At 67.8% G+C, this 55,656-nt stretch carries 53 protein-coding genes (2 of these 53 only partly in view); 27 read left to right on the top strand and 26 right to left on the bottom strand.

The genetic code is table 11. From position 1 onward, the window contains the following. On the top strand, positions 1 to 294 hold the 3' portion of the coding sequence (locus DBY63_RS15440) for an HAD-IA family hydrolase (protein WP_027602939.1). It extends 366 nt beyond the left edge of the window; only the last 294 of its 660 coding nucleotides appear in the window; its start codon lies beyond the left edge, outside the window; it ends in the stop codon at positions 292 to 294. Here DBY63_RS15440 and DBY63_RS15435 read toward each other — a convergent pair. The 8 genes from DBY63_RS15435 to pilG form a co-directional block, all read right to left on the bottom strand. Next, a complete protein-coding gene (locus DBY63_RS15435; protein ID WP_007161686.1) occupies positions 291 to 758 on the bottom strand; it encodes a chemotaxis protein CheW in 468 nt (155 codons plus the stop codon). The genes DBY63_RS15440 and DBY63_RS15435 overlap by 4 nt on opposite strands. Positions 759 to 769: 11 nt before the next feature. Further along, positions 770 to 1,789 (bottom strand): chemotaxis protein CheB, encoded by a 1,020-nt coding sequence (locus DBY63_RS15430; protein WP_027602937.1) that lies wholly within the window; start codon positions 1,787 to 1,789, stop codon positions 770 to 772. Beyond that, positions 1,782 to 8,894 (bottom strand): Hpt domain-containing protein, encoded by a 7,113-nt coding sequence (locus DBY63_RS15425; protein ID WP_108582378.1) that lies wholly within the window; start codon positions 8,892 to 8,894, stop codon positions 1,782 to 1,784. Before DBY63_RS15425 ends, DBY63_RS15430 begins: the two co-directional genes overlap by 8 nt. 11 nt (positions 8,895 to 8,905) lie before the next feature. Then, the gene (locus DBY63_RS15420; RefSeq protein WP_108582377.1) at positions 8,906 to 9,754 is read right to left on the bottom strand and encodes a CheR family methyltransferase; all 849 of its coding nucleotides are present in this window, start codon (positions 9,752 to 9,754) and stop codon (positions 8,906 to 8,908) included. Positions 9,755 to 9,815: 61 nt separating this feature from the next. Further along, positions 9,816 to 11,846 carry a methyl-accepting chemotaxis protein gene (locus DBY63_RS15415; protein WP_027598875.1) on the bottom strand — a complete coding sequence of 677 codons (2,031 nt, stop codon included), beginning with the start codon at positions 11,844 to 11,846 and terminating at the stop codon, positions 9,816 to 9,818. 161 nt (positions 11,847 to 12,007) lie between these two features. Further along, a complete protein-coding gene (locus DBY63_RS15410; RefSeq protein ID WP_007161681.1) occupies positions 12,008 to 12,544 on the bottom strand; it encodes a chemotaxis protein CheW in 537 nt (178 codons plus the stop codon). A gap of 49 nt (positions 12,545 to 12,593) precedes the next feature. Beyond that, positions 12,594 to 12,959, bottom strand: coding sequence for a twitching motility response regulator PilH (gene pilH / locus DBY63_RS15405; RefSeq protein ID WP_007161680.1), 366 nt, complete (start codon positions 12,957 to 12,959; stop codon positions 12,594 to 12,596). Between the two features lie 40 nt (positions 12,960 to 12,999). Further along, positions 13,000 to 13,407 carry a twitching motility response regulator PilG gene (pilG, locus tag DBY63_RS15400; protein ID WP_007161679.1) on the bottom strand — a complete coding sequence of 136 codons (408 nt, stop codon included), beginning with the start codon at positions 13,405 to 13,407 and terminating at the stop codon, positions 13,000 to 13,002. A gap of 220 nt (positions 13,408 to 13,627) precedes the next feature. On the opposite strand from pilG, the gene gshB reads away from it, so the two are divergent. The 7 genes from gshB (at position 13,628) to DBY63_RS15365 (ending at position 19,434) form a co-directional block, all read left to right on the top strand. Beyond that, positions 13,628 to 14,578 carry a glutathione synthase gene (gene gshB, locus DBY63_RS15395; protein ID WP_108582376.1) on the top strand — a complete coding sequence of 317 codons (951 nt, stop codon included), beginning with the start codon at positions 13,628 to 13,630 and terminating at the stop codon, positions 14,576 to 14,578. Between the two features lie 103 nt (positions 14,579 to 14,681). Then, positions 14,682 to 15,560, top strand: coding sequence for an energy transducer TonB (locus DBY63_RS15390; RefSeq protein WP_177411461.1), 879 nt, complete (start codon positions 14,682 to 14,684; stop codon positions 15,558 to 15,560). A 55-nt stretch (positions 15,561 to 15,615) separates the two neighbouring features. Next, on the top strand, positions 15,616 to 16,185 hold the full coding sequence (locus DBY63_RS15385) for a YqgE/AlgH family protein (RefSeq protein WP_007161676.1): 570 nt from the start codon (positions 15,616 to 15,618) through the stop codon (positions 16,183 to 16,185). Further along, entirely contained in the window at positions 16,182 to 16,634 is a 453-nt protein-coding gene (gene ruvX, locus DBY63_RS15380) for a Holliday junction resolvase RuvX (RefSeq protein ID WP_027598879.1), read from the top strand. The genes DBY63_RS15385 and ruvX overlap by 4 nt, the downstream gene beginning before the upstream one ends. A gap of 2 nt (positions 16,635 to 16,636) precedes the next feature. Then, on the top strand, positions 16,637 to 17,146 hold the full coding sequence (pyrR, locus tag DBY63_RS15375) for a bifunctional pyr operon transcriptional regulator/uracil phosphoribosyltransferase PyrR (protein WP_027598880.1): 510 nt from the start codon (positions 16,637 to 16,639) through the stop codon (positions 17,144 to 17,146). Between the two features lie 15 nt (positions 17,147 to 17,161). Continuing rightward, complete coding sequence (locus DBY63_RS15370) at positions 17,162 to 18,160, top strand: aspartate carbamoyltransferase catalytic subunit (RefSeq protein ID WP_007161673.1); 999 nt, start codon at positions 17,162 to 17,164, stop codon at positions 18,158 to 18,160. After that, positions 18,157 to 19,434, top strand: a complete 1,278-nt coding sequence (locus DBY63_RS15365) for a dihydroorotase (protein WP_027602933.1) — start codon at positions 18,157 to 18,159, stop codon at positions 19,432 to 19,434. Before DBY63_RS15370 ends, DBY63_RS15365 begins: the two co-directional genes overlap by 4 nt. 50 nt (positions 19,435 to 19,484) lie before the next feature. On the opposite strand, the gene DBY63_RS15360 is transcribed toward DBY63_RS15365, so the two are convergent. Next, positions 19,485 to 19,889: a TM2 domain-containing protein gene (locus DBY63_RS15360; RefSeq protein WP_007161671.1), complete on the bottom strand. Its 405-nt coding sequence runs from the start codon at positions 19,887 to 19,889 to the stop codon at positions 19,485 to 19,487. Positions 19,890 to 20,170: 281 nt separating this feature from the next. Between DBY63_RS15360 and DBY63_RS15355 the strand changes: the two genes are divergently transcribed. From DBY63_RS15355 to DBY63_RS15345, 3 genes are all read left to right on the top strand, one after another. Then, the gene (locus DBY63_RS15355) at positions 20,171 to 20,878 is read left to right on the top strand and encodes a C40 family peptidase (protein ID WP_027602932.1); all 708 of its coding nucleotides are present in this window, start codon (positions 20,171 to 20,173) and stop codon (positions 20,876 to 20,878) included. 132 nt (positions 20,879 to 21,010) lie between these two features. Beyond that, a complete protein-coding gene (locus tag DBY63_RS15350; protein WP_027602931.1) occupies positions 21,011 to 22,222 on the top strand; it encodes a putative DNA modification/repair radical SAM protein in 1,212 nt (403 codons plus the stop codon). Continuing rightward, positions 22,223 to 23,671, top strand: coding sequence for a UdgX family uracil-DNA binding protein (locus DBY63_RS15345; protein ID WP_108582375.1), 1,449 nt, complete (start codon positions 22,223 to 22,225; stop codon positions 23,669 to 23,671). It abuts the gene before it with no gap. Here the strand turns inward: DBY63_RS15345 and DBY63_RS15340 are convergent. Both DBY63_RS15340 and pilT read right to left on the bottom strand, forming a co-directional pair. Further along, positions 23,668 to 24,810 (bottom strand): PilT/PilU family type 4a pilus ATPase, encoded by a 1,143-nt coding sequence (locus DBY63_RS15340; protein WP_007161667.1) that lies wholly within the window; start codon positions 24,808 to 24,810, stop codon positions 23,668 to 23,670. The two genes, DBY63_RS15345 and DBY63_RS15340, sit on opposite strands and share 4 nt — an antisense overlap. Further along, a complete protein-coding gene (pilT, locus tag DBY63_RS15335; RefSeq protein ID WP_007161666.1) occupies positions 24,810 to 25,844 on the bottom strand; it encodes a type IV pilus twitching motility protein PilT in 1,035 nt (344 codons plus the stop codon). The genes DBY63_RS15340 and pilT overlap by 1 nt, the downstream gene beginning before the upstream one ends. A 126-nt stretch (positions 25,845 to 25,970) precedes the next feature. On the opposite strand from pilT, the gene DBY63_RS15330 reads away from it, so the two are divergent. The 9 genes from DBY63_RS15330 (at position 25,971) to DBY63_RS15290 (ending at position 34,213) form a co-directional block, all read left to right on the top strand. Beyond that, positions 25,971 to 26,666, top strand: a complete 696-nt coding sequence (locus tag DBY63_RS15330) for a YggS family pyridoxal phosphate-dependent enzyme (protein WP_027602929.1) — start codon at positions 25,971 to 25,973, stop codon at positions 26,664 to 26,666. Positions 26,667 to 26,675: 9 nt separating this feature from the next. Continuing rightward, a complete protein-coding gene (gene proC, locus DBY63_RS15325; RefSeq protein WP_027602928.1) occupies positions 26,676 to 27,494 on the top strand; it encodes a pyrroline-5-carboxylate reductase in 819 nt (272 codons plus the stop codon). A 9-nt stretch (positions 27,495 to 27,503) separates the two neighbouring features. Then, entirely contained in the window at positions 27,504 to 28,097 is a 594-nt protein-coding gene (locus tag DBY63_RS15320) for a YggT family protein (protein ID WP_007161663.1), read from the top strand. Positions 28,098 to 28,214: 117 nt separating this feature from the next. Next, positions 28,215 to 30,173, top strand: a complete 1,959-nt coding sequence (locus DBY63_RS15315) for a dynamin family protein (RefSeq protein WP_027602927.1) — start codon at positions 28,215 to 28,217, stop codon at positions 30,171 to 30,173. Between the two features lie 108 nt (positions 30,174 to 30,281). Continuing rightward, complete coding sequence (locus tag DBY63_RS15310) at positions 30,282 to 31,421, top strand: homoserine O-acetyltransferase (protein ID WP_007161661.1); 1,140 nt, start codon at positions 30,282 to 30,284, stop codon at positions 31,419 to 31,421. Positions 31,422 to 31,426: 5 nt separating this feature from the next. Then, a complete protein-coding gene (gene metW, locus DBY63_RS15305; protein WP_007161660.1) occupies positions 31,427 to 32,047 on the top strand; it encodes a methionine biosynthesis protein MetW in 621 nt (206 codons plus the stop codon). Positions 32,048 to 32,130: 83 nt separating this feature from the next. Continuing rightward, a complete protein-coding gene (gene rdgB / locus DBY63_RS15300) occupies positions 32,131 to 32,724 on the top strand; it encodes an RdgB/HAM1 family non-canonical purine NTP pyrophosphatase (protein WP_042136668.1) in 594 nt (197 codons plus the stop codon). After that, entirely contained in the window at positions 32,721 to 33,872 is a 1,152-nt protein-coding gene (gene hemW / locus DBY63_RS15295) for a radical SAM family heme chaperone HemW (RefSeq protein WP_044341950.1), read from the top strand. Before rdgB ends, hemW begins: the two co-directional genes overlap by 4 nt. Positions 33,873 to 33,886: 14 nt before the next feature. After that, positions 33,887 to 34,213: a DUF3392 family protein gene (locus DBY63_RS15290; RefSeq protein ID WP_007161657.1), complete on the top strand. Its 327-nt coding sequence runs from the start codon at positions 33,887 to 33,889 to the stop codon at positions 34,211 to 34,213. Here the strand turns inward: DBY63_RS15290 and DBY63_RS15285 are convergent. From DBY63_RS15285 to DBY63_RS15265, 5 genes are all read right to left on the bottom strand, one after another. Continuing rightward, positions 34,210 to 35,943 (bottom strand): EAL domain-containing protein, encoded by a 1,734-nt coding sequence (locus DBY63_RS15285; RefSeq protein ID WP_108582374.1) that lies wholly within the window; start codon positions 35,941 to 35,943, stop codon positions 34,210 to 34,212. The two genes, DBY63_RS15290 and DBY63_RS15285, sit on opposite strands and share 4 nt — an antisense overlap. A gap of 169 nt (positions 35,944 to 36,112) precedes the next feature. Next, positions 36,113 to 36,823 carry a tRNA (guanosine(46)-N7)-methyltransferase TrmB gene (trmB, locus tag DBY63_RS15280; protein WP_027598891.1) on the bottom strand — a complete coding sequence of 237 codons (711 nt, stop codon included), beginning with the start codon at positions 36,821 to 36,823 and terminating at the stop codon, positions 36,113 to 36,115. 68 nt (positions 36,824 to 36,891) lie between these two features. Then, positions 36,892 to 37,674: a thiazole synthase gene (locus DBY63_RS15275; RefSeq protein WP_007161654.1), complete on the bottom strand. Its 783-nt coding sequence runs from the start codon at positions 37,672 to 37,674 to the stop codon at positions 36,892 to 36,894. A gap of 19 nt (positions 37,675 to 37,693) precedes the next feature. Then, positions 37,694 to 37,894 (bottom strand): sulfur carrier protein ThiS, encoded by a 201-nt coding sequence (gene thiS / locus DBY63_RS15270; protein WP_108582373.1) that lies wholly within the window; start codon positions 37,892 to 37,894, stop codon positions 37,694 to 37,696. A gap of 93 nt (positions 37,895 to 37,987) precedes the next feature. Further along, on the bottom strand, positions 37,988 to 38,365 hold the full coding sequence (locus tag DBY63_RS15265) for a DUF423 domain-containing protein (protein WP_042136660.1): 378 nt from the start codon (positions 38,363 to 38,365) through the stop codon (positions 37,988 to 37,990). A gap of 68 nt (positions 38,366 to 38,433) precedes the next feature. On the opposite strand from DBY63_RS15265, the gene mtgA reads away from it, so the two are divergent. Then, positions 38,434 to 39,135, top strand: coding sequence for a monofunctional biosynthetic peptidoglycan transglycosylase (gene mtgA / locus DBY63_RS15260; protein ID WP_007161651.1), 702 nt, complete (start codon positions 38,434 to 38,436; stop codon positions 39,133 to 39,135). 448 nt (positions 39,136 to 39,583) lie between these two features. Here the strand turns inward: mtgA and rpoH are convergent, their stop codons facing one another. The 4 genes from rpoH to ftsY form a co-directional block, all read right to left on the bottom strand. Beyond that, a complete protein-coding gene (gene rpoH, locus DBY63_RS15255; RefSeq protein ID WP_007161649.1) occupies positions 39,584 to 40,438 on the bottom strand; it encodes an RNA polymerase sigma factor RpoH in 855 nt (284 codons plus the stop codon). Between the two features lie 161 nt (positions 40,439 to 40,599). Beyond that, on the bottom strand, positions 40,600 to 41,610 hold the full coding sequence (gene ftsX / locus DBY63_RS15250) for a permease-like cell division protein FtsX (RefSeq protein ID WP_007161648.1): 1,011 nt from the start codon (positions 41,608 to 41,610) through the stop codon (positions 40,600 to 40,602). Continuing rightward, the gene (gene ftsE / locus DBY63_RS15245) at positions 41,607 to 42,281 is read right to left on the bottom strand and encodes a cell division ATP-binding protein FtsE (RefSeq protein WP_007161647.1); all 675 of its coding nucleotides are present in this window, start codon (positions 42,279 to 42,281) and stop codon (positions 41,607 to 41,609) included. Before ftsE ends, ftsX begins: the two co-directional genes overlap by 4 nt. After that, positions 42,278 to 43,717 carry a signal recognition particle-docking protein FtsY gene (gene ftsY, locus DBY63_RS15240; RefSeq protein WP_108582372.1) on the bottom strand — a complete coding sequence of 480 codons (1,440 nt, stop codon included), beginning with the start codon at positions 43,715 to 43,717 and terminating at the stop codon, positions 42,278 to 42,280. The genes ftsE and ftsY overlap by 4 nt, the downstream gene beginning before the upstream one ends. A gap of 202 nt (positions 43,718 to 43,919) precedes the next feature. On the opposite strand from ftsY, the gene DBY63_RS15235 reads away from it, so the two are divergent. From DBY63_RS15235 to DBY63_RS15210, 6 genes are all read left to right on the top strand, one after another. Then, positions 43,920 to 45,281 (top strand): pitrilysin family protein, encoded by a 1,362-nt coding sequence (locus tag DBY63_RS15235; protein ID WP_108582371.1) that lies wholly within the window; start codon positions 43,920 to 43,922, stop codon positions 45,279 to 45,281. Further along, positions 45,278 to 46,717 (top strand): pitrilysin family protein, encoded by a 1,440-nt coding sequence (locus tag DBY63_RS15230; protein ID WP_027602917.1) that lies wholly within the window; start codon positions 45,278 to 45,280, stop codon positions 46,715 to 46,717. Before DBY63_RS15235 ends, DBY63_RS15230 begins: the two co-directional genes overlap by 4 nt. 1 nt (position 46,718) lies before the next feature. Further along, on the top strand, positions 46,719 to 47,288 hold the full coding sequence (gene rsmD, locus DBY63_RS15225; RefSeq protein WP_108582370.1) for a 16S rRNA (guanine(966)-N(2))-methyltransferase RsmD: 570 nt from the start codon (positions 46,719 to 46,721) through the stop codon (positions 47,286 to 47,288). Beyond that, positions 47,285 to 48,289 carry a hydrolase gene (locus DBY63_RS15220; RefSeq protein ID WP_108582369.1) on the top strand — a complete coding sequence of 335 codons (1,005 nt, stop codon included), beginning with the start codon at positions 47,285 to 47,287 and terminating at the stop codon, positions 48,287 to 48,289. Before rsmD ends, DBY63_RS15220 begins: the two co-directional genes overlap by 4 nt. Positions 48,290 to 48,388: 99 nt before the next feature. Next, complete coding sequence (coaD, locus tag DBY63_RS15215) at positions 48,389 to 48,874, top strand: pantetheine-phosphate adenylyltransferase (protein ID WP_007161641.1); 486 nt, start codon at positions 48,389 to 48,391, stop codon at positions 48,872 to 48,874. Positions 48,875 to 48,973: 99 nt separating this feature from the next. Further along, positions 48,974 to 49,225 carry a YfhL family 4Fe-4S dicluster ferredoxin gene (locus DBY63_RS15210; protein ID WP_007161640.1) on the top strand — a complete coding sequence of 84 codons (252 nt, stop codon included), beginning with the start codon at positions 48,974 to 48,976 and terminating at the stop codon, positions 49,223 to 49,225. A 23-nt stretch (positions 49,226 to 49,248) separates the two neighbouring features. On the opposite strand, the gene DBY63_RS15205 is transcribed toward DBY63_RS15210, so the two are convergent. The 6 genes from DBY63_RS15205 to DBY63_RS15180 form a co-directional block, all read right to left on the bottom strand. After that, positions 49,249 to 49,605: a hypothetical protein gene (locus DBY63_RS15205; RefSeq protein WP_027598899.1), complete on the bottom strand. Its 357-nt coding sequence runs from the start codon at positions 49,603 to 49,605 to the stop codon at positions 49,249 to 49,251. Between the two features lie 85 nt (positions 49,606 to 49,690). After that, a complete protein-coding gene (gene lgt, locus DBY63_RS15200) occupies positions 49,691 to 50,503 on the bottom strand; it encodes a prolipoprotein diacylglyceryl transferase (RefSeq protein WP_017641011.1) in 813 nt (270 codons plus the stop codon). Between the two features lie 19 nt (positions 50,504 to 50,522). Further along, the gene (locus DBY63_RS15195; protein ID WP_077173118.1) at positions 50,523 to 51,305 is read right to left on the bottom strand and encodes a sulfite exporter TauE/SafE family protein; all 783 of its coding nucleotides are present in this window, start codon (positions 51,303 to 51,305) and stop codon (positions 50,523 to 50,525) included. Between the two features lie 76 nt (positions 51,306 to 51,381). Beyond that, positions 51,382 to 53,661, bottom strand: a complete 2,280-nt coding sequence (gene ptsP / locus DBY63_RS15190; protein WP_007161636.1) for a phosphoenolpyruvate--protein phosphotransferase — start codon at positions 53,659 to 53,661, stop codon at positions 51,382 to 51,384. A 111-nt stretch (positions 53,662 to 53,772) separates the two neighbouring features. Further along, positions 53,773 to 54,246: an RNA pyrophosphohydrolase gene (locus tag DBY63_RS15185; RefSeq protein WP_007161635.1), complete on the bottom strand. Its 474-nt coding sequence runs from the start codon at positions 54,244 to 54,246 to the stop codon at positions 53,773 to 53,775. A 191-nt stretch (positions 54,247 to 54,437) separates the two neighbouring features. Beyond that, on the bottom strand, positions 54,438 to 55,656 hold the 3' portion of the coding sequence (locus DBY63_RS15180) for an MFS transporter (RefSeq protein ID WP_044341956.1). It continues 305 nt past the right edge of the window; only the last 1,219 of its 1,524 coding nucleotides appear in the window; its start codon lies off the right edge, out of view; its stop codon occupies positions 54,438 to 54,440.

The following is a 55,656-nucleotide window of genomic DNA, read 5'->3' as shown; positions in this document are numbered from 1 at the left end:
ATGGCCCTGCCGCCGGTGATGATCTGCGCCGAAGACGTCACCCAGGGCAAGCCCGCGCCGGACTGCTTCCTGGCGGGTGCGCGCAAGCTGGGGGTGGCGATCGGCGACTGCCTGGTGTTCGAGGATGCCCACGCCGGCTTTGCCGCGGCCAAGGCCGCCGGCGCCGATGCGGTGGCCATCACCGCGACCCATCGCCAGCCGCTGGACCTGGGGCTGCCGACCCTGGCCGACTACCGCGGCGTCGGCATCAGCCGTGATGAAGACGGCGCCCTGCGCCTGATCCGCAAGGACTAGAAGACGCCGGCGGCGGCGAGGCGCTCTTCCACCCCGATCAGATCGGGAATGCGCGCCGTGCCGCCTTCGTAGGCCACGGCGCCCAGTTCCAGGGCGGCCAGGGGTACCTCGGCGGCGACCAGCTCGGGGGTGATGCGCAACGAGCGCGGAATGCTGCGGATCAGCAGGGCCAGGAAGCGCACCCGCTCACGCCCGCCCAGGGCGTTGAGGATGGCCACCCGCGCATGGCGATCGCCATCGAATTGCGCGGCGCTGCCACTGGACAGCGCCTCGAAACTGATCAGCGGCAGACGCAGGTCGCGCCAGGCCACCTGGCCCAGGCACCAGTCGGGCTGCACCGGCAGTGGCCGGATCTCGCGACAGGGCACCAGCTCGGCCACCGCCGCGTTGGGCAGCAGCAGGGTGCGATCGGCCAGGGTCAGCAGCAGACCGGTCAGGTGTTCGGCGGGCGCGGCGGTCGACATGGGAGATTCCTTCAGCTTTGCTGCTCGGCCAGGCGCGCCACCAGGGCTTCGGCCAGGCCGCGGGGATCGGCGGTAAGGGTCGCGAGACCCGATTCGCGCAGGCTTTCCGGCATGCTCGGGGCGATGCAGGTGCTCGCCGACTGGGTCCAGAGCGTGCCACCGCGCCGCCGCACATAGGGCGCCGAGGCGGTGCCGTCGTTGCCCATGCCGCTGAACACGATGACCCCGCAGCGGGCGCCGAAGTGCTGCGCCAGGTTGAGCATCATCTGGCTGATCGACGGCGTATGGGGCTCGGGCCAGGCGCGCTCGACGATGTCCAGGGCGCCGTTGGCCCGGAAGGTCAGTTCCTGCTGGGTCGGCACCACCACCACCTCGCCACAGCGCACCGGCTCACCCGGGCGCACGCCCTGGATGTGCCACTGACTGTGCCGGCCGACCGCGCGCAGCAGGTTGGCGGCAAAGCCGTCACCGATGTGCTGCGCATAGAGGAAACCGACCGGCAGACCGCCCGGCAAGGCGTCGAGAAAGGCCTTCACCGCCGCCGGACCGCCCAGGGAGGCCGCCAGCAACCAGACCTCGGGAGCCGGATCGCCGGCGGGCAGCGGCAGGTTGGCCAGGGGTTCCGGCAGGGTCAGGCGCGGCGGTCGCGGCTGGTCCTGCAACAGGGTCTCCAGGGCCGGACCGACCGCCGCCACCGGATCGCCGATCAGCCGCTTGAGCTTGCCGATCAGGCGCTTCTCCCACTGGGTGAAGGGGTCGGTGAAGCGCTCCGGCGCCTGGCCTTCGCCGAACAGGATGGGCACCTCGGCCCCCTCCAGCAGCGCGTCCACCAGCGGTGATTCCTCGGTCTGGCTCAGGTCGATCAGCCACAGGTCGGTCGCGACTGTGGGCCAGGCCGCTTCGTCGAAGCGCTCCGGATCGCTGTTGAGGACGACGTGATAGCCATTGTCGGCCAGCACCTGCTGCAGTACGTGACGCTGCAGCGGACTGTCGGCCAGGATGGCGACGCGGGCGGTGTGCATCTCAGTCATGTTCCCTGACCAACCGATGGATGTGGGCCAGGAGTTCGCTCTCCTGGTAGGGCTTGCCCAGGTATTCGTTCACGCCCAGGCTCAGCGCCCGCTCGCGGTGTTTTTCCCCGGTACGGGAGGTGATCATCACGATCGGCAGGTCCTTGAGGCGCGCATCGTGGCGGACCAGGGTCGCCACCTCGAAGCCGTCCATGCGCGGCATCTCGATGTCCAGCAGCAGGATGTCCGGCTGCCGCTCCTGCAACTGGGCGATGGCGTCCACCCCGTCCTTGGCGGTGAAGACCTCCATGCCGTGGCGTTCCAGCAGGCGGCTGGTGACCTTGCGCACCGTGACCGAATCGTCGACCACCATGACCAGCGCCGGTCGGGTGACCTCGGCCACAGTGGCCGGACCCTGCGCCAGCCGCGCCAGCTCTTCGCCACTGGCGCGCTGACTGCGGATCATCGCCAGCAGGTCGAGAATCACCACCACGCGCCCGTCCCCCAGCAGGGTGGCACCAGACAGACCCGGCACCCCGGCGAATTGCGGACCCAGGCTCTTCACCACGATCTCCCGCGAGCCGGCCACCGCATCCACCTGCACCGCCACCGCGTATTCGGCGGCGCGCACCAGCACTACCGGCAGCGGCAGACTCTGGCCGCTCAGCTTGGGCTGCTGGCCGTTGCCAAGCAGGTGCCCCAAATAGCGCAGGTCATAGTGCTGGCCGCCGTATTCGAAGGTGCCCGCCCCCGGACGGTAATAGCGTTCGAGATCGGCCGCGGTCACCCGCACGATGCCTTCGATGGTGTTGAGCGGCACGGCATAGAGGTCGTCGCCGGCATGCACCATGAGCGCGCGGTTCACCGACACGGTGAACGGCAGGCGAATGGTGAAGCGCGTCCCCTCGCCCGCCACGCTGTGGATGTCCATGTTGCCGCCGAGCTGCTTCACCTCCTGGTGCACCACGTCCATGCCCACGCCCCGCCCGGAGATCTGGGTGACGGTCGGCGCGGTGGAGAAGCCCGATTCGAGGATGAATTGCAGCAGCTCCTCATCGGCGAGCTGCGCGTCTTCCGCCATCAGGCCGCGCTCGATGGCCTTGCGGCGTACCGCGGCCAGGTCGATGCCACGGCCGTCGTCGGCCAGGGTCAGAATGATGTCGCCACCTTCGCGGCGCAGATCCAGGCTGATCACGCCTTCGGCCGGCTTGCCGGCGCGCTGGCGTCCGGCGGCGTCCTCGACGCCGTGGTCGATGGCGTTGCGCAGCATGTGCTCCAGCGGCGGAATGATCCGCTCGAGCACCGTGCGGTCCAGCTCGCCTTCGGCGTTGCCTACCCTGAGCTCGATCGGCTTGTCCAGTTCGGCGCTGACCTGGCGTACCACCCGGTGCAGTCGCGGCACCATGCGCTCGAAAGGCACCATGCGCGTCTGCATGAGGCTTTCCTGCAGCTCGGTGTTGACCCGCGCCTGTTGCAGCAGCAGGGTCTCGGCATCGCGATTGCGCTGGCCCAGGGTGTTCTTCAGATCCAGGAGGTCGGACGCCGACTCGAACAGGGCGCGGGACAGCTGCTGCAGCTGGGAATAGCGATCCAGCTCCAGGGGGTCGAAATCCTCGTAGCCGGCGCGATCCACGTCTTCGTGGTGACGACTGATGATCTGCGCCTGGGTCTCGGTATCCAGCCGGCGCAGCTGATCGCGCACCCGCTCGATGGTGGCTTCCATCTCGCCTAGGGTGGTGCCGATGTCGCTGACCTGCTGTTCGACGCGACCGCGGAAGATCGAGGTCTCGCCGGCCAGGTTGACCAGCTGCTCCAGCAGCGCGGCCGGTACCCGCACCAGCTCCTGGGACGAACGCCGCTGCGCCGCCTGCTGGCGGACCTGCTGCAGGCGTTGCACGAAGGGCAGTGGCGCCACTGGGGCCGCGGGTGTCTCGGCCGCGACCATGACGGGGGCCGCCGCGCTGTCTTGCTCAGGCAGGGCAACAGGCAGGCCCTCGACGGCGGGCTCGACGTCAGGGTCGGCAGGCGCTTCCTCCTCGGCGACGTCCGCGACCGGTGGCTGCTCAGCCTCGCGCACGACGTCCGGTTCGGCCTCGGGCGTCTCGACCGGCTCGGCCGCCGCATTCGCCTGGGCGGCGGCCGGCAGCGACAGCTGGGCGACCGCCAGTTGCAGCCCGTCGACGCCCTGGGTCGCCAGGGCGCGTACCCGTTCACGGTCGCCCTCGCTCAGCCCCACGGCGAGCGAGCGCAATTCCGCCAGTTGCTGTTCCAGTTCATGGGCCTGCTCGCCCAGGCCGTGCAGACCGGCCAGGCGCGCGCCACCCTTGAGGGTATGCAGGCAGCGCAGCAATTCGTCCACCGCCACATCTGGCGCGGCCGACCAGTCCGCCAGGGCCTCGTCCATGCTGACCAGCAGGTCCTGGGCTTCCTCGATGAAGATCTCGAGGATTTCCGCATCGGTGTCGGCATCGAAGACCGGTGCCGCCACCACGGCCGCGGCGGTCACGCCGGTCGCCAGTGGCTCGCCGCGGTAGTCGCGCAAGGCCGCGATGAGATCGGCGGCCGGGACCGGGGTCTCGCCCCGGGCCAGGGCTTCGAGTTGCTCGTGCAGGCGGTCATGGCAGCGCTGCAGCAGGTCGCCCAGGTCCGCGCCGGGCTTGATCCGTCCGCGCGCCAGTCCTTCGTAGAAGGCCTCCAGGGCATGGGCGAGATCGCCGATGGCATCCACCTCGGCCAGCCGCGCACCGCCCTTGAGGGTGTGCAGGTCGCGCAGCAGGGATTCCAGTTCGAGACTGTTGTGCGGCTCGGCTTCCCAGGCGCGCAGCGAGGTCGCCATGCTGTCGAGCAGGTCGCGACTCTCTTCGATGTAGATGGCCAGCAACTCGGCGTCGGGACCTTCCGCCGCCGCCGGCGCGGCCGCCATGGGCACCGGCTCCAGGAGCGCGGACTCGGCGTCCGCCGGATGGTCCGCGAGCGATTCGCCGAGCGCGGGCTCGCCCGGGGCCGATCCGCTGTCGTCCAGCGCCGGCAGGTCATCGAGATGACCGCTACGAATCCGCTGCAGGCGCTCGACCTGGTCGGCATGCTCGCTGACCGGCTCCCCCGCCGCCAGCTCTTCGAGTTGCGCCGCCAGGCAGCCATGGGCATCGCGCAGGGGCTGGGCCAGTTCGGCACCGCCGGCGAGACGGCCGTCGAGCAGGCCTTCGTAGATGGCGTCCAGCTCCGTGGCCAGGTGCGCGACCGGCGCCACCCCGGCGAGGTGGGCGCCGCCCTTGAGGGTATGCAGATCGCGCTGCAGGGTGCCGAGGTGGAAGCGCTGCTGCGGCTCCACCAGCCAGCGTTTCAGCGCCCGGTCGGCGCTGTCCAGCAGATCCTGGGCCTCTTCAAGGAAGATCAGCTGCATTTCCGGATCGACGGGCTCGGCAGCCTCGGGCTCGACCGCCACCGGCTCGCTGTCCGCTACCAGCGGCTGCGGCTCTTGCGGCTCTTGCGGCTCTTGCGGCTCTTCCGGCAGCTCGAGGTCAGGCTCGGCTTCGGCTTCGGCTTCGGCTTCGGCTTCGGCTTCGGCTTCGGCTTCGGCGGGTAGTTCGACGTCCAGCGCCAGCTCAGGTGCCACCGGCGTGGCCGTTGCCGGATCGAAGAGCTCTTCGGGTTCGGGCTCGGCCAGCAGGCTGGTGTCCGCCATGGGCAACCCGGCGAGAATGCCGGCCAGCAGGCCACGCAGGCCCTGGATACGTTCCTCGCTGGGCGTCGCCCGCATGCCACCGGCCAGCTGATTGAGCATGCTGATCAGGGCTTCCTGGGCCTCTTCCGCCTCGCGGAAGAAGGCCGCATCGGCGGGCAGCGAACCGCTCGCCGCGGCGGCATAGACCACCTGCAGGGCTTCGGCCAGTTGCTCGACATCGGCCAACCCGACCCGGGCGGCCCCGTCGGCAAAGGTGTTCAGGCGTTCGGCCAGCAGATCCGGGCAGGCAGCCAGATCACCATCGGTGCGCCAGGCATGCAGGCGCTCGTCGGCTTCCAGCAGCAGATCCATGGCCGGCATCAGGAAATCGGTCAGGCGCAGGACGTCACGCTGCTCTGGCAGCGGCGCCGCGGGGATCGGCAGCTGGGGATTCAGCTCCTCCAGCAGCCCTTCGCAGCGCGCGATAACTTCCGCCGCACCCGCCAGCGGGGTCGCCAGCGACCCTTCGTCGAGTTCGGCCAGTCGCTGCTCCAGCAACTCGGCGCCCTGGGCGAGCAAGCCGCACTCGGGTTCGGCGAAGGCGACATGGGCGAGCTTGTATTCCTTGGCCAGCCGCTCCAGCGCCGACGCCAGTTCGGCCATCGGCGAACTGCCCGCCATATGGGCACTGCCCTTGAGGGTGTGCAGGGCGCGCAGGAGATTGTCGGAGACCGGCTGGGCACTGCCGGCGTCGGCCGACTCGAGGAAACGGCGCACGGTTTCCAAGTGCGCCTGGGCTTCGGTGCGGAAGATATCCAGCAGCTGGGTATCGGCCTCGGCGGCGGCAGGTGCAGGAATCGCGGATTCGACGAGTTCTGCCACGGGCAACGCAGCTGCCGCGGACGGGGCCGCGCTACCGGCCGGCGCTCGCTCGGGCAGGGCTTCGTTGCGGGCCAGCGCGTGGGCCGCGTGGGCCAGCCAGTCGACGTCGTCACGTTGCCGTTGACGATCCTCGGCGTATTCCGCGACCAGCTCCGGCAGCAGCGCGCAGGTCTGCTCGACCACCGTCTGCACGGCAGCGCTGTGCGCGACGCTGTGATCCAGCCGGCGATTGAACAGATTCTCCAGCGCCCAGGCCAGTTCGCCGATGACCAGCGCCTGGACCATGCGGCCACTGCCCTTGAGGGTGTGGAAGTTGCGCCGCAATTCACTCAGCGCGGTGCGCTGCTCGGGCTCGGCCTGCCAGGTCGGCAGCCAGCGCTCCAGTTCGGCCTGGACCTCGCCGGCCTCTTCGATAAAGACCTCGCGCAGCTCCTCCTCGACCGGCTCGGCATCGGCCGCGGGCGGCAGCAGTGCCTGCGGCACCTGCGCCGCCGGAGGATTGATGGGGTTGACCGGCGTCGCCAGCACCTCGGCGATCGCCTCGGCATCGGGGGTCGGCGGCGGCAGGCTGTCCAGCTCGATGCCGGCCAGCAACTCCTCGGGCTCTGCACCCTCCGGCTCGGCCTCGGCCTGCGGCGCTTCATCGGTCACCGCGGCCGCGTCCTGCTCGTCCGCCTGGGGCGCGGAGGTCGGAGATTCCTGCGCTGCGGCAGGCTCGAATTCGACCAGGAATTCTTCGTCGGCGTCCGCAGGCTCCTCGACCGGCAGGGCGGTAGGTTCCAGCGCCTCTTCAGCCACCGGCTCCGCCGGCGATGGCAATTCTTCGGGCAGCTCCTGAGCCGGCGGCTCGACCTCGCCGGAGGCCAGGGGCGCGACCGCCTCGCCTTCGCCGACCGCCCTGGGCGGATAGCCGAGGGCGATGAGGCTTTCGTCGGCGATGTCGAGAATCATGTCGTGGGGCGTGGACGGGTCTTCCGCCAGGCGCTCCAGGTAGTACTCGACGCTGGTGATGGCGTCGGCCAGGGTGTCCAGACTCTGCCAGTCGGGCACGGCCTGCTTGCCCAGCAGCTGCTGGCAGATGTAGTCGTTGGCCGCCTGGACCTGGGCCGCGGCCCGTTCCAGCGGAATCATCGCCAGGCCGCCACGGACCTGGGTCAGCAGCAGGGGCACCGACTCCAGGTGGACATGATTCCACTGGGAGGCGATGAACTCGATGATGGCGTCCTTGGATTGCTCCAGGCCGTTGCGCGCCTCGCGGACCACCACCCGATGCAGCTGATCGATGTCGGTGGTGGGCAGCCGGCTCTCCTCGGCATCGCCGACCTCGTTGCCACTGACCATGCCGGCCAGGGTGGCTTCGACATAGAGCAGTGCCCCGGCGATATCCATCAGGGCGGCGTCGCTGGCCTCGCGCACGCCCTCGGCCAGTTCGGCCACGGCTTCGTGCTGTTCCAGCACCACCTTGCGCGGCTGCCCGAAGCCCAGCACCGCCAGGGTATCGGCGATCTGCTTGAGCGGCGCCAGGAGGCCGCGCAGGCTGGCAGGCTGCTGGCGATCGCTGCGCACGAAAAGGTCCAGGCTGTCCTTGATCTGTACCAGCTCTTCGCACAGCGCGGTCACCACCGAGCGCATGGCTTCGCGATCCGGGCCGACGATGCGCGAACGCTCGAAGCCCACCAGCTCGGCATCCGGCAGGGCCTCGTCGAGACGATAGTGCGCCTTGAGCGCGGCGATGCGCGGACTCTGCACCGGCGCCTTGGCCAGGTAGAACAGCAGATTCTTCAGCAGATCGGCCGGCGCCGGCTGGTTGAGGGTGGTCACCCCATCGCTGATGAGGCGCTTGAGTTCACGATCCAGTTGCCGGAGCAGACCGCGGATCGAGCTGCTGTTGTCCAGCTCGCCGGCCTGCAACAGCTCGGTCAGACCCGCCGCCACCGGCCAGAGTGCGCCAAAGGGCGAGCCGGCGCAGAGCTGATCCAGCCGCTCGAAGACCCGCAGCAGATAATCCAGGTGCAACTGGACGTCGCGGTCGCGGAACAGTCCGACCTGGGCGCCCTGCAGCGCCTGGCGCAGCTTGCGCAGGCGTGGCAGCCAGTCCGGCGCCGCGCGGTCTGCCAGTTCGGCATCGCTCAGCGACAGCGGCGTGGCGGACAGATCCGGCGAGAACAGGCTGGTTTCCGAGAGCAGCTTTTCCCCGCGCGCCGAGCGCAGGTCGTTGAGCAGCGGCAGGATGGCCAGGGGCAGATCGCGGCGGGCCTCGAGCACCCGGTCCAGATAGGGCGGCACCTGCAGGATGGCCTGCATCAGGACTTCCAGCGCCTCGTCCGAGCTGTTCACCCGCTCTTCGTGAAGGGCCTGCAGCAGCAGCTCCATCTCTTCGGCGAGCAGCGCGGCGCCATAGAACTCCACCATCTGCAGCGTGCCGTAGACCTGGTGCACATAGGTCCGGCAGAAACCCAGGCGGCTACGGTCGTGCGGGTTGTCGACGAACGCCTCGAGCGCCTTGCGGGCCTGCTGCAAGGTTTCGGCGATCTCTCCCTTGACCCACTCGAGGGCTACGTAGTCGTGTCGATCGATCATCTCGGCTCCTGTCATGCCGGGGGGCTTACCTGGCGGGTGAACGCCAGGACTTCGGGATGATCGACGGGTACCAGTTGCGGGTGGCTCCAATTGCTCACCTCACCGACACCCAGGACCAAGAGCCCACCCGGTGCAAGCCGCTGGACCAGCTGGTTGAGCAGGTCTCGACGCAGCCAGCGGCGGAAATAAATCAGCAAGTTCTGACAAAAAATGACATTGAGCCCCTGCAAGGGGGCCTGCCCCAGTTCCAGCACATTGAGTCGGGCGAAGCACAGTCGCTCCGCCAGGCCCGCGGTGACCTCGAAACTGCCGTCCGCATGGGTGCGGAAATAGCGCTCGCGCAGGCTGGCCGGCACCCCAGCCAGCCGCTGCAGGCTGTAGGTCCCCTGCCGCGCCTGGCGCAGGGCTTCGCTGCTGATGTCGGTACCGGTCAGGGCGAACGTCAGGGGGCGTGGCTGCCGGGACAGAGCTTCGGCGGTACTGATGGCCATCGAAAACGCTTCCTCTCCACTGGCGCACCCTAGACTCCACAGGGTCAGACCGTTGCCCTCGGTGGTCCGGGCGAATTCACTCACATAGGCTTCCAGCAGCGCGAAGGACGGTGGATGGCGGAAGAAGCGGGTGGCCTGGATGGTCAGCCGATCGAGCAGCCGGACCCATTCGATGCGCCCGCCGATGCCCGCGCAGACGACCTGGTAGTAGCTGTCGTAATCCGCGATCTCCAGTTCGCGCATGCGCGCGGCCAGCTGGATCTGCAGAAAGCTGCGCTGGCGATCGTCCAGTACCATGCCGGCGCGCATCTCGAGCAGCTGTCGCCAACGCTCGAAGTCCGCATCCGGCAGCTCGGGAGCACGGCGCAACGCCCAACTCGACTCCCTCACCCCGTCTCCCCCTCGCCACACCGCGATGCGGCCGCTGCGGTCAGCCCAGCGGCTGCTCGTTCGGCAGATTGAAGCCCGAGACCGAACGCCGCATCTCGCTGGCCAGCTTGGCCAGCTCGCCGATGCTGCGCGCGGTGGCGGTGGTGCCGGCCGAGGTCTGCGAGGTGATCTCCTGAATCACGTTCATGGTGCTGGAGATGTGGCTGGCGGACGAAGACTGCTGGCGCGCGGCATTGGAGATGTTCTGGATCAGCCCGGCGAGGCTCTGGGATACCTTCTCGATCTCTTCCAGGGCCACACCGGCGTCCTGGGCCAGGGCGGCCCCGCGCACCACTTCCGAGGTGGTCTGCTCCATGGAGATGACCGCTTCGTTGGTGTCGGTCTGGATCGCCTTGACCAGGGCCTCGATCTGCTTGGTGGCGCCGGAGGAACGTTCGGCGAGGCGCTGGACCTCGTCGGCGACCACGGCGAAGCCGCGGCCGGCGTCACCGGCCATGGAGGCCTGGATGGCGGCGTTCAGGGCCAGGATGTTGGTCTGGTCGGCGATGTCGTTGATCAGGCCGACGATGTCGCCGATCTCCTGGGACGACTCGCCCAGGCGCTTGATCCGCTTGGCGGTGTCCTGGATCTGCTCGCGAATGCTGTCCATGCCGATGATGGTGTTGTGCACCACCTGGTTGCCCTTGTTGGCGATGGCCACGGAGCGCTCCGCCACCGCGGTGGATTCGGAGGCGTTGGTGGATACCTGGTCGATGGACACGGCCATCTCGTTGATCGCCGCGGAGGCCCCGGCGATTTCCTGGGCCTGGTGTTCCGAGGCCTCGGCCAGCACGGTGGCGGTGTCCTGGGACTCCTGGGCGGCGGCGGCCACCTGGACGGCGGTCTGGTTGATGGTTTCCACCAGTTCGCGCAGCTGGTCGATGGAGTAGTTGATGGAGTCGGCGATGGCGCCGGTGAAGTCTTCGGTCACCGTGGCCTGCACGGTCAGGTCACCGTCGGCGAGGTCGGCAATCTCGTCCAGCAGACGCAGAATGGCGGTCTGGTTGCGCTGGTTCTTCTCGTCGGTCTCGGCCAGGCGGCGGCGGGTGTCGCGCACCAGGATGTAGCCGATGCAGAGGATGGCGCCGAGGGCGATGAACACCAGCAGGTAGCTGCCCACGGTGTTGATCTTGCGGCTCTGGGCCAGCGACGCGTAGCCGGCGCTCAGGTCCGAGGCGGAACCGAGCAGCGCCTGGGAACCACGGTAGATCAGGCCCACGGCGGAACGGATCTGCAGCAGTTCGGGCGAGGTCGCGAGGATCTCGTCGACGTTGCCGGAGACGAACTCGAACAGCTTGTTGGCTTCGTTGAGGCGGCCGACCGCCTCGGGATCGGTGATCTTGGCGATGCCCATGGAGGCATTGCCTTCGCGCATGGCCTTGAGCACCCGGCCGAACAGGCTGGCGTCGCGACCAAAGCTGTCGGCGGCCTGCACGGCGGCTTCGTCGCCGGTGAGGATCTTGTTGATGGCGCCGAGGATCCGCTCGGCGAGCAGCGCCTGCCGCTGGGCCACCACCACCTGACTGGCGGGCGCGCCGCGCTCGATCAGGATGTCGACGATCTCTTCGTTCTCGACCTGCAGCTGGGGGATGGTGTCGGCCAGGGCGCCGGACAGCTGGTGCAGGGACAGTACGGTCTGCTCGCTGCCGAGCATGGTGTCGACCTGCTTGCGCTGGGCCTCCCACTGGGATTCCAGGGTGTCCAGCCGCGGACGGAGGATCGCCGGCGACGCCGGCAGACCGGTCTGCGGATCGCCGCTGCGCAGGATGTTCAGGCGGCGCTCGAATTCGGCACGGGCCTGGCGCAGGTCCTTGAAGGCGTCGGCCTTGCCGGTCGCGGCCTCACTGGCGCTCTTGGCCAGCTGCTGCGAGAGGATGCGCAGCTCGGTGGCCTGGCCCTGATACTGGTTATCGTAGTTGGTCTGGGTGCCCAGGTACGCGAAGTTGGCGAACAGCAGCACGATCGCGACGATCAGCACCACGAACATGCCCGCGACCCACGCGTTGAGTTTCCCGGTATTGAGTTTGTTCATCAGCGGCCCCCGCCTGGACCTTGGTTCCTTTAGTTCTATCCTTGTCGGACGCCGGACCGGTTTGCTTGAAGCCGGTGCTCGTCGCCCTACCCCCACCCGTCGGCGACGGCTCCTGCCATCCCGACCCCGATCCGCCTTGCAGCGTCCGGACCTCCGACCCGCTAGGCCGCGACGTCCATGAACTCGGGATGCTCGACCAAGGCGCGCGGGCTGCAGACCAGCCAGGGCACGTCGCGTTGGAAGACACCTTCCAGAAAGAAGTGCAGGCCCGCCGGCACGCTGTCGGCGTGCTCGCGATAGGCCTCGATGTCGAAATGCTGCATCCCCAGGACTTCGTCAACCGCCAACCCGACGAAGAGGTCGCCATGGTCGACGATCAGGATGCGCCGCTGTTTGCGCAGGGCCTGGATCTTCACGCCGAGGAATTGCCCCAGGTCGGCGATCGGCAGCAGGCGACCACGCACGTTGGCCACGCCCTTGAGCCACGGCTTGACGCCGGGCAGCGCGGTGAAGCGCGGCTCCGGCAGGATCTCGCTGACCTCGCCCATGGGAATCACGAAGCGCAATTCACCGAGGCGAAAGCCGATACCGCTCCAGCTGCGCTGGTTTTCCTGCTGCGCCGGCAGGCCGGCCGCCCGCTCGCGGCAGCGCAGATCGATCAGGCGCAAGAGTTCGTAGGGCGTGGTGGCGTCGCTCATAGGATTCCCTGCCCAGTGGGGCGCTGCCGCGAGAAACGGACGAAAGACCTCAGCCTTGCAGGACACCCGCCAGGGTGCGCAGCAGGGTGTCTTCGTCGATGGGCTTGGTGAGGTAGTCCTTGGCGCCCTGGCGCTTGCCCCAGACCTTGTCGGTTTCCTGGTCCTTGGTGGTGACGATGACCACCGGGATGTGGCTGGTCTCGGCATCCTTGGTCAGCTGCCGGGTGGCCTGGAAGCCATTGAGGCCGGGCATGACGATATCCATCAGCACCGCGTCCGGCTTCTCCTGGCGGGCCAGGGCGACGCCGTCGGCACCGTTCTCGGCCTTGAGCACCTGATGCCCATGCTTTTCCAGCATGGCGGTGAGCTTGTACATCTCGGTGGGAGAGTCGTCGACGATCAGAATTCGAGCCATGAAAATTTCCTACTAGATTGAATCGCCCGCCTCAGGACACTCAGGACGCTTGTTCGAGCGGAGTGAAACTGGGGACGTGGGTCTTGATCGCACCGATCAGCTCTTCTTTGCTGAAGGGTTTGGTGAGGTACTGGTCAGAGCCGACGATGCGGCCCTTGGCCTTGTCGAAGAGCCCGTCACGGGAGGACAGCATGATGACGGGCGTCGCGCGGAAGGCGCTGTTGTTCTTGATCAGCGCGCAGGTCTGATAGCCATCCAGTCGCGGCATCATGATGTCCACGAAGATGATGTGGGGGTGACTATCGGCGATCTTGGCGAGCGCATCGAATCCATCGATGGCGGTGATGACCTCGCAGCCAACTTTCTTGAGCAGGGTCTCGGCGGTCCGACGAATCGTCTTCGAGTCGTCGATCACCATGACCTTCAGCCCTTCCGAATACTGTTCCATGTTCAAGCTACCAGCTCATCGTCGATGAAACGTGAATGATGTCGATCCGGGCACTTTGGCGGCGCCTCTTTGTAGCACACAATACCGTGACGTACCACGCAGATCCCCTGGTGGCGGACCACCGGCCCGCCCGCCACGACGATCGCGCAAGCATTGGCACTGGAGGGGATCGAAGGGCTATTCTGACGCCTTGCCCACGTACAACCGAGGTCTAGCGTCAATGAGTATCCGCCTGGGGATCGTCATGGATCCCATCGAACGCATCTCCTATAAGAAGGATAGCTCCATGGCCATGCTGTGGGCGGCCAAGGCGCGCGGCTGGACCCTGCACTATTTCGAGATGCAGGACCTGTACCAGGTCGATGGCGAAGCCCGCGGTCGCGGCCGACAGCTGGACGTGTTCCAGGATCCGGAGCGCTGGTTCGCCTTTGGCGAGGACGTCGACCTGCCCCTGCGCGAGCTGGACGTGATCCTGATGCGCAAGGATCCGCCCTTCGACAACGAATTCGTCTATGCCACCTACCTGCTGGAGCAGGCCGAGCGTAGCGGCACCCTGGTGGTGAATCGCCCGGCCAGCCTGCGCGACTGCAACGAGAAGTTCTTTGCCACCCTGTTTCCCGAGCTGGCGCCGCCGACCCTGGTCAGCCGCCGCGGCGACATCATCCGCGAATTCGCCCGCACCCATGGCGACGTCATCCTCAAGCCGCTGGACGGCATGGGCGGCAGCTCGGTGTTCCGCCACCGCGAAGGGGATCCCAACCTCTCGGTGATCCTCGAGACCCTGACCGCCCACGGCACCCAGCAGATCATCGCCCAGCGCTACCTGCCAGGCATCAAGGACGGCGACAAGCGCATCCTGATGATCGACGGTCAACCGGTGGACTATTGCCTGGCGCGCATTCCGGCCCAGGGCGAGACCCGCGGCAACCTGGCCGCCGGTGGCCGGGGCGTCGCCCAGCCGCTGTCGGCGCGGGATCGCGAAATCGCCGCCACGGTGGGCCCGGAACTGCGCAAGCGCGGCCTGCTCTTTGTCGGCCTGGACGTGATCGGCGAGCACCTCACCGAGATCAACGTCACCAGTCCGACCTGCATCCGCGAGATCGATGCGGCCTATGACACCCGCATCGCCGAGCGCCTCATGGATGTGATCGCGCAGCAACGCGCGGGCTGAGGCGAGGGTCCGTGCCGCCCGTGGCGGCATGGACAACCGCGGACACAATCCGCAGACTGGCGCCAGCCCTGCCGCGCGTCCTCTGCCCTTGCCGACCCAGTCAATGCCCAGCACCGCCTCCTCCCCCGCCAGCCAGGTTCGTCCCGCCGACCGCCTGGGCTTCACGCTGCTCATCGCGACCCTGCTGCACGTCGTGCTGATTCTCGGCGTCGGCTTTTCGCTGCCCGAGCCCACCCAGATCAGCCGTACCCTGGAGGTGACGCTGGCCAGCTTCAAGAGCGACGAGGCGCCCAAGCAGGCCGACTTCCTCGCCCAGGAGAACCAGCAAGGCAGCGGCACCCTGGACAAGGCGGCGGCCCCAAGCACCCCGGTGCATGCGCCCTTCCACGACAGCGAGATCCGCCAGGCCGCGCCTCCGGCCCGCCCGCCGGCGGCGGATCGCGCCCAGGCGCCCAAGGCGGCGGTGACCACCCGCGCCGCGCGGCTGACCAAGGCCGAACCCAGTCGCGAGACACCCGAACGGGAGCAGCGCGATGCGCCGAGCCCCGAGTCCGACAGCCAGGCCGCCGAACTCGCCAGCCTGGAGGCCCAGCTCGCCGAAGAGCGCCAGCAATACGCCAAGCGGCCAAAGATCTGGCGGATCAACGCCGCCTCGACGCAAAAGGACAAGGGCGCCCGCTACAAGGAAGAATGGCGGCGCAAGATCGAGCGCATCGGCAATCTCAACTACCCCGAACAGGCCAAGCGCGACCGCCTCTACGGCAGCCTGCGCCTGCTGGTGTCCATCAACAAGGACGGCTCGCTCTACGAGGTCCAGGTGCTGGAGTCCTCGGGGCGCCAGGTACTCGATCAGGCGGCGCTGCGCATCGTCCGGCTGGCGGCGCCCTTCGCCCCCTTCAGCGGCGACCTGGCCGACATCGACCGCCTGGAGATCATCCGTACCTGGCGCTTCGAGCGTGGCGACCGCCTGTCCAGTCAATAGCCCGGGACGCCGTTGGACTTGAAGCCGGACCGCGCAACCGGGAAACTTGCCGGTCATGAAGCCGACCTCCAGCACCACCCTACAGCACCAGCTCCTGATCGCCATGCCGCAGATGGACGATCCCAATTTCGCCGAGACGGTGATCTACCTCGTCGACCATGGCCCGGACGGCGCCATGGGCCTGGTGATCAACCGGCCCAATGGCCTGCACCTGGACGACCTTCTCGAACAGCTGCGTCCGGACATACCGGCCACCCCGGAAGACACCCGGGTCGTGCTCTATGCCGGCGGTCCGGTGCAGACCGATCGCGGCTTCGTCCTGCATGACGCCGGCCCGGTGTTCCAGAACACCCTGGAACTCGAAGAACTGAGCCTGACCACCTCGCCGGACGTGCTCTTCGCCCTCTCCGACGGCACCGGTCCGAGCCGCCACCTGATCACCCTGGGCTACAGCGGCTGGGGGCCCGGCCAACTGGAAGAAGAACTCGCCGCCAATCTCTGGCTCACCACCCCGGCCACCAGCGCCCTGCTGTTCGAGACGCCGAGCGAGCAGCGCCTCGGCGCGGCCGCCGCCCTGCTGGGGGTCGACCTGCGCCTACTGTCGCGCCAGGCGGGCCACGCATGAGCGCGCCCAGCGGGCTCTACCTGGGCTTCGACTACGGCACCCGGCAGATCGGCGTCGCCGTCGGCCAGGCCGTGACCGGTCAGGCCCGCGAACTGCTCACCCTCAAGGCGCAGAACGGCGTACCCGACTGGCAGCAGATCCAGCGGCTGCTGGACGAGTGGCGGCCCACCGCCCTGGTGGTCGGCCTGCCGCTGAACATGGACGGCACCCCCAGCGAGATGAGCGAGCGCGCCGAACGCTTCGCCCGCCGCCTGCACGGCCGCTACGGCCTGCCCGTGCATACCCATGACGAGCGCCTCACCACCTATGCCGCCAAGGGCGAGCGCCTGCAGGGCGGTCAGCGCGACGGCTATCGCGAGCGCCCGGTGGATGCCCTTGCCGCCGCCCTTCTCCTGGAAGGCTGGCTGACCCAACAACTGGAACGGGCCGCGCGCCCGCAATCGGAGTAGCCATGCACCTGCCCTCTCCCGCCGAGCTCCTGCCGCGGCTGGCCGCCGACCTGCGCCTGTCGCTGGATCGTCGTGGCATCACCGACCCCGGCTTCGTCGGCATCCACACCGGCGGCCTCTGGGTCGCCGAGGCCCTGCTGGCCGAACTCGGCCTTGACACCCCGCTGGGCAGCCTGGACGTCTCCTTCTACCGCGACGACTTCACCCAGAAGGGCCTGCACCCCCAGGTGCGCCCCTCGGCCCTGCCGTTCGAGATCGACGGGCGCCACCTGGTGCTGGTGGACGACGTGCTGATGAGCGGCCGCACCGTGCGTGCGGCGCTCAACGAACTCTTCGACTATGGCCGTCCCGCCAGTGTGACCCTGGTCTGCCTGCTGGACGTCAATGCCCGCGAATTGCCGATCCAGCCTGACGTGGTGGGCGCCACCCTGACCCTGGCCCCCACCCAGCGCGTCAAGCTGACCGGCCCCTCGCCGCTCGCACTCGAATACCGCGACGTCCCCGCCGCCTGACCTGGATCTGCCGCCATGACCGACGCTACGCGTTCGCTGCAACTCAACGCCCAGGGCCAATTGCGCCACTTCCTGTCACTCGACGACCTGCCCGCCGAACTCCTCACCGAATTGCTCGACACCGCCGACTCCTTTCTCGAGGTCGGTGCCCGGGCGGTGAAAAAGGTGCCGTTGCTGCGCGGCAAGACCGTGTGCAACGTCTTCTTCGAAAATTCGACGCGCACCCGCACCACCTTCGAACTGGCGGCCAAGCGGCTGTCGGCGGACGTCATCACCCTCAACGTCTCCACCTCCTCCACCAGCAAGGGCGAGACGCTGTTCGACACCCTGCGCAACCTGGAAGCCATGGCTGCCGACATGTTCGTGGTGCGCCACGCCGACTCCGGCGCCGCCCACTTCATCGCCGAACACGTCTGTCCCGATGTGGCCATCATCAACGGCGGCGACGGCCGCCATGCGCACCCCACCCAGGGCATGCTCGACATGCTGACCATTCGCCGCCACAAGGGCGATTTCGCCAACCTGTCGGTGGCCATCGTCGGCGACATCCTGCATTCGCGGGTCGCCCGCTCCGACATGCTGGCGCTGCGCACCCTGGGTTGCCGCGACATCCGCGTGATCGCCCCGCGCACCCTGCTGCCGGTCGGCCTCGAAGAACTCTATGGCGTACGCACCTTCACCGACCTGGCCGAGGGCCTGGACGGCGTGGACGTGGTGATCATGCTGCGCCTGCAACGCGAGCGCATGCAGGGCGGCCTCTTGCCCAGCGAAGGCGAGTACTACCGGCTGTTCGGCCTGACCCGCCAGCGCCTGGCGCGCGCCAAGCCCGATGCCATCGTCATGCACCCCGGGCCGATCAACCGGGGCGTCGAAATCGAATCCGCGGTCGCCGATGGCGAGCAGTCGGTCATCCTCAACCAGGTCACCTACGGCATCGCGGTCCGCATGGCGGTCTTGTCGATGACCATGAGCGGGCAGACGGCCCAGCGTCAGCTACAGGAGAATGCGCAGTGAGCCTGAGCATCCGCAATGCCCGGGTGATCGACCCGGCCACCGGTCTCGACCAGATCAGCGACGTCCATGTCGACCAGGGTCGCATCCTCGCCCTCGGCGAGGCGCCCCAGGGCTTCCAGGCCGACGAGCAGCTGGACGCCAGCGGCCTGATCCTGGCGCCCGGCCTGGTCGACCTGGATGTCGCCCTGTGCGAACCGGGCCTGACCCGCAAGGGCAACGTCGACAGCGAGACCCGCGCCGCCGCGGCCGGTGGCGTCACCAGCCTCTGTTGCCCGCCCACCACGCGTCCGGTGCTGGACACCACGGCGGTGGCCGAACTCATCCTCGACCGGGCGCGCACCGCCGATCATGCCCGCGTCCATCCCATCGGCGCCCTGACCAAGGGCCTCGCCGGCGAGCAGCTGGCCGAACTGATGGCCCTGCGCGACGCCGGTTGCGTGGCCTTCACCAACGGCCTGCAGCCCTTCGAGAATCTGCGGGTGCAGCGGCGCGCGCTGGAATACGCCGCCACCTTCGACCTCACCGTGGTCTTTACCGCCCTGGACGCCGATCTGGCCCACGGCGGCCTGGCCCACGAAGGGCCCACCGCCAGCTTCCTGGGGCTCACCGGCATCCCGGAGACCGCGGAGACCATCGCCCTGTCGCGTGACCTGCTGCTGGTAGAACAGAGTGGCGTGCGCGCCCACTTCGGGCAGCTGACCAGTGCCCGCGCGGTGGAGATGATCGCCGCCGCCCAGGCGCGCGGCCTGCCGGTGACCGCCGATGTGGCGCTCTACCAGTTGCTGCTCACCGACGAGGCCCTGCAGGGCTTTTCCAGTCTCTATCACGTCAAGCCGCCGCTGCGCACCGCGCGCGACCGCGACGCCCTGCGCGCCGGGGTACGGGACGGGGTGATCGGCGCCATCTCCAGCCATCACCAGCCCCACGAGGCGGACGCCAAGCTGGCGCCCTTCGCCGCCACCGAGCCGGGCATCAGCAGTGTCGAATTGCTGCTGCCCCTGGCCCTGACCCTGGTGGACGATGGCCTGCTGGATCTGCCGACCCTGCTGGCCCGCCTCACCAGCGGCCCTGCCCAGGCCCTGCGCCTGGCGGCGGGCCGCCTGGCCAAGGGCCTGCCGGCAGACTTGGTGCTGTTCGCCCAGCAGCCGACCGCCCAGGCCGCCACGCCCTGGCTGTCCCGTGGACGCAACTGCCCCTTCCAGGGCCTCACCCTGGGGGGACGCATCGAACGCACCCTGGTGGGTGGCCGCACCACCTACCGCCGTGACGCCTGAATAGAAGAAGGGGCTCCATGGAGCCCCTTCTTCTTGCCATCCAGCCGACGCTAGCGCACCAGCCGCCGGCGATTCTCCTCGGAGATCTGCGAATTGAGCGTCCAGAAGTCGTAGAGCACGCCCAGCAGGAAGAAACCCGCCGTAAAGAAATAGAGGATGGCGGTGATCCACTTGCCCAGGTAGAGGCGGTGCACGCCGAAGATGCCGAGAAAGGTCAGCAGGATCCAGCCCAGGCTGTAGTTGAGCGAGCCGGACTGGAAGCGCAGGTCCGCCTCGCGATCCATGGCCGGGATCAGGAAGAGGTCGATCAGCCAGCCGATGCCCAGCAGGCCCAGGGTGCAGAACCAGATCGTGCCGGTAACCGGCTTGCCATAGTAGAAGCGGTGGGCGCCGAGAAAGCCGAAGATCCACAGCAGATAGCCCATGACCTTGCTGTGGGTGTCCTGATACCGCATGCCTACTACCTCGCGACTGAAGGAAAAGACCCGCCTTACCTACACCCTTACCTTCACCATGACTTTATGTCGAAAACTGGATGAATGCCCAGGGAGTCTCACTGGCTGGCGCTCAAGGGACCTCACTTTCCGCTAAAAATTACATAATTTCTTGATGAGAGGTGCACAAAATATCCACAGGGTTGGTATAGAATCCCTCGCTTCGATCTTCAGACACCCCTACGACAATGCGTCTATTTCTTCTGACATGGCTCTCCGCCTGTCTTGTACTGCCCGCGGCAGTGCAAGCGAAAGAGAACTCTGCAGCGCGCACTGCCGCTCCGGTCCACAAGGTCGCAGCCCGGCATGTCACCGCCGCCTCAGCTCCCAAGACCGCCCGGCACGCCGCCGCTGCTCCCGCGCCCAAGGCTGCCGCTCGCCACGTCGCCAGCGTCGACCGTGCCCAGGCAGCCTCCGCGGCCCGCGCCAAGCGCGCCGCCCGTGCGACCAGCGCCCTGCACCGCAAACAGGCCACTGCCCAGGCCGCCACCCGCAACGTCGGCGCCCAGGTGGCGACCCGCGCCATGGACCTGGTCGGCACGCCCTATCGCTTCGGCGGTACCAATCCGCAGAACGGTCTGGATTGCAGCGGCCTGGTCAACTACGTCTATCGCGACGTGCACAACGTCAAGCTGCCGCGTACGTCCCGGGAGCTGGCCCAGCTCAAGGGACCCAAGGTCGCCCGTGGCGATCTCAAGGCCGGCGACCTGGTGTTCTTCAAGACCGGTCAGCGCAGCGGTATCGATCACGTCGCCATCTACCTGGGCAACGATAGATTCGTCCATGCCCCGCGCAGTGGCGAGAGCGTGCGCGTCGATCACCTGAGCAAGCCCTACTGGACCAAGCGCTTCGCCTCGGCCAAGCGCGTGCTGCAGCAGCCCACCACTCTGGCGGCGGAAGCCGATCCCGTCGCGGACAAGCCGCGTACCAAGCGTACCCGCAAGTCCTGATCCCTCCCCCTCGCTCCGCCGGGCACTACCGCCCGGCGGAGTGTCGCTCCACTCGGCGCCGCCCGGCGCAAAGCCATTGAACGACGCTCCGCTTCCTGGATACTGTATGCAATCACAGTCCAGGAGATCTCGATGGAGCTCGCCGACAAGCTGATCATTCTCGCCGATGCCGCCAAGTACGACGTGTCCTGCGCCAGCAGCGGCGCGCCCAAACGCAGCTCGAAGGGCAAGGACGGCCTGGGCTCGACCGATGGCATGGGCATCTGCCATAGCTTCACCCCCGATGGGCGCTGCGTGGCGCTGCTCAAGGTGCTGCTGACCAACTTCTGCCAGTACGACTGCCAGTACTGCGTCAATCGCCGCAGCAGCAACGTGCCGCGGGCGCGCTTCACGCCCGAGGAAGTGGTGCAGCTGACCCTCGACTTCTATCGGCGCAATGTCATCAGCGGGCTGTTCCTCAGCTCCGGCATCATCCGCTCCTCCAACTACACCATGGAGCAGATGACCCGGGTCGCCCAGCTGTTGCGCGAACAGCACCAGTTCCGCGGCTACATCCACCTCAAGACCATTCCCGACGCCGATCCCGAGATCATCGCCCAGGCGGGTCTCTATGCCGACCGCCTGTCGGTCAACATCGAGCTGCCCACCGAGAGCAGCCTGATCAAGCTGGCGCCGGAAAAGAACGGCAGCAGCATCCGCAAGACCATGGGCAACATCCGCCTGGGCCTGGAAGAAGCCGAGGCCGAAGCCAAGGCGCCGCGCTTCGCGCCAGCGGGCCAGAGCACCCAGATGATCGTGGGCGCCGATGCCACCGACGACCGCACCATTCTCGACACCGCCCAGACGCTGTACGGCGCCTATCGCCTCAAGCGGGTCTACTATTCGGCCTTCAGCCCCATCCCGGAAAGCCCGGGCACGGTGCCGCTGCAACCGCCGCCGCTGCTGCGCGAGCATCGCCTGTACCAGGCCGACTTCCTCATGCGTGGCTATGGCTTCCAAGCGGATGAGTTGCCCACCGAAGACGGCCAGCTGCCGCTGGACGTGGATCCCAAGCTGGCCTGGGCGCTGCACAATCGCGCCATCTTCCCGCTGGATCTCAATCGCGCCGACCAGGCGCTGATCGCCCGAGTACCCGGCATCGGCGTGCTCTCGGCCAAGCGGCTGGTGGAGCTCAGACGCGAGCGGCGCATCCGCTACGCCGACCTGATCCGCCTGAAATGCAGCGTGGAAAAGGCGCGCCCCTTCATCGTCACCCAGGACTATCGCCCGCAACCGCGCCTGGCCGAGTCCCTGGACCTGCGCCGGCAGCTCGCCGAACCGCCCGCTCAGCTCGCCCTGCTCTAGATGCAGAGAGTCGATTTCGACGGTACCTTCGCCGGCTGGCGCAAGGAGGCGCGGCGGCTGTTGCAGGCTGGTATCCCGCCGGCCCAGGTGAGCTGGCAGGAGAGTCGCGGCCTGGGCGATCTGTTCGACGAACCGGCCGAAGTCGTGGCGCCCCCGCCCAGCGGCGCCATACGCATCCCGCCGCAACTGGCCGAAGCCCTGACCTACGCCGCCTGCTTTCGCAGCGACGATCGCTGGGCGCTGCTCTACCAGGTGCTCTGGCGCGTCGCCCGCGGCGAACGGGCAGCCATGCTGGCCGGTGACGAAGACGGCAGCGAATTGCAGCGCCGGGTCAAGGCGATCCGCCGCGAGATCCATCATGTGCTTGCCTTCCTGCGCTTTCGGCCGCGCGCGGAAAGCGCCGGTCCGCCGGCCTGGGTGGCCTGGCACCAGCCGGCCCACGACGTCCTGGCCCTGGCGGCGCCGCACTTCTGCGACCGCATGGGCAACAGCAGCTGGCTGATCGCGACTCCCAAAGCCGCCGCGCTCTGGGACGGTCAGGCGCTGCAACTGGTGGAGCCCTGCCCCGCCGAGCTGCAACGCCTGGCCCGGCAGACGCCGGAAGATGACGACCGCAACGCCGGTGACGAACTCTGGCGCGCCTACTACCGCAGCACCTTCAATCCGGCGCGGGCCAATCCGCGCACCCTGAGGGGCAACATGCCGGCGCGTTTCTGGAAGGATCTGCCGGAAGGGCCGCTGATCCCGGCGCTGCTCAGCGAGGCGCGGGCCGGCGCCCAGCGCCTGGCCCAGGCCGAGGCCGTGGGTCGCCAGAGCGGTCGCGAGGTGCTGATCGCGGCCGAGCGCGCCCAGCCCGAACGCCCGCTGCCCACCACCCTCGACGAGTGCCGTCGCTGCGAACTCTGGGAAAAGGCCACCCAGCCGGTGGCCGGCGAAGGCCCGCGCACCGCGCGCATCCTGCTGTTGGGCGAACAGCCCGGCGATCAGGAGGACCTGGCGGGCCGGCCCTTCGTCGGCCCGGCTGGCCAGGTGCTGATGGCGGCGCTGGCCGAAGCCGGCCTCGAGCGCAGCGAGGTGTTCCTCACCAATGCGGTCAAGCACTTCAAGTGGATTCCCCAGGGCAGAAGACGCAAGCACGTCACCCCGGGACCGGAGATTGCCCCCTGCCGCTACTGGCTGGAGCAGGAATTGCGCGACATCCAGCCGACGGTCGTGGTGGCCCTGGGCTCGACCGCCCTGGAAGCCCTGCTCAAGCGCAAGCCGAGGGGTCTGGCGCAATTCATGGGACGACCCCTGCGACTGGACGAGCGCTGGATCATCGCCACCTATCACCCCTCCTACATCCTGCGCACCCCGGATGCCGAGCAGCAGGACCAGGCGCGCCAGGCCCTGGTCGCCGCCCTGCGCGAGGCCAGGGTCCTGGCTGCCGGCAGCGCAGCCGAAGGCTAGCGGAAGCGCTTGGGCGGCTCGTCGCCCATGTCCACCGAGAGGTTGCGGGTGATCTGATTGAGGTGATCGGCATCCGTTTCCGAACCCAGCTTGATCATCAGGCGCAGGTCGTTGGCGGAATCGGCGTGCGCCAGGGCGGCCTCGTAGGTGATCTCGCCATCGCGATAGAGCCCGTAGAGCGACTGGTCGAAGGTCTGCATGCCCAGCTCGCCGGACTTCTTCATCAGCGCCTTGAGCTCGTGCACCTCGCCCTTGCGGATCAGGTCGGCGACCAGCGGGGTGTTGAGCAGCACCTCGATCACCGCACGGCGGCCCTGGCCATCAATGGTGGGCACCAGTTGCTGGGCGACGATGCCCTTGAGGTTGAGCGAGAGGTCCATCCAGGTCTGGCTGTGCCGATCGGCCGGGAAGAAGTGGATGATGCGGTCCAGCGCCTGGTTGGCGTTGTTGGCGTGCAGGGTGGCCAGGCACAGGTGGCCGGTCTCGGCGAAGGCCAGGGCGTGCTCCATGGTGTCCCGGCTGCGGATCTCGCCGATCATGATGACGTCCGGCGCCTGGCGCAGGGTGTTCTTCAGCGCCACCTCGAAGGACTCGGTGTCGATGCCCACCTCGCGCTGGGTGACGATGCAGCCCTGGTGCTGATGGATGTACTCGATGGGGTCCTCGATGGAAATGATGTGCCCCGCCGAGTTCTTGTTGCGGTGGCCGATCATGGCCGCCAGCGAGGTGGACTTGCCGGTGCCGGTGGCGCCGACGAAGATCACCAGGCCGCGCTTGGTCATGGCCAGCTTCTTGATGATCTCCGGCAGGCGCAGCTGCTCGACGGTGGGGATGTTGACCTCGATGCGGCGCAGCACCATGCCCACCAGGTTGCGCTGGTAGAAGGCGCTGACCCGAAAGCGGCCGATGCCGCGGGCGCTGATGGCGAAGTTGCACTCGCGCTTCTGCTGGAATTCCTGCCGCTGCTCGTCGTTCATCACCCCCAGCACCAGGGCCCGGCACTGCTCGGGCGTGAGCGAGTCCTTGGTGACCGGCGTCATGCGCCCGTTGATCTTCATCGAAGGGGGCACGCCGGTGGTGATGAAGAGGTCGGACGCCCCCTTGTCCACCATCAGCTGCAGGAACCTGTCGAAATCCATCAGAAGTTCTCCGGCGTCTTGGCCTTCTCGCGGGCCGCGTCGCGGCTGATCAGGCCCTTGGCCAGGAGCGCCTTGAGGCACATGTCCAGGGTCTGCATGCCCAGGCCGCCACCGGTCTGGATCGAGGAATACATCTGCGCCACCTTGTCCTCGCGGATCAGGTTACGGATGGCCGGCGTGCCGATCATGATCTCGTGGGCCGCTACCCGGCCGCCGCCGACCTTCTTGAGCAGGGTCTGGGAAACCACCGCCTGCAGGGATTCGGACAACATGGAACGCACCATCGACTTCTCTTCCGCCGGAAAGACGTCCACCACCCGATCGATGGTCTTGGCCGCCGAGGTGGTGTGCAGGGTGCCGAAGACCAGGTGCCCGGTCTCGGCCGCGGTCAGCGCCAGGCGGATGGTCTCCAGGTCGCGCAGCTCGCCCACCAGGATGATGTCCGGGTCTTCGCGCAGGGCCGAGCGCAGGGCCTCGGAGAAGCCCAGGGTGTCGCGGTGCACCTCGCGCTGGTTGACCAGGCACTTCTTGGATTCGTGGACGAATTCGATGGGATCCTCGATGGTGAGGATGTGGTGGTACTTGGTGTTGTTGAGGTAGTCGAGCATGGCCGCCAGGGTGGTGGACTTGCCCGAGCCGGTCGGCCCGGTCACCAGCACCAGGCCGCGCGGGACGTCGGTGATCTTCTTGAACACCTCGCCCATGCCCAGCTCTTCCATGCTCAGCACCTTGGATGGAATGGTCCGGAACACCGCGCCGGCACCGCGATTCTGGTTGAAGGCGTTGACCCGGAAGCGCGCCACGCCAGGCACCTCGAAGGAGAAGTCGGTCTCCAGGAATTCCTCGAAGTCCTTGCGCTGCTTGTCGTTCATGATGTCGTAGATCAGCGCGTGCACCTGCTTGTGCTCGAAGGCCGGCAGATTGATGCGGCGCACGTCGCCGTCGACGCGGATCATCGGCGGCAGGCCGGCGGACAGGTGCAGGTCGGAGGCGCCTTGCCGCGCGGAAAAGGCCAGCAATTCGGTGATATCCATGGAACTCCCAGATGTCGAGCAAGCAGGTAGAATGCCGCGCAGCACTGGCGGTCTGACCTGGTCACCGCCACTCACTCATCCGGTACGCCGAGGCCTGCCGGATGCGCCGACGCAAGCAGGGGCTGAATGTCCACGATAGCCGAGAATAGCGCAACCGTACTCGAACGCATCGCCACCGCCAGCCGGACGGCAGGCCGCGATCCCGCGACTGTCGGCCTCCTGGCGGTGAGCAAGACCAAGCCCGCCGCCGCCTTGCGCGAGGCCGCCGTCGCCGGGCTACGCGACTTTGGCGAGAACTATCTGCAGGAGGCGCTGGACAAGCAGCCGGCGCTGGCCGACCTGCCCCTGGTGTGGCATTTCATCGGCCCCATCCAGTCCAACAAGACCCGCGCCATCGCCAGCCATTTCGACTGGGTGCATTCGGTGGATCGCCTGAAGATCGCCCAGCGCCTGGCCGAGCAGCGCCCGCCCGAGCGCGGCCCGCTGAACATCTGCCTGCAGGTCAACGTCAGCGGCGAAGCCAGCAAGTCCGGCTGCCACCCCGACGAGCTGCCGGCCCTGGCCGCCGCGGTCAGCCGGTTGCCCAACCTGCGCCTGCGTGGCCTGATGGCCATCCCCGAACCCACCGACGACCCGGCCAGCCAGCGCGCCGCCTTCGCCCGGCTGCGCACCCTGAGCGAAGCCCTGAACCTGGGCCTGGACACCCTGTCCATGGGCATGAGCCAGGATCTGGAAGCCGCCATCGCCGAGGGTGCCACCTGGGTCCGCGTCGGTACCGCCCTCTTTGGCGCCCGCGACTACGGCGCCGCCTCTTCAACCTAGGAAGTCTCGATGAACGACACCCGCATCGCCTTCATCGGCGCCGGCAACATGGCCGGTGCCATCATCGGCGGCCTGCTCGCCCAGGGCGTGCCGGCCCGACAGCTGAGCGCCAGCAATCGCAATCCGGCCAAGCGCGAAGCCCTGGCCCGGGAGCACGGCATCCGCGTCGAGGCCAGCAACAGCGCCGTGCTCGCCGACGCCGACGTGGTGGTGCTGGGCGTGAAGCCCCAGGTCATGGGCGAGGTCTGCCAGGAACTGGCCCCCCATCTGCGTCCGGACCAGCTGATCGTCTCGGTCGCCGCCGGCATCACCTGCGCCAGCCTGACCCGCTGGCTGGGCCCGCGCGCGCTGGTGCGCTGCATGCCGAACGTGCCCTCGCAGCTGCGCCTGGGCGCCAGCGGCCTGTTCGCCAATGACCAGGTCAGCGCCGAGCAGCGCGCCCGTGCCCAGGAGATCCTCGCCGCGGTCGGCCTGGCCCTGTGGGTCGAGGAAGAACAGCAGCTGGACGCGGTCACCGCCGTCTCCGGCAGCGGCCCGGCCTATTTCTTCCTGCTGATGGAAGCCATGACCCAGGCCGGCACCAAGCTCGGCCTGCCGGCCGAGGTCGCCCAGCAACTGACCCTGCACACCGCCCGCGGCGCCGCCGCCATGGCCTGCCAGGGTGACCGCAGCCCCGAACAATTGCGTCGTTCGGTGATGTCCCCCAAGGGCACCACCGAGCGCGCCATCGAAACCTTCCAAGCCGGGGCCTTCGAGGACCTGGTGGAAGAAGCCCTCACCGCCGCGGCCGACCGGGCTGCGGAACTGGCCCAGTTGCCGGATCGATAAGGAGTATCCATGTCCGCTCTCGCGCAAGCTCTCGTCTATGTCATCCAGACCCTCGGCAGTCTCTATCTGCTGATCATCCTGCTGCGCTTCATCCTGCAGCTGGTCCGGGCCGACTTCTACAATCCGCTGTCGCAATTCACCGTGCGCGCCACCCAGCCGCTGCTCAAGCCGGTGCGACGCATCATTCCCGGCTTCGGCGGCGTCGATCTGGCGGCCCTGGTGCTGGCCGTGCTGGTCCAGCTGGCGCTGATGATGGTCGTGGTGGTGCTGCTCGGCGCCAGCATCGGCGGCCTGTTCCCCGCCCTGCTGATCTGGGCCCTGCTCGGCGTGGCCTCGCTGTTCCTCAAGGTGTTCTTCTTTGCCCTGATCGTCAGCGTCATCCTCTCCTGGGTCGCGCCCCAGACCCACAATCCGGCCGCCGAACTGGTCAACCAGATCTGCGAGCCGCTGCTGGCACCCTTCCGCCGTATCCTGCCGAGCCTGGGCGGGCTGGATCTGTCGCCGATCTTCGCCTTCATCGTGATCAACCTGCTGGACCGCTTCGTCATCGGCCAGCTGGCCGCGGCCACCGGCATGCCGCAGATTCTCGCGCCCTTCCTCTGACGCACCACTCGCGCACCCGCCACGACCGCCCGCCGCGTCGTGGCGGAGGCGCCATTGACGTCCTCTGGACGCTGGGGCACCGTCCAGCCTTTGCTGTTCAGGTCAAGGAAGTCCCCTATGGAACGCCTGTTCCGCCACGTCGATGCCTATGCCGCGTGGAAAGCCGAACTCGACACCCAATTGGGCCGCTACCGCGACTGGTTGCAGCGTAATCGTCTGGCCTCCCCGGCCCTGGACGCCGCCCTGGCGACCTGCCAGAGCGAATTGCAGGCCGACGGCATCACCCTGGCCTTCGCCGGCGAGTTCTCCCGCGGCAAGACCGAACTGATCAACGCCCTCTTCTTCGCCGACTACGGCCAGCGCATGCTGCCGTCCCAGGCCGGGCGCACCACCATGTGCCCCACCGAGATCTTCTTCGACGCCGGGGCCGACGGCCCCTATCTGCAGCTGCTGCCCATCGACAGCCGCCTGGACGAACGCAGCCTGACCGCCTGGCGCAAGGCGCCCGAAGCCTGGCAGCGCTTCGCCCTGGACGACAGCCACGCGGACGCCATGGCCGCCCTGCTGGCCAAGGTCACCGAGACCCGCGAGGTGGAAACCGCCGTCGCCGTGCAACTGGGCTTCGATCCCGAGCAACTGGAACAACTCGACAGCGACGGCCTGGTCAGCATCCCGGCCTGGCGCCATGCGCTGATCAGCATCGATCATCCGCTGCTGCGCCAGGGCCTGCGCATCCTCGACACCCCCGGCCTCAACGCCCTGGGCGCCGAACCCGAGCTGACCCTGTCGCTGCTGCCCCACGCCCAGGCCGTGCTCTTTCTCATCGGTGCCGACACCGGCGTGACCGCCTCGGACCTCGCGCTCTGGGAGCAATGCGTCAAGCCGTCCCTGGGCGATGCCCCGGAGCGACTGTTCGCGGTGATGAACAAGATCGACAGCCTCTGGGACGACCTCGGCGGCGTCGCCCATGTCGCCCAGTCGTTGGAAAACGTCCGCCAGGCCAGCGCCCGGCAACTGGCGCTGCCGGCCGAGCACATCCTGCCGCTGTCGGCCAAGCAGGCCTTGCTGGGCAAGGTCCGCGGCGATCTGGAACTGCTCGCGCGCAGCCAGCTGGACAGCCTCGAACAGTTGCTCGCCGAACGCATCGTCGGCGCCCGCGAGCGCCTGCTGCAGCAGCGCATCGTGCAGCAGGCCAGTGGCCTGCTGGGTGCCAGCCGGACCCTGATCGAGCAGCGCCTGGAAGCCATTCGCGCCCAGTACGCGCAACTGGCCGACGAGGAATTGCCCGGTGCCGGCCTGGAATTGCAGACCGCGCGCACCCGCCAGGAATACGACCTCTATCACCGCCGCCTGCTGGATCTGCGCACCACCCAGAACATGCTGGCCGGGCAGCGCAAGCTGCTGACCGACCTGGTCGCGCCAGAGCGCCTGGACGCCCATCTGGACACCGCGCGCCGGGAATTCCGCACCAGCCTGACCACCGTCGGCATCAACCAGTCCATCGCCCGCTTCTTCCGCGTGGTCGAGCATGATCTGCTGGCCCTGGACAACGAGGCGGACCGGGCCAACAAGGTGCTCGGCGCGGTCTACCAGCGGCACAATGTAGAGAATCCGCTGCACCCCCTGGAAGCGCCGCGGCTGCGCATCCGCCCCTATGTCCGCGAGCTGCGCCAGCTGCAACTCAAGACCGAGGAGGTCCAGCGTCAGGTCAAGACCCTGCTCACCGAGCAGAGCGCCCTGGCCCGCCGCTTCTTTGCCACCGTGGCCCAGGAGGTCCAGGCCCTGCAGGAGGGCGCCCATGCCCAGGTGCTGCGCTGGAACGACGGCGCCCTGACCCCGCTGGTGCAGCACACCCGCGAGCAGAAGCAGCTGCTGGAAACCAGCATGCTGGCGCTCAAGCAGCTCACCCAGCAGAACCTCAACAGCCAGGAACAGGTGCGGCGCCTGCAGGTGCACGAAGACGTCCTGCACCGGCAGCTCAGCGAGGTCAGCGACATGCTCAAGCAGATCAGCCGGCCGGCCCCCTCCCAGCGTCACGACAACGTGGTCGCCCTGCCGCTGGCACGGGTCGGCTAGCCCCACCCACCACCCGAGGCGCGGCCCCTGACCGCCGCGCCACGGCTGCCCTTGCCGCTCCTGGCGACGCTCTTTAGACTGGCGAGCCCCGCCCCGGACGAGCCGTCAATGCCCAGCGTCATTCCCGAAGATTCCGTCGGCCTGGTCACCCCCGAGCTGCTGCACTTCAACGAGCCCCTGGCCCTGGCCTGTGGCCGCACCCTGCCGGCCTACGACCTGATGGTCGAGACCTATGGCGAACTCAACGCCAGCCGCAGCAACGCCGTGCTGATCTGCCACGCGCTCTCCGGCCATCACCACGCGGCCGGCTATCACAGCCTCGACGACCGCAAGCCGGGCTGGTGGGACAGCTGCATCGGTCCGGGCAAGCCCATCGACACCCGCAAGTTCTTTGTCGTCGCCCTCAACAACCTCGGCGGCTGCAACGGCTCCACCGGTCCAAGTAGTCCCAATCCCGACACCGGCCGCGCCTATGGCGCGGACTTTCCGGTGCTGACCGTGGAAGACTGGGTCAACAGCCAGGCGCGGCTGGCCGATCGCCTGGGCATCGCGCAGTGGGCGGCGGTGATCGGCGGCAGCCTGGGTGGGATGCAGGCGCTGCAGTGGACCATCAGCTATCCCGAGCGCATCCGCCACTGCCTGGCCATCGCCTCGGCACCCAAGTTGTCGGCGGAAAACATCGCCTTCAACGAGGTGGCGCGCCAGGCCATCCTCTCGGACCCGGATTTCCACGCCGGGCACTTCCAGGAAAAGGGCGTGATCCCCAAGCGCGGCCTGATGCTGGCGCGCATGGTCGGCCACATCACCTACCTGTCCGACGAGGCCATGGGCGAGAAATTCGGTCGCGAACTCAAGACCGACCAGCTCAACTACGACTTCCACAGCGTCGAATTCCAGGTGGAGAGCTACCTGCGCTACCAGGGCGAGGAATTCTCCGGCCGCTTCGACGCCAACACCTACCTGCTGATGACCAAGGCGTTGGACTACTTCGATCCGGCCCACGCCCATGGCGGCGACCTGGCCAAGACCCTGGCCGGGGTGCAGGCACGCTTCCTGATCGTCTCCTTCACCACCGACTGGCGCTTCTCGCCGGCGCGCTCCAAGGAGATCGTCAACGCCCTGATGGCCGCGCGCAAGGACGTCAGCTACCTGGAGGTCGACGCCCCCCAGGGTCACGACGCCTTCCTCATCCCCATCCCGCGCTATCTGCAGGCCTTCTCCCACTACATGACCCGCATCGAGGTATAGCTGCCGTGCGCGCCGATCTGGACATCATTCAGGAATGGATCCCCGCCGGCAGCCGGGTCCTCGACCTCGGTTGCGGCACCGGCGAGTTGCTCGCCTGGCTGCGCGATCACAAGCAGGTCACCGGCTACGGCCTGGAGATCGACCCGGACAAGATCGCCGAATGCCTGCTCAAGGACGTCAACGTCATCGAGCAGGATCTCGACGGCGGCCTGGCCAACTTCGCCAGCGACAGCTTCGACGTGGTGGTCATGACCCAGTCGCTGCAGGCCATGCAGTACCCCGATCGCATCCTCCAGGAGATGCTCAGGGTCGGTCGCCAGTGCATCATCACCTTTCCCAACTTCGGTCACTGGCGCTGCCGGCTGTACCTGGGCGGCCGGGGGCGGATGCCGGTCTCCGACTTCCTGCCCTACACCTGGTACAACACGCCGAACATCCACTTCTGCACCTTCGAGGACTTCGAGCGCCTCTGCCGCGAACAGCGCGCCCAGGTGCTGGATCGCCTCGCTGTGGACCGCCTGCATCGTCATGGCTGGGCCAGCAAGCTGTGGCCCAACCTGCTCGGCGAGATCGGCATCTACCGGGTCAGCGCGCCGCGCCTGCAGGAGCATCGCGTCGCGATATGACGTAAGGCACGGGGGGCGCATCCAGCCCGGGCACGGCTTCGCGTACAATACGCCGCCCTTCTCAACGCGACGCGGAGTCTCCCATGTCCGACCTTACCGAACTGGTGCTCGCCAGCCACAACGCCGGCAAGCTCAAGGAACTCCAGGCCATGCTCGGCGACCGGGTGCGGGTGCGCTCGGTGGGTGAATTCAGCCAGGTGGAGCCCGAGGAAACCGGGCTGTCCTTTGTCGAGAACGCCATCCTCAAGGCACGCAACGCGGCGCGGCTGTCCGGTCTGCCGGCCCTGGCCGACGATTCGGGCCTGGCGGTGGACGCCCTCGGCGGCGCCCCCGGTATCTATTCCGCGCGCTACGCCGACGGCCAGGGCGATGCGGCCAACAACGCCAAGCTGCTTGAGGCCTTGAAAGAGGTGCCCGACGCCGAGCGCACTGGCCAATTCGTCTGCGTGCTGGCGCTGGTGCGTCACGCCGACGATCCGCTACCGGTCCTCTGCGAAGGCCTCTGGCCCGGGCGCATCTTGCATGCCGCCCAGGGCGAGCATGGCTTCGGCTACGATCCGCTGTTCCAGCCCGATGGCGAAGCGGTCTCCGCAGCCGAACTGGCGCCGGCGGAAAAGAACCAGCGCAGCCATCGCGCCCGCGCCATGGCCCAGCTCAAGCAACGGCTCGGCCTGTGACCCAGGTGTTCGCCCTGCCGCCACTGGCGCTCTACGTCCACATCCCCTGGTGCGTGCGCAAGTGCCCCTATTGCGACTTCAACTCCCACGCGGCCGGTCCGAGCCTGCCGGAAGCGGAGTATGTCGACGCCTTGCTGGCGGATCTGGACAGGGACCTGGTCCACGTCCATGGCCGCCCGCTGACCTCGATCTTCTTTGGCGGCGGCACGCCCAGTCTGTTTTCCGCCGAGGCCCTAGGGCGCCTGCTGGACGGCGTGGCCCGGCGCCTGAGCTTCGCGCCGGACATCGAGATCACCCTGGAAGCCAACCCCGGCACCTTCGAGCAGGCCAAGTTCGTCGCCTATCGCAGCCTGGGCATCAATCGGCTGTCGATCGGCATCCAGAGTTTCCAGGACGCCAAGCTCAAGGCCCTGGGGCGTATCCACGGGCGCGAAGAAGCCATCCGCGCCGCCGACCGGGCGCGCGCCGCCGGTTTCGACAACTTCAACCTGGACCTCATGCACGGCCTGCCCGAGCAAAGCGTGGCCGATGCCCTCGGTGATCTGGAGCAGGCCATCGCTCTGGCGCCCACGCACCTGTCCTGGTACCAGCTGACCATGGAGCCCAACACGGTGTTCTGGAGCCAGCCGCCGGAGCTGCCCGAAGACGACACCCTCTGGGACATCCAGGAAGCCGGCCAGGCGCGGCTGGCGGCTGCCGGCTACGGGCAATACGAGACCTCCGCCTATGCCCAGCCCGGGCGCCAGGCGCGGCACAATCTCAACTACTGGGGCTTCGGCGACTTCCTCGGCATCGGTGCCGGCGCCCACGCCAAGCTCAGCGCCCCGGACGGTACTCTGCTGCGCACTTGGAAGACCCGCCTGCCCAAGGACTACCTGGATCCGGCCAAGGCCTTCCAGGCCGGCGCGAAAGCTCTGGAACCGGCCGATCTGCCCTTCGATTTCATGATGAACGCCCTGCGCCTGGTCGACGGGGTGCCCGCCGCCTGGTATCCGCAGCGGACCGGTCAGTCGCTGGACAGCCTGGCGCCGGCGCTGGCCGCGGCGCGCCGCGCCGGCCTGCTGGCCGAGGACGAAGAGCGCCTGCGCCCCACCGCCCGCGGCCAGCTGTTCCTGAACGACCTCTTGCAATCCTTTCTGCCTGACTGACGAGGAGCTCTGCCTTGGACTTCGTACTCGACCATATCGCCGACCTCTCCCGCTGGAGTCGCAGCCACCTGGACGAGGTGGCCCTGGCGGTCACCGCCACCCTGCTGGTGCTGTTCGGCAGCCAGGTCAACGCCTTCATCCAGGCGCGCCTGGGAAGCCTGCCGACCGCCGTCCGGGTCCCGGCCTTCGCCCTGGCCTGCCTGGCCATCTATGGCGCCGCCATGACCTTCCTGACCCCCTGGGTGGTCAAGGGCCTGGCGCAGTTCAACAACTACGCCCTGGCCCCGGTGCTGCTGATCGGCGTCTGTCTGCTGGGCGTGCTAGCCGAGCGGCGCGGCTAGCGGTCGGCGGCGCGGATAGCGTCCAGCAGGCACTCCAGGGATTGCGGGCGCCCCAGCAGGAAGCCCTGGAAGGTGTCCACGCCCAGGTCCTTGAGCAACTCGAACTGGGCCTGAGTTTCCACCCCTTCGGCGACGATCTGCATGTCCAATGCGCGGCACAGGCTGACGATGCCGGCCAGCAGCTGCCGGGATCTGTCGTCGGCGTCCACCGCCAGCAGAAAGCTGCGGTCGATCTTGATGGTGTCGAAGGGTAAGCGGTGCAGATAGCCCAGCGACGAATAGCCGGTGCCGAAGTCATCCATCGCCACCCGAAAGCCCTGCTCGCGCAACAGGGCCAGGCGCCGCTCCGGGGTGCCCTTCTGCAGGAACACCGACTCGGTCACCTCCAGCTCCAGGGCCCTGGGCGCAATAGCGAATTCGGCGCAGGCCGCCGCCAGGACTTCGACCAGTTCATCATCGGCCACCTGCAGCGGCGAGATGTTGACCGCCACCGGGATCTGCAGGCCGGCGTCCTGCAGGGCCCGGGCGCAACCGGCCGCGCGGCGGATGGCCAGGCGCCCGAGGGCCGAGGCCATGCCGTTCTGCTCGGCCAGGGCGACGAAGACATTGGGCGGCACGGCGCCGACGCCCGGACAATTCCAGCGCGCCAGCAACTCGGCGCTGATCATGCGCTGACGGGCATCGAACTTGGGCTGCAGCACGAAGGTGATCAGCTCGGCCTCGATGGCGCCATGCAGATGGGCCAGCAGGGTCACCTTGCTGCGCGCCTCGCTGGTCAGCTGCGGATCGTAGCAGCGCACGCGGCTCTTGCCGGCCGCCTTGGCCGCGTACATGGCGGCATCGGCGTTGCGCAGCAGGGTCTCCACATCCAGCCCCTCTTCGGGCGCCAGACTCAGGCCGATGCTGGCCGATACGCGGATATCGTGGCCGGCGATGCATTGCTGGCGCCCCACCGCCTGCACCAGTTGCTCGGCCACCTGGCGCGCCTGATCGCGATCGCTCACGTCCAGGAGGGCGACGAATTCATCGCCACCCCAGCGCGCCAGCACCTCGCCGGTGCCCAGCACCTGGCGCAACTCCCGCACCAGGGCACAGAGCAACTCGTCACCGGCCGCATGGCCCAGGGAGTCGTTGACCTCCTTGAAGCCATCGACATCGATGAACAGCACCGCCAGGTTGCCGGTCTCCTCCAGCTTCTGCAGGCGCGTCTCGAAAGCCTGGTAGAAGGAGGTCCGGTTGGGCAGCTGGGTCAGGGCATCGCTCAGGGCCATGCGTTCCAGGGCCTGCTCGGCGCGCTTGCGCTCGGTGATGTCCCTCAGGCTGGCGACCACATAGCCTTCGCGATCCGCCTCGCCGGCAAAGCGGCTCAGGCTGATCTCCACCGGCGTGACGCGCTTGGCGGAGACGTGGAACTGGGCTTCGCACAGGGCATAGCCGTCGCGCTCGAAGGTGCGGATGGCCGCCTCGGGCAACTTGATGTAGTGCGACAGGTACTGGCCGCTGACACTGCGCTCCGCGCTGAGCATCAGGGCGCGCAGGGCGTCATTGGCTTCGATGATCTGACCGCTTTCGGTCAGCACGGCCATGGCGTCGCGGCAGAGGGCGAAGGCCGAGGCGATGAGGTGCAGCGAGCGTTCGGTGCGCTGCCGGGCGCTGCGTTCGACTTCGAGCCAACGCCGTACGGCGTGCAATTCGGCCGCCGGCGAGTCGGGGCGTACCAGGTCCGTCATCGGATCCGGCCTGCACGAAGGGCGGCGCGGAGCCGATTGGCTTTCTCGGGAAGGGCTGACATCCAGATGTCTCTGTGAATTCGACTGCAACCGCCATCACAGCAGGGCAATTGGCCATCATGCCAATTGCCCTTCGGCAGCTCAAGCTCGATTCGTCAGCGATACACGGTCAGCTCTGGCGTTCGAACTTGAGATCCCAGACCCCATGCCCCAGGCGTTCGCCACGGCGCTCGAACTTGGTGATGGGTCTTTCCTCGGGGCGCGGCACATAGCCCGAGGCGTCGCCGAGATTACGGTAACCCGGGGCGGCGTTCATGATCTCGAGCATGTGTTCGGCATAGGCCTGCCAATCGGTGGCCATGTGCAGCACCCCGCCGACCTTGAGCTTCTGCCTGACCAGCTCGGCGAAGGCCGGCTGGACGATCCGCCGCTTGTGGTGGCGGCTCTTGTGCCAGGGATCGGGAAAGAACAGCAGCACCCGGTCCAGGCTGGCATCGGCCACGCACTGGCGCAGCACCTCCAGGGCATCGCAGCTGTAGACCCGCAGATTGGTCAGTCCCTGGGTCATGGCACCGTTGAGCAGCGCGCCCACGCCCGGGCGATGCACCTCGACGCCGATGAAATCCTGCTCCGGCGCGGCGGCGGCCATTTCCAGCGTGGAATGGCCCATGCCGAAGCCGATCTCGAAGGTGCGCGGCGCCTGGCGCCCGAACACCTGGTCGAAATCCCGCAGGCCGTCGGTCAGCTCCAGACCGAAGCGCGGCCAACCCTGGTCGAGACCGCGTTGCTGGCCTTCGGTCATGCGGCCGGCGCGCATCACGAAGCTCTTGATGGTGCGCCGGGGGCGGTCGGGGGTCTGGTCGTCTTGATGATCGGTCATGGCGTTATCGATAGTGGGAAAAAGAGACGCCCGGCAGAGGCCGGGCGCGTGACGGAGGGCGCCAGGTCCTAGTTGACCAGGCCATCCAGCGGCGAAGACGCCGTGGCATAGAGCTTGCGCGGCATGCGTCCGGCCAGATAGGCCAGGCGACCGGCGACGATGGCGTGCTTCATGGCTTCGGCCATCAGCACCGGCTCGCGGGCATGGGCGATGGCGCTGTTCATCAGCACCGCTTCGCAGCCCAGCTCCATGGCGATGGTGGCGTCGGAGGCGGTACCCACCCCGGCATCCACCAGCACCGGCACCTTGGCCTCTTCGAGGATGATGCGCAGGTTGTAGGGATTGCAGATGCCCAGACCCGAGCCGATCAGACCGGCCAGCGGCATGACCGCGATGCAGCCGATGGCTTCCAGCTGGCGGGCGACGATGGGGTCGTCGCTGGTGTAGACCATGACGTCGAAGCCGTCGGCGACCAGGGTTTCGGCGGCCTTGAGGGTCTCGATGACATTGGGGAACAGGGTCTTCTGGTCGGCCAGGACTTCCAGCTTGACCAGGTTGTGGCCGTCGAGCAGCTCGCGCGCCAGACGGCAGGTGCGCACCGCTTCCACCGCGTCATAGCAGCCGGCGGTGTTGGGCAGGATGGTGTAGCGCTCGGGCGAGATCACGTCGAGCAGATTGGGCTCGCCGGGCGTCTGGCCGATGTTGGTGCGGCGCACCGCCACGGTGACGATCTCGGCGCCGGAGGCCTCGATGGCCACGCGGGTCTCTTCGAGGTCACGATACTTGCCGGTACCGACCAGCAGGCGCGAGGCATAGGTACGCCCGGCCAGGGTGAAGGGAGTGTCTTTCATCTGGATTCCTCTTTCGCGGCTAGCCGCCGCCGATGGCGTGGACCACTTCCAGCCGGTCGCCGTCCGCCAGGGCGGTGGTGGCGTGCTGGCTGCGCGGCACGATGTCGAGGTTGCGTTCCACCGCCACTCGCCGTCCGGTCAGGTCGAGACGCACGAGCAGGTCGGCGACGGTGGCACCGTCCGGCAATTCAAGGAATTCGCCGTTCAACAGGATCTGCATGGCAAAGGCATCGTCACGGGGTGAGCCGGCATTCTACGCCGGTCGGGCGTTCATTGCAGCGGCGCCGGGCCGGGAACGACGGCCAGTGCGCGCTCAGAGGCTGCTCAGGCGCCAGGCGAGGATGGCCAGGCAGGCCCAGCCGGCGAGAAAGCACAGGCCGCCGAAGGGAGTGATGATGCCCAGCCGCGAGAAGCCGGTCAGCGTCAGCAGATAGAGACTGCCGGAAAACAGCAGGATGCCGGCGATGAAGAAGCCACCGGCCCAGGCCACCAGGCGCCCCTGGAAGTGCAGCGACAGCAGGGCGACGCCAAACAGCGCCAGGGCGTGGATGAGCTGATAGAGCACGCCGGTCTGGAACACCGCGAGGTAGTCGGCGGTGAGCCGGCCCTTGAGTCCGTGGGCGGCGAAGGCGCCGAGTCCGACACCGGTGAAGCCGGCCAGGGCCGCGAACAGCAGGAAGAAACGCAACATGGGTTTTACCGGGCGATGGGAGAGAAGCGCTGGTTATAATGGCCCGCTAACCGCCAAAGACCAAGCCGATGCTGCTCACCCTCCTCCGCCGTCTCCTGCGTATCGCCCTCTGGTTCGCCGCCCTCAGCGCCGCCCTGGTGCTGATCCTGCGCTGGGTCCCGCCGCCGGGCAGCATGCTGATGGTGGAGCGCAAGGTCGAATCCTGGATCGACGGCAAGCCCATCGATCTACAGCGCGACTGGCGGCCCTGGAAGGAACTGCCGGACGATCTCAAGATGGCGGTGATCGCCGGTGAAGACCAGCACTTCGCCGAGCACTGGGGCTTCGACATGGCGGCGATCCGCCAGGCCTTCAGCCACAATGAAGCCGGCGGCTCCCTGCGCGGCGCCAGTACCATCAGCCAGCAGACCGCCAAGAATCTCTTTCTCTGGAGCGGCCGCAGCTATCTGCGCAAGGCCTTCGAAGCCTGGTTCACCGTGCTGCTGGAAACCTTCTGGTCCAAGCAGCGCATTCTCGAGGTCTATCTCAACAGCGTGGAATGGGACGACGGCGTGTTCGGCGCCGAGGCCGCGGCCCGCCACCATTTCGGCATAGGTGCGCCCTATCTCTCCGACCGCCAGGCCAGCCTGCTGGCCGCGGTACTGCCCAATCCTCGCGAATGGAGCCCGAGCCGCCCCAGCGCCTACGTCGCCGAACGCGCCGCCTGGATCCGCCAGCAGGAACGCCAGCTGGGCGGCAGCGACTACCTGCGACGGATGACCGGGCAGTAGGGTGGAAAACGGCGCAGCCTTTTCCACGGGATACCCGACGCACTGCCTACAGGACGCTAACGCTAACGCGTGGAAAACACTGCGCGGTTTTCCACCCTACCCGCGTTCGATCGCGGCCATGGGCCGCTCCTACGGACTACCGGCATTTCTGGCAGCGGCCGCATGGAGAGCACCTATGTCGCCGAACCTGCCGCCTGGGTTCGCCAGTTTGGCAGCAGCAACTATCTGCAGCGGATGACCGGGCAGTAGCGTGGAAAACGCTGCACTGTTTCCCACCCTACCGACTCAATCGCAGCCATGGGCCGCTCCTACAGAATATCCGGCTGCTGTAGGAGCGGCCCATGGCCGCGATAGCGCTGGACCGGCCTGTACTTTGGGTCACAACAGGCGACTTCGCAGGCAAAAAAAAACCGCACCCCAGGGTGCGGTTCTTCGAGCAGAGCCCGGATCAGGCGGCGATGTTGCCCTTGAGCTTGTTCATCGCGTTCTTCTCCAGCTGACGGATACGTTCCGCCGAGACGTTGTACTTGGCCGCCAGCTCATGCAGCGTCGCCTTTTCCTCGGCCAGCCAGCGCTGGTAGAGGATGTCGCGGCTGCGGTCGTCCAGGCGCTCCAGGGCCTCGTGCAGATTGGCCGTGGAACTGTCGGTCCAGTCGGCTTCTTCCAGCTGACGCGCCGGATCGTAACGGCTGTCTTCCAGGTACTGGGCCGGCGACTGATAGGCCGCGTCGTCATCGGCATCGCTGGCCGGGTCGAAGGCCATGTCATGGCCGGTCAGCCGGCTTTCCATCTCGCGCACTTCCCGGGGCTCGACACCCAGGGTTTCGGCCACGCGATGGACCTCGTCGTTGTTCAGCCAGGCCAGTCGCTTCTTCTGGCTGCGCAGGTTGAAGAACAGCTTGCGCTGCGCCTTGGTCGTGGCGACCTTGACGATCCGCCAGTTGCGCAGGATGAATTCGTGGATTTCGGCCTTGATCCAGTGCACGGCAAAGGACACCAGGCGTACGCCCATTTCGGGATTGAAGCGCTTCACGGCCTTCATCAGGCCGACGTTGCCTTCCTGGATCAGGTCGGCCTGGGCCAGACCATAGCCGGAATAGCTCTTGGCGATATGCACCACGAAACGCAGATGCGCGAGCACCAACTGCCGGGCGGCCTCGACGTCTTCCTTGTAGAAGAGGCGCTCGGCCAGTTCACGCTCCCGCTCCGGAGTGAGCAGCGGAATGCTGTTCACCGAATGCACATAGGCTTCCAGGCTGGCGCCGGGAACCAATGTAGGAACAGGTTGCAACGAAGTGGTCATGCGAATCCTCCGATTCACTAAGCACTGGGCAGTCTAACACTGATTTTTTGGACAGCGCCAGACTAGCCGAGGTTCCCTTAACCCCAGCTGAAAACTACCGTGAAAGCCGTGTGCCATCAGGGGTTTAGACCGTTTCCGGAGGTTTCGGAAACGGCCGTTCGTCAGCGCGGGGCGAGTTCGCGCAAATGACGGGCAACCGCCAGCCAGGCGCCGATGTAGCCGAGCAGCACCGCACCGATCAGCAGTTGCAGCCCGTCCTCGAGGGCGACGCTGCCCAGGGCGAAATCGCTACCGTAGAGGCCGGCCAGATCCAGCACCGCGGCGTTCAGCCAGTTCAGGCCGAACACCAGCAGGGCCCAGGCGGCGATGCCGGCGCCCAGGCCGAACAGCGCGCCCATGTAGAGGAAGGGCCGGCGCACGTAGCCGTCGGTACCGCCCACCAGCTTGACCACCTCGATCTCGGTGCGGCGATTCTCGATGGCCAGGCGGATGGTATTGCCAATCACCAGCAGCAGGGCAATCACCAGCACCACGGTCAGGCCGAAGACGAAGCGCTCGCCGAGCTTGAGGATGGCGGTGAGGCGCTCGACCCACTGCATGTCCAGCTGCACCTGCTGCACGCCGTTCATCTCGGCCAGCTGGCTGCGCAGCATGTCGAGGCGACTCTTGTCGATTTCCTTGGGGGTCACGGCGATGACGCCGGGCAGCGGATTCTGCGGCAATTCGCGCAGCGCCTCACCGAGGCCGGCATCCTGTTGCAATTCCTTCAGGGCGTCGTCCGGGCTGATCCAGCGTGCCTCGGCCACATCAGGCAGGACCTTGATCTGGCTCATCAGCACCTCGGCCTGGTCCTGACCGGTGCGCAGGTCGAGGAACACCGAGATCTGCGCCGCGCGCTGCCAGGAGCCGCCCAAGCGCTCGACGTTCTTCAGCAGCAGCGACACGCCCATGGGCAGCGCCAGGGCAATGCCCATCACCAGGCAGGTGAGGAAGGTGCCTATGGGTTGCTGCACCATGCGCCTGAGGCTGTCCCTCAGACCGGTGCGGTGGGCTTCGAGGTAGGCATGCAGCGGGCTGCGCCAGTCGCTCTTGGGTTTCTTCGGGGCCTGGCGCTGCGGACGCTGGGGCTTGCCGCCCTGTTCCTGGCCACGGGGCAGTTCGGTGGCGCTCATGGCTGGCTCTCCTCTTCGTCGCCGATCAGGCGGCCGCGCTGCAGGGTCAGCATGCGATGGTGCAGCCGGGCGATGAGGGCATGGTCGTGACTGGCGATCAGCACCGTGGTGCCGAGGCTGTTGATGTCCTCGAAGACGCCCATGATCTCCGAGGCCAGGCGCGGATCGAGGTTGCCGGTGGGTTCGTCGGCGAGCAGCAGGGCCGGCCGATGCACCACGGCGCGGGCGATGCCAACCCGCTGCTGCTGGCCGGTGGAGAGCTCGGCCGGATAGTCGTCGAGCTTGTCCTTGAGGCTGACCCGCTCCAGAGCCGCGGCCACGCGCTTGGCGATCTCGGGCTTGGACAGGCCGAGGATCTGCAGCGGCAGGGCGACGTTGTCGAACACGGTGCGGTCATAGAGCAACTGATGGTTCTGGAAGACCACGCCGATCTGCCGGCGCAGAAAGGGAATCTGCGCATTGGTGATGCGCGAGATATCCTGGCCGGCCAGGGTCAGCTTGCCGCCGGTGGGCCTTTCCATGGCCAGGATCAGCCGCATCAGGGTGCTCTTGCCGGCGCCGGAATGCCCGGTGACGAAGAGGATCTCGCCGCGTTCGGCACGGAAGCTCAGTTCCTGCAGGCCGACGTGACCGTTGGGATAGCGCTTGGAGACGCGGTCGAACTGGATCATGAGACGCCCCGCTCCGCGAACAGGGCCTGGACGAAGGGCCGCGCCTCGAAGGGCCGCAGGTCGTCGATACTCTCGCCGACGCCGACATAGCGGATCGGCAGGGCGCTCTGCTTGGCCAGGGCGAAGATCACCCCGCCCTTGGCGGTGCCGTCGAGCTTGGTCAGCGCCAGGCCGGTCAGGGGCACCGCGTTGTGGAATTGCTTGGCCTGGTTGAGGGCGTTCTGGCCGGTACCGGCGTCCAGTACCAGCAGGGTCTCGTGGGGCGCCGCCTCGTCCAGTTTGCCGATCACCCGGCGTACCTTGCGCAGCTCCTCCATGAGGTTGTCCTTGGTGTGCAGTCGGCCGGCGGTGTCGGCGATCAGCACATCGATGCCGCGGGCCTTGGCCGCCTGGACGGCGTCGAAGATCACCGAGGCGGAATCGGCGCCGGTGTGCTGGGCGATCACCGGGATGCGGTTGCGCTCGCCCCAGACCTGCAACTGCTCGACCGCTGCGGCGCGGAAGGTATCACCGGCCGCCAGCATGACCTTCTTGCCTTCGTTCTGCAGCCGCTTGGCCAGCTTGCCGATGGTGGTGGTCTTGCCGGCGCCGTTCACGCCGACCACCAGGATGACATAGGGCTTGTGCGAGGTATCGATCACCAGGGGCTGTTCCACCGGCAGCAGCATCTCGGTGAGCTCCTGCTGCAGCGCCTGATAGAGCGCCTCGCTGTCGGCAAGCTGCTTGCGCGCCACCTTCTGGGTCAGGTTGCGCATGATGACGCCGGTGGCCTCGACGCCGACGTCGGCGGTCAGCAGGCGGGTCTCCAGCTCTTCGAGCAGGTCATCGTCGATGGCTTTCTTGCCGAGGAACAGACTGGCCATGCCCTCGCCGAGACTGGCGCTGGTCTTGGACAGGCCCTGGCGCAGGCGGGCGAAGAAGCCCAGCTTGGCCGGTTCGGCGGGAGCGCCGACGACGGCGGGTGGAGCGGGCTCGGGTTCGGGCGGAATCACCTCGGGCTCAGGACGGACCGGGGCCACGGGTACGACCGGGGCGGGAGCAGGCTCAGGCGCCGGCACAACCGGAGGCAGCGGCGCGACCGGCGCAGCCACTGGCTCGGGCTCGGGCTCGGGCGCCCTCACCGGCTCGACCTTGACCGGCGGCACGATGGGATCGGCCACCAGCGGCTCGACCAGCGCCGTGAGCGCCACCGGCGACGGCGCCTCCTCTTCGGCGACCGGCACCGGGGTCAGCGAGGGAATCGCTTCCGGCGGTTCGGGCACCGGCTCCGGGTGCTGCACCGGCTCGCTGGCCAGCGGCTCGGGCAGGCGCTCCTCGGCTTCAGGCGCGGGGGCTTCGGCAGGCGTCTCTATGGGTTCGGCAGTCTTCTTGCGGAACCAGCCGAACAGGCCTTTCTTCTCCGTGGGGGGAGACTTCTTGTCGTCGGATCCAAACATGCGGGGCTCTGTATCGAACGGACGAACCGGCTGCGGGAGCTCCGCCAGGCGGGGCTCGACCGTCAGGCATGGCCGTCGGGAAAAGGGATGCGTATCCTAGCAGCCTGCCGGGCGGAAGACCTCCCCGTCGGCGAAAAACGCGCGACCGTCCCCAGGACGCAGCCGCTTCGTCCCCTACCGCGCTACAAGGCCTGCTCTCGCGATGCCCGCCTCCCGCTCCCGTCGGACCGCCCTGGTCGTCCTGCTCAGCCTGCTCCCCACCTTCACCCTGGCCACGACCAGCCGGCAGAACACCGAGGAATTCACCCTCGACAACGGCCTCAAGCTGGTGGTCCGCGAAGATCACCGGGCGCCGGTCGCCGTGGTGCAACTCTGGTACCGCGTGGGTTCGAGCCTGGAGGCGCCCGGGGCGACCGGCCTGTCCCATGCCCTGGAACACCTGATGTTCAAGGGCAGCCGCAAGCTCGGTGCCGGCGAGGCCTCGCACCTGCTGCGCGACCTGGGCGCCGAGGAAAACGCCTTCACCACCGACGACTACACCGTCTATTACCAGCTGCTCGCCCGCGATCGCCTGCCCGTGGCCCTGGAGCTGGAAGCCGATCGCATGCAGCACCTGCGCCTGGAACCGGACGAAGTCACCCGCGAGCTGGAAGTCATCAAGGAAGAACGCCGGCTGCGCACCGATGACCGGCCCGAGGCGCTGTCCTTCGAGCGCTTCAAGGCCGCCGCCTACCCGGCCAGCGGCTACCGCAACCCCACCATCGGCTGGCCCCAGGATCTGCAGCGCCTCGGTGTGGACGACCTGCGTCGCTGGTACCAGACCTGGTACGCACCCAACAACGCCACCCTGGTGGTGGTCGGCGATGTCGAACCCCAGGCAATCCGCGCCGAGGTGCAGCGCTGGTTCGGCGGCATTCCCCGCAGCGACCTGCCCGCGCCGCGGCGGCCGCTGGAACTGCCGGCGCCGGGCGAGCGGCGCCTGGCCCTGCAGGCCCGCGAACTGCCCAGCCTGCTGATGGGCTTCAACGTGCCCAGCCTGGCCACCGCTGCCCAGCCGCGCGATGCCTATGCGCTGCAATTGCTGGCCGCCCTGCTCAGCGGCGGTTCGGGGGCGCGCCTGCCCAGCCGTCTCGAACGCGGCGCGGAAGTGGCCAGCAGCGTGCGCGCCGCCTATGGCGCCTACACCCGTGGTGACAGCCTCTTCCTGCTCAGCGGCACCCCCAACACCCCGCGCGGCAAGACCCTCGATCAGCTGGAAGCGGCCTTCTGGGCGCAACTGGAGCTGCTCAAGCGCGAGCCGCCCAGCACCGAGGAACTGGCCCGGGTCCGCGCCCTGCTGGTGGCCGGGCTGGTCTATGGCCGCGACTCCATCACCGCCCAGGCCAGCAGCATCGGCCAGCTGGAAAGCGTCGGCCTCGGCTGGCGCCAGGGGGATCGGCTGCTCGACGAACTGGGCCGGGTCACCCCCGACGACCTGCGCCGGGTGGCCCGCACCTACTTCACCCGCGAGCGCCTGACCCTGGCCCAGCTCGAGCCCGCAGCCACCGCGGAGAATCGTCCATGAAGCCGCTGCTCTGGCTGTCGCTGTGCCTGCTCGCGGGCTGCCAGTCCCCTACCCCGGTCGGCGATCTGGCGCGCGCCTATCCGGCCGTGGACAGTCTCAAGACGCTCAAGGACGCGCCGCCCCTGGGGCGCCAGCTGGACATCCAGCGCTGGCGCACCGCCGAGGGCGCCCAGGTGCTGTTCGTGCCGGCGCCGGAATTGCCGATGTTCGACGTGCGCCTGATCTTTGCCGCCGGCAGCAGCCAGGATGGCGCCACCCCGGGCCTGGCCATGCTGACCAACGGCCTGCTCAACGAAGGCACCCCGGGACGCGATGCCGGCGCCATCGCCGATGGCTTCGAGCGCCTGGGCGCCGACTTCAGCAACGGCGCCTATCGTGACCAGGCGGTGGCCGGCCTGCGCACCCTCGCCGATCCGGCCCACAGCGAACCGGCCCTGGCGCTGCTGGCCGACGTGGTAGGTCGCCCGACCTTTCCCGCCGAGGCCATCCAGCGCATCCGCGACCAGCTGCTGACGCTGATCGCCGCCAGCCGTCGCGAACCGGCGAACCTGGCGGGTGAGGCACTGCAGGAACGCCTCTACGGCGACCATCCCTATGCCCATTCGCCGCGGGGCACGGCCGCTGGCCTGGCCCGCCTGGACGCGGCCAGCCTCCGGGCCTTCCATGCCCGCGCCTATGCCGCCGGCAATGCCGTGATCGCCCTTACCGGCGATCTGGATCGGACCCGCGCCGAGCAGATCGCCGCCCAGCTGTCGCGCGCCCTGCCCCGCGGTCCGGCCCTGCCGCCGCTGCCCGTGCCGGCTCCCGCCGCGCCGGCGCGGGTGCAACTGGAGGTCCCGGCCCAGCAGACCCGCCTGCTACTCGGTCAGCTCGGCATCACCCGCCGCGATCCCGACTATGCCGCCCTCTTCGTCGGCAACCAGATCCTCGGCGGTGGCGGTTTCGGCAGTCGACTGATGACCGAATTGCGCGAACGCCGCGGTCTCACCTACGGCGTCAGCTCGGGCTTCACCCCCATGCGTCAGCCGGGTCCCTTCACCATCGGCCTGCAGACCCGCGCCGAACTGGGCGATGCCACCCTGGCGCTGGTCCGCGACCTGCTGCGCGACTACCTGGCCCAGGGTCCCACCCAGGCCGAACTGGACCGCGCCAAGCGACAGATCGAAGGCAGCTTCCCGCTGGCCAACGCCAGCAACGGCGCCATCGTCGCCCAGCTGGGCAACATCGGCTTCTACGACCTGCCCAGCAGCTACCTGGACGACTTCCTCCAGCAGGTCCGCCGCCTGACGGTGGAACAGGTGCATGCGGCCCTGCAGCGCCACCTCGATCCCGAGCGCTTCGTCGTGGTCAGCGCCGGCCCGCGGGTCGCCCAGCAGCCGCTGCCGCCCCCCCGCCCTCTTCCCAACCTGCCGCCCAGCGGCGTTCCGGAGCACTAGCATGGCCCAGAAGACCGCCAACCAACTGCGCATCATCGGTGGCGAATGGCGCAGCCGGCGCTTCGCCTTTCCCGATGCCCTGGGCCTGAGGCCCACCCCGGATCGGGTTCGCGAGACCCTGTTCAACTGGCTGGCCGCCGTCACCCCGGGCGCGCGGGTGCTGGACCCCTTCGCCGGCAGCGGCGCGCTGCTGCTGGAAGCCCTCTCCCGCGGCGCCGGCCAGGCGCTGGCCTTCGACCTCAATGCCCAGGCCGCCACTGCCCTGCGCGGCCATCTGCAGACCCTGGGCTGCGCCCAGGCCGAGGTGCGCCAGACCGACGCCCTGCAGGCCCTGGTTAAGCCGGCGGAAGCGCCCTTCGACCTGGTGTTTCTCGATCCGCCCTTTGGCAAGGAGCTGCTGGAGCCGGCCTGCGCAGCCCTGGAAACCCAGGGCTGGCTGGCACCGGACGCCTGGATCTACACCGAGAGCGAGACCCAGCCCTCACGCCTGACCCTGCCCGCGACCTGGCAACTGCACCGCGAGAAGAAGACCGGCAACGTCCACTACGCCCTCTGGCACCGCCAGGCGTGACCAGCGCGCCCTTCAAGCCGGCGCGCTGGCTGCCCGGCCCGCACCTGCAGACCCTCTGGGGCTCGCTGTGGCGCCGCCTGCCGCCCATCACCCGGCCGCGGGAACGACTGTGGCTGGAGGACGGCGACTTCCTCGATCTGGACTGGTACCACGCCGAGGATCCGCGGGCGCCCCTGGTCTTGATCGCCCACGGCCTGACCGGCAGCTCCGGCTCCCACTATGTGCTCGGCCTGCAATTCGCCCTGGCCGCCCGCGGCTGGGCCAGCGTCGGCCTCAACTGGCGCGGCTGCTCCGGCGAACCCAACCGCCTGCCGCGTGGCTATCACTCCGGCGTCAGCGAAGACCTGGCCGCGGTGGTGCGCCATCTGCAAACCAGTCGTCCGGACGCGCCACTGTATGGCGTGGGCTTTTCCTTGGGCGGTAACGTGCTGCTCAAGTACCTGGGCGAGCGCGGCGAGCACAGCGGCCTGCAGGCGGCCGCTGCGGTCTCGGTACCCTTTCGCCTGGATCTCTGCGCCGATCGCATCGGCATCGGCTTCTCGCGCATCTATCAGCGGCACTTCATCCGCGAACTGGCGCGCTATGTGCGCGACAAGCAGGCGCTGTTCGACCGCGACCTTCACCCCGAACAGCACGAGATCCTCGCGCGCCTGGGGCCGCCCGAGGGACTCAAGACCTTCTGGGACTTCGACGATCGCTACACCGCGCCCCTGCACGGCTTTCGCGATGCCCGGGACTACTACCGCCAGGCCTCCAGCCGCTACTACCTTGGGGGTATCCGCATCCCCACGCTGCTGATCCAGGCCGAGGACGACCCCTTCATCGGCACCGACGCCCTGCCCGCCCGCGCCGAACTGGCGCCCGACACCCTGTTCGAGCGCCTGCCCCATGGCGGCCATGTCGGCTTCGTCGGCGGCCCCTTCCACGATCCGGACTACTACCTGGAAAGACGCATCCCCGACTGGCTGGTCAGCCAGCGGGCAGCGCCATCCGGCCGATAAACGCCCACGGGTCGGCGATCCCGGCGGCTGTCGCCTTGGCCTCACTCCGCCCCTGAGCTACCATCCAAGCCCCAACAGCTTCGCCCCCAGGACAGCGTCATGAACCGAGTGCTATACCCCGGCACCTTCGACCCCATCACCAAGGGCCATGGCGACCTGGTGGAGCGCGCCTCGCGGCTGTTCGACGAAGTCGTGGTGGCGGTGGCGGCCAGCCCCAAGAAGAATCCGCTGTTTCCGCTGGAGCGCCGGGTCGAGCTGGCCAAGGCGGTGACCGCGCACCTGCCCAATGTCGAGGTGATCGGCTTCAGCTGCCTGCTGGCCACCCTGGTGGAGCAGCAGAAGGCGACCATCATCCTGCGCGGCCTGCGCGCGGTGTCGGATTTCGAATTCGAATTCCAGCTGGCCAACATGAACCGGGTGCTGGCGCCCCAGGCGGAAAGCATGTTCCTGACCCCGTCGGAACACTACTCCTACCTGTCTTCCACCCTGGTGCGGGAGATCGCGGCGCTCGGCGGCGACGTGACCAAGTTCGTCCATCCCACCGTGCATCAGGCGCTGCTGGAGCGTTTTGCCCCGGCCAGCTGATTAACCCCAAGGACTGTCGGGTGCAGCCGGCGCGCGGATGGGGCAAAATGCGCGCCTGACTTTTGGATCGCTGCGCGTTCGCGCAGCGTGGAGCCGACGATGTCCCTCATCATTACCGACGATTGCATCAACTGCGACGTGTGCGAGCCCGAGTGCCCGAACGGCGCCATCTCCCAGGGTGCGGAGATCTACGTGATCGATCCGAACCTGTGCACCGAGTGCGTGGGCCACTACGACGAACCCCAGTGCCAGCAGGTCTGCCCGGTGGACTGCATCCCCCTCGACGAGAACCATGTCGAGACCAAGGAGCAGCTGCACGACAAGTATCTGAAGATCAGCGGCCAGGCCTGAGCGGCCAGGCCCGGCGCCAGGGCCTATTCGGTACGCCCGTACCCGCTCTGGGTACAGCCCAGGCAGCGCACGAAGGCCGCCTTGCCCGGCTCGACCACCAGCGCCTTGCCGGCCTTGCCGATGTTACCGCCGGCGGCGGTGAACGGCAGACTGACCACGAAAGCCCCCGCACCGATCACGGTCGCGGCGATCAGCAGCGGCCGCGCGATCAGCAGGTCGCCGATCATGGAAAAGGCAGCGGGTGCCTGGGCTTCACCGAACGCCTGGTCGGCGGTCTGATATTCGGTGACTTCACCCTGAGCCTGCTGCGCCTGCGCCGGCAAGACCTGCATCGTCAGGGCCAGCGCCAGCACGGCAGCCAGGCTACGGAACGGATTCATACGGCTGATCCCTTGCGCGGTTGTGATGGTGGTCCCTGAACTATAACAGCCCGCCCGCACTTGTCATGCGGGCGGGCCTCAGACGTCATTCGGCTCGGACGACCGGCTGCGGCGCGCGGCGATGGGCATAGACCATCAGCGCGATGCCGCCGAGCACCATGGGCACGCAGAGCACCTGCCCCATGGTCAGCCAGCCCCAGGCCAGATAGCCGAGCTGGGCGTCGGGCACCCGCACGAATTCGACGATGAAGCGGAAGATGCCGTAGCAGAGCACGAACAGGCCGGACACGGCCATGGTCGGCCGCGGCTTGCGCGAGTAGAGCCAGAGGATCACGAACAGCGCCACCCCTTCCAGGGCGAACTGATAGAGCTGCGAGGGATGGCGCGGCAGCTGGGCCGGATCGCTGTAGGGCGGAAAGATCATCGCCCAGGGCACGTCGGTGGGCTTGCCCCAGAGTTCGGCGTTGATGAAGTTGCCGATGCGGCCGGCACCGAGACCGATGGGGACCAGCGGCGCAATGAAGTCCATCAGTTCGAAGAAGCCCTTGTTGTGGCGCTTGCCGAACCACCAGACCGCCAGGATCACCCCGAGCAGGCCGCCGTGGAAGGACATGCCGCCCTTCCAGACCTCGAAGATCAGCGTTGGATTGGCGATGTATTCCGCCAGGTTGTAGAACAGCACGTAGCCGAGTCGCCCGCCGGCGATGACCCCCAGCGCCACCCAGAACACCAGATCGGACAGGGTCTCGCTGGTCCAGCGCGGATCGAAGCGATTGAGTCGCCGCTTGGCCAGCCACCAGGCGCCACCGATCCCCACCAGGTACATGAGGCCGTACCAGTGGATCTTCAGCGGCCCCAGCGACAGGGCCACCGGGTCTATTTGCGGATACGGCAGCATGGTGCCTCCTTGAAAGGGATCAGAGTAAGAAGTTGAGACCGACGCCGAACAGCAACAGGGCAAACAGGCGCTTGAGCAGCCGGGGCGACAGGCGATGGGCCAGCCGCGCACCGAAACGGGCCGAGAACATGCTGGTCAGGGCGATACCCAGCAAGGCCGGCAGATAGACATAGCCCAGACTCCAGGCGGGCAGGCCCGGCTCCTGCCAGCCGACCAGGATGAAGGACAGCGCCCCGGACAGGGCAATGGGCAGGCCGCAGGCCGCCGAGGTGGCCACCGCCTGCTGCATGCTCAGGCTGCGCCAGATCAGGAAGGGTACGGTGAGCGAGCCGCCGCCGATGCCGAAGATGGCCGAGGCCCAGCCGATCACCACCCCGGCCACCGTCAGCGCAGGCTTGCCGGGTTCGCTGGCCTGGGCCCTGGGGCGCAGGTCCAGCGCCAGCTGGATGGCGATGAGGATGGCGAAGGTGCCGATGATCTTCTGCAGCAGCGGGCCGTGGATGGCGGCGGCGGTCAGGGCGCCCAGGGCGCTGCCGAAAACGATGCCCAGGGCCATCCAGGCGAACAGCCGCCAGCGCACGGCGCCGAGTCGGTGGTGGGCCCAGACGGAATTGAGCGAGGTGAAGACGATGGTGGCCAACGAGGTACCCACCGCCAGGTGGGTGAGGATGTCCGGATCGAGGCCCTGGGCGGTAAAGCTGTAGACCAGCACCGGCACGATGATCAGGCCGCCGCCGACCCCGAACAGACCGGCCAGCAGCCCGGCGCAGACGCCGAGCACCAGGAAGAGCAAGAGATCCATCATCACCTCGGGCGCAGGAGGCGGCATGGTACGCCGCTGCCTGCCCGGCGGGAAGCGGCCTTCCCGCCGGGCACGCTCAGCTCTGGACGCTGGCAGCCGGGTTGATCACCCGACCCAGTCCGAGATTGCGCAAGGCCAGATGCAGGGCGCTGTGGATGACCTGGGGGTTGTCGATCTGGCGCATCTGCTGCACCAGCTCGCGGGCCTTTTCCAGGGTGACCTGGCGCAGCAGCCACTTCACCTTGGGCAGGTTGGTGGCGTTCATCGACAGGGTGTCGAAGCCCATGCCCATGAGCAGCACCGCCGCCGCCGGATCCCCGGCCATCTCGCCGCAGATGCTCACCGGCACCCCTTCGGCGTGGGCACCATCGACCACCTGTTGCAGCGCCTGCAGCACCGCCGGGTGGAAGTAGTCGTAGAGATCGGCCACCCGCGGGTTGTTGCGATCCACCGCCAGCAGGTACTGGGTCAGGTCGTTGGAGCCCACCGAGATGAAATCCACCTGGCGCGCCAGGTCGCGGGCCTGGTAGACCGCCGAGGGCACCTCGACCATGACCCCCACCGGCGGCATGGGGATGTCGACGCCTTCGTCACGCACCTCGCACCAGGCGCGGTGCAGGAGATGCTGGGACTCCTCCACCTCGTGCACGCCGGAAATCATCGGCAGCATGATGCGCAGGTTGTTCAGGCCTTCGCTGGCCTTGAGCATGGCGCGGGTCTGCACCAGGAAGATTTCCGGATGATCCAGGGTGACGCGGATGCCGCGCCAGCCCAGGAAGGGGTTGTCTTCCTTGATCGGGAAATAGGACAGCGCCTTGTCGCCACCGACGTCCAGGGTACGCATGGTCACCGGCGCCGGATGGAAGGCGGCCAGCTGCTCGCGGTAGATGGAGAGCTGTTCCTTCTCGCTGGGAAAGCGCTCGTTGACCATGAAGGGCACTTCGGTGCGATACAGCCCGACCCCTTCGGCGCCACGCTGCTGGGCGCGGGCCACGTCGGCCATCAGGCCGGTGTTGACCCACAGCGGCATGCGGTGACCGTCGAGGGTCTCGCAGGGCAGGCTGCGCAGGGCGTCGAGGCCCTGGGTCAGCTGGCGCTCCTCTTCCACCACGTCGCCATACTGCTTGATCAGCGTCGGCGACGGATTGGTGAAGATCTCGCCGTGGTAGCCGTCGACGATGAGGTCGATGCCGTCCACCTTGGAATACGGCAGGTCCACCGCGCCCATCACGGTCGGCACGCCCATGGCGCGCGCCAGGATGGCGACGTGGGAGTTGCCCGAGCCGAGTACCGAGATCAGGCCGACCAGGCGCCCCTCGGGCACCTCGCCGAGCATGGCCGGCGAGAGCTCCTCGCTGACCAGAATGGTGTTTTCCGGGTAGATCAGGCAGGCCTGGTGGGCCTGCTGCAGATAGGCCAGCAAGCGGCGCCCGAGGTCACGCACGTCGGCGGCGCGCTCGCGCAGATAGGCGTCGTCCATGAGTTCGAAGCGCTGGACGTGCTCCATCACCACCTGGCGCAGGGCGCCCTGGGCCCACTGGCCGCTCTTGATGATGGTGGTCACCTCGTTACCGAGGGCGGCGTCGTCGAGCATCATCAGGTAGACGTCGAACAGCGCCTGCTCTTCCTTGCGCAACTGGGTGGACAGCCGCTTGGACAGCGCCTTCATGTCCGCCCGCACGCCTTCGAGCGCCGAGCGGAACAGTTGCAGCTCGGCGTCGATGTCGGTCACGGTCTTGTCCGGGACCACCTCCAGATCCGCGGGCGGCAGGACCACCACCGCCTTGCCGACGCCGACCCCGGGCGAACCGGGGATGCCGACGAAACGGGCCTCTTGGATGCCGCGACCCTGCCGGTCCAGACCACGGATGGTCCCGGTGGCCTCGGCATGGGCGATCACCCCGGCGAGCTGGGCGCTCATGGTGACCAGGAAGGCTTCCTCGCCTTCGTCGAACTGACGGCGTTCCTTCTGCTGCACCACCAGCACCCCCATGACCCGGCGGTGGTGGATGATGGGTGCACCGAGGAAAGACGCATAGCGCTCCTCACCGGTCTCGGCAAAATAGCGAAAGCGCGGGTGACTGGCGGCGTCTTCGAGATTGAGCGGCTCTTCGCGGGTGCCGACCAGGCCGACCAGGCCCTCGTTGGGGGCCATGCTGACCCGGCCGATGGACCTCTTGTTGAGGCCTTCGGTGGCCATGAGCACGAAACGGTTGGTGTCGGGATCCAGCAGATAGACGGAGCAGACCTGCGACTGCATGGCCGCGCGGACACGCTGCACGATGATGGACAGTGCCGACCCCAGATCCTTGGCGGCATTGACCTCCTGGACGATCTTGCGCAGAACTGCAAGCATCTAGCGCCTCCGCAGCCGACGTCCGGCGGAGCCGCCGGCGTGCATCACGTGTCGTTCATCCTGCATGACCACAGCTTCTCCTCACCTCTTTCGCACCGGCCGAACCGGTAATCAGGCCAGCAAGCGGGGTGCCAACTCCTTGAGCGCCCGCCGATAGACCTCTCGCTTGAAGGTCACCACCTGGCCCAGCGGATACCAGTAGCTTACCCAGCGCCAGCCATCGAATTCCGGCTTGCCGGTCACATCCATCCGCACCCGCTGCTCTTCCGCGGTCAGCCGCAGCAGAAACCACTTCTGCTTCTGGCCGATGCACAGCGGACGGCTGTGGGTACGCACCATGCGCTGCGGCAGACGGTAGCGCAACCAGCCCCGGGTACAGGCCAGGATACGGACGTCATCGGGGCTCAGCCCCACTTCTTCGTTCAGCTCCCGGTACAGCGCCTCTTCGGGCGTTTCCCGGTCGTCTATTCCACCCTGGGGGAACTGCCAGGCATCCTGATTGATGCGGCGGGCCCACAGTACCTGGCCGGCATCGTTGGCGAGAATGATGCCGACGTTGGGGCGAAAACCATCAGCGTCGATCACGGCTGCCACCCTTGAAAAATGTCGTTGCCCGCATTGTTCCACAAAGCCCGACAGCCCAGCAATGCAAGCTCCGGACCGACTGAGGCGCGGCCGACCGGCGCAGGCGTCCGGCACCTGCCGCCGCCTGCAAAAGCCCGCATTATGGTGAACGCTAGCTGAACGTCGGCTTAAGGGCCGGCAAACGTCGCGCCCTAGCGAAAATGCCGTTGCACGGCCATGTAGAGGGCCAGTGCCAGACCGATCCAGCCGACCAGCCAGAAATAGTCGAGATAGCCCAGCACCTGGCTCTGGCGGGTGACCAGACTGGAGATCTGCGCCAGGGCGCTGTCGGCACCGGTGGCCAGGCGATAACGCTCGCCATAGGCCTGGTAGGTCTGGGCATAGGGAGTGACCGCGGCGCTGAGCACCGAGGCATGGAAGGCGTCGCGCCACTGCAGGAAGACGTTGGACAGCACGATGCCCATGGGCATGACCAGTTGCTGGGTCATGTTCTTGATCTGGTAGGCCTGGCTGAAATAGGCCGGCTCGACGCGCATGAAGGTGTACATGATGATCACCGCGAAGGTGCCGATCAGGTAGGTGCCATGCATCATTAGCCCAGGCACCAGCTGCTGGTAGAGGGGCACGTCGGCATGCTGGCGCACCATCCAGAAGCCGTAGCCGGCCAGCAGCAGGTAACCCGCCACCAGGTACTTGCGAAAGCCGCCCCAGGGAAAGCGCTCGCGCAACCGCACCGAGGTGATCATCAGCAGCGGCGCCAGGCCGCACAGCCAGCCCAGCGCCATGACGCCCCCGGCGGTATAGACCGGCAGTTGCAGACCGTTGACCACGTATTGGGGGATGATGAAGTTGTAGGCGCCGAGCAGGAAGTAGTTGAGCATCATGAACAGCATGCCGGCGAGAAAGCCCGGGGTGATGGCGTGCTTGAAGTCCAGGGTCGGTCGCGCCAGGCCGCGCTCGTAGTAGACATAGAGTCCGAGGATGGCCGCTCCCACCAGCAGCTCCACGGCCAGCCACAGGCCATCGCTGAAGAAGTCGAAGGCCAGGCGCTGGGTGGTGGTGGTCAGCAGCAGACTGCCCACCGTCAGCAGCACCATGGACAGCAGCGAGGGCGCCCCGGAATTCTGCAGCGGATGGGAGCGCCGCGGCAGCGACAGCCAGACGCAGACGGCCACCAGCGCGCAGGCCAGCGCCGGCACCATGAAGATGGCGCGCCACTGGTGACCTTCCAGCAGCTCCGCGGTGGTGAAGGAGGCCAGCGCACCACCCAGGGGCACGCCCGAGGCGAAGGCGCGAATCCCGGTCGGCAACTGCGGACCGGAAAAATACATCTGCACCAGCACCCGCGCCCCGGCAAAGAAGGTGGCGGCACCGGCCCCCATCAGCGCCCGCCCGACGATGAAGGTCGGC

Origin of the sequence: Pseudomonas sp. RIT411, assembly GCF_003057735.2 — a bacterium.
GTDB classification, from domain to species: Bacteria; Pseudomonadota; Gammaproteobacteria; order Pseudomonadales; family Pseudomonadaceae; genus Chryseomonas; species Chryseomonas oryzihabitans.
This window is presented reverse-complemented; position numbering and strand designations above follow the sequence as displayed.

What these genes read in the sequence shown, in the direction of transcription:
- DBY63_RS15345 (WP_108582375.1), top strand. Translation starts at nt 22,223, where the DNA reads ATGCAGAGAGTCGATTTCGACGGTACCTTCGCCGGCTGGCGCAAGGAG.
- DBY63_RS15415 (WP_027598875.1), bottom strand. Translation starts at nt 11,846, where the DNA reads ATGAACAAACTCAATACCGGGAAACTCAACGCGTGGGTCGCGGGCATG.
- DBY63_RS15205 (WP_027598899.1), bottom strand. Translation starts at nt 49,605, where the DNA reads ATGAATCCGTTCCGTAGCCTGGCTGCCGTGCTGGCGCTGGCCCTGACG.
- ftsY (WP_108582372.1), bottom strand. Translation starts at nt 43,717, where the DNA reads ATGTTTGGATCCGACGACAAGAAGTCTCCCCCCACGGAGAAGAAAGGC.
- DBY63_RS15210 (WP_007161640.1), top strand. Translation starts at nt 48,974, where the DNA reads ATGTCCCTCATCATTACCGACGATTGCATCAACTGCGACGTGTGCGAG.
- DBY63_RS15195 (WP_077173118.1), bottom strand. Translation starts at nt 51,305, where the DNA reads ATGGATCTCTTGCTCTTCCTGGTGCTCGGCGTCTGCGCCGGGCTGCTG.
- DBY63_RS15370 (WP_007161673.1), top strand. Translation starts at nt 17,162, where the DNA reads ATGACCGACGCTACGCGTTCGCTGCAACTCAACGCCCAGGGCCAATTG.
- pilG (WP_007161679.1), bottom strand. Translation starts at nt 13,407, where the DNA reads ATGGAACAGTATTCGGAAGGGCTGAAGGTCATGGTGATCGACGACTCG.
- DBY63_RS15385 (WP_007161676.1), top strand. Translation starts at nt 15,616, where the DNA reads ATGAAGCCGACCTCCAGCACCACCCTACAGCACCAGCTCCTGATCGCC.
- DBY63_RS15230 (WP_027602917.1), top strand. Translation starts at nt 45,278, where the DNA reads ATGAAGCCGCTGCTCTGGCTGTCGCTGTGCCTGCTCGCGGGCTGCCAG.
- DBY63_RS15340 (WP_007161667.1), bottom strand. Translation starts at nt 24,810, where the DNA reads ATGGATTTCGACAGGTTCCTGCAGCTGATGGTGGACAAGGGGGCGTCC.
- DBY63_RS15320 (WP_007161663.1), top strand. Translation starts at nt 27,504, where the DNA reads ATGTCCGCTCTCGCGCAAGCTCTCGTCTATGTCATCCAGACCCTCGGC.
- DBY63_RS15310 (WP_007161661.1), top strand. Translation starts at nt 30,282, where the DNA reads ATGCCCAGCGTCATTCCCGAAGATTCCGTCGGCCTGGTCACCCCCGAG.
- rdgB (WP_042136668.1), top strand. Translation starts at nt 32,131, where the DNA reads ATGTCCGACCTTACCGAACTGGTGCTCGCCAGCCACAACGCCGGCAAG.
- DBY63_RS15265 (WP_042136660.1), bottom strand. Translation starts at nt 38,365, where the DNA reads ATGTTGCGTTTCTTCCTGCTGTTCGCGGCCCTGGCCGGCTTCACCGGT.
- pyrR (WP_027598880.1), top strand. Translation starts at nt 16,637, where the DNA reads ATGCACCTGCCCTCTCCCGCCGAGCTCCTGCCGCGGCTGGCCGCCGAC.
- trmB (WP_027598891.1), bottom strand. Translation starts at nt 36,823, where the DNA reads ATGACCGATCATCAAGACGACCAGACCCCCGACCGCCCCCGGCGCACC.
- DBY63_RS15275 (WP_007161654.1), bottom strand. Translation starts at nt 37,674, where the DNA reads ATGAAAGACACTCCCTTCACCCTGGCCGGGCGTACCTATGCCTCGCGC.
- ftsX (WP_007161648.1), bottom strand. Translation starts at nt 41,610, where the DNA reads ATGAGCGCCACCGAACTGCCCCGTGGCCAGGAACAGGGCGGCAAGCCC.
- mtgA (WP_007161651.1), top strand. Translation starts at nt 38,434, where the DNA reads ATGCTGCTCACCCTCCTCCGCCGTCTCCTGCGTATCGCCCTCTGGTTC.
- pilH (WP_007161680.1), bottom strand. Translation starts at nt 12,959, where the DNA reads ATGGCTCGAATTCTGATCGTCGACGACTCTCCCACCGAGATGTACAAG.
- DBY63_RS15430 (WP_027602937.1), bottom strand. Translation starts at nt 1,789, where the DNA reads ATGACTGAGATGCACACCGCCCGCGTCGCCATCCTGGCCGACAGTCCG.
- rpoH (WP_007161649.1), bottom strand. Translation starts at nt 40,438, where the DNA reads ATGACCACTTCGTTGCAACCTGTTCCTACATTGGTTCCCGGCGCCAGC.
- lgt (WP_017641011.1), bottom strand. Translation starts at nt 50,503, where the DNA reads ATGCTGCCGTATCCGCAAATAGACCCGGTGGCCCTGTCGCTGGGGCCG.
- gshB (WP_108582376.1), top strand. Translation starts at nt 13,628, where the DNA reads ATGAGTATCCGCCTGGGGATCGTCATGGATCCCATCGAACGCATCTCC.
- ruvX (WP_027598879.1), top strand. Translation starts at nt 16,182, where the DNA reads ATGAGCGCGCCCAGCGGGCTCTACCTGGGCTTCGACTACGGCACCCGG.
- DBY63_RS15410 (WP_007161681.1), bottom strand. Translation starts at nt 12,544, where the DNA reads ATGAGCGACGCCACCACGCCCTACGAACTCTTGCGCCTGATCGATCTG.
- coaD (WP_007161641.1), top strand. Translation starts at nt 48,389, where the DNA reads ATGAACCGAGTGCTATACCCCGGCACCTTCGACCCCATCACCAAGGGC.
- DBY63_RS15315 (WP_027602927.1), top strand. Translation starts at nt 28,215, where the DNA reads ATGGAACGCCTGTTCCGCCACGTCGATGCCTATGCCGCGTGGAAAGCC.
- ptsP (WP_007161636.1), bottom strand. Translation starts at nt 53,661, where the DNA reads ATGCTTGCAGTTCTGCGCAAGATCGTCCAGGAGGTCAATGCCGCCAAG.
- DBY63_RS15350 (WP_027602931.1), top strand. Translation starts at nt 21,011, where the DNA reads ATGGAGCTCGCCGACAAGCTGATCATTCTCGCCGATGCCGCCAAGTAC.
- DBY63_RS15435 (WP_007161686.1), bottom strand. Translation starts at nt 758, where the DNA reads ATGTCGACCGCCGCGCCCGCCGAACACCTGACCGGTCTGCTGCTGACC.
- DBY63_RS15360 (WP_007161671.1), bottom strand. Translation starts at nt 19,889, where the DNA reads ATGCGGTATCAGGACACCCACAGCAAGGTCATGGGCTATCTGCTGTGG.
- rsmD (WP_108582370.1), top strand. Translation starts at nt 46,719, where the DNA reads ATGGCCCAGAAGACCGCCAACCAACTGCGCATCATCGGTGGCGAATGG.
- proC (WP_027602928.1), top strand. Translation starts at nt 26,676, where the DNA reads ATGAACGACACCCGCATCGCCTTCATCGGCGCCGGCAACATGGCCGGT.
- DBY63_RS15285 (WP_108582374.1), bottom strand. Translation starts at nt 35,943, where the DNA reads ATGACGGACCTGGTACGCCCCGACTCGCCGGCGGCCGAATTGCACGCC.
- DBY63_RS15390 (WP_177411461.1), top strand. Translation starts at nt 14,682, where the DNA reads ATGCCCAGCACCGCCTCCTCCCCCGCCAGCCAGGTTCGTCCCGCCGAC.
- pilT (WP_007161666.1), bottom strand. Translation starts at nt 25,844, where the DNA reads ATGGATATCACCGAATTGCTGGCCTTTTCCGCGCGGCAAGGCGCCTCC.
- DBY63_RS15330 (WP_027602929.1), top strand. Translation starts at nt 25,971, where the DNA reads ATGTCCACGATAGCCGAGAATAGCGCAACCGTACTCGAACGCATCGCC.
- ftsE (WP_007161647.1), bottom strand. Translation starts at nt 42,281, where the DNA reads ATGATCCAGTTCGACCGCGTCTCCAAGCGCTATCCCAACGGTCACGTC.
- DBY63_RS15235 (WP_108582371.1), top strand. Translation starts at nt 43,920, where the DNA reads ATGCCCGCCTCCCGCTCCCGTCGGACCGCCCTGGTCGTCCTGCTCAGC.
- DBY63_RS15425 (WP_108582378.1), bottom strand. Translation starts at nt 8,894, where the DNA reads ATGATCGATCGACACGACTACGTAGCCCTCGAGTGGGTCAAGGGAGAG.
- thiS (WP_108582373.1), bottom strand. Translation starts at nt 37,894, where the DNA reads ATGCAGATCCTGTTGAACGGCGAATTCCTTGAATTGCCGGACGGTGCC.